Annotated in this window: 48 protein-coding genes, 1 tRNA gene and 1 pseudogene (2 of these 50 cut by a window edge); 15 read left to right on the top strand and 35 right to left on the bottom strand. The window is 75.7% G+C overall.

Going from position 1 to position 56,989, the window contains the following annotated elements; genetic code table 11:
- The 6 genes from EDD39_RS08825 to EDD39_RS08805 form a co-directional block, all read right to left on the bottom strand.
- A protein-coding gene (locus EDD39_RS08825) for a protein kinase domain-containing protein (RefSeq protein ID WP_123554585.1) crosses the window boundary here: on the bottom strand, positions 1-1,164 show its 5' portion. The gene continues 396 nt to the left of window position 1, outside the view; 1,164 of the gene's 1,560 nt are visible here — the first part of the coding sequence; its start codon is at positions 1,162-1,164; its stop codon lies beyond the left edge, outside the window.
- Between the two features lie 64 nt (positions 1,165-1,228).
- Positions 1,229-1,366 (bottom strand): hypothetical protein, encoded by a 138-nt coding sequence (locus EDD39_RS39430; RefSeq protein ID WP_162869976.1) that lies wholly within the window; start codon positions 1,364-1,366, stop codon positions 1,229-1,231.
- Positions 1,367-1,371: 5 nt separating this feature from the next.
- Complete coding sequence (locus EDD39_RS08820; protein ID WP_123554583.1) at positions 1,372-3,546, bottom strand: bifunctional polysaccharide deacetylase/glycosyltransferase family 2 protein; 2,175 nt, start codon at positions 3,544-3,546, stop codon at positions 1,372-1,374.
- 9 nt (positions 3,547-3,555) lie between these two features.
- Complete coding sequence (locus tag EDD39_RS08815) at positions 3,556-4,041, bottom strand: hypothetical protein (RefSeq protein WP_123554581.1); 486 nt, start codon at positions 4,039-4,041, stop codon at positions 3,556-3,558.
- A 291-nt stretch (positions 4,042-4,332) separates the two neighbouring features.
- Positions 4,333-5,229, bottom strand: a complete 897-nt coding sequence (locus tag EDD39_RS08810) for a hypothetical protein (RefSeq protein ID WP_123554579.1) — start codon at positions 5,227-5,229, stop codon at positions 4,333-4,335.
- The gene (locus tag EDD39_RS08805; protein ID WP_244257140.1) at positions 5,226-6,005 is read right to left on the bottom strand and encodes an RNA polymerase sigma factor; all 780 of its coding nucleotides are present in this window, start codon (positions 6,003-6,005) and stop codon (positions 5,226-5,228) included. Before EDD39_RS08805 ends, EDD39_RS08810 begins: the two co-directional genes overlap by 4 nt.
- 265 nt (positions 6,006-6,270) lie before the next feature.
- On the opposite strand from EDD39_RS08805, the gene EDD39_RS08800 reads away from it, so the two are divergent.
- From EDD39_RS08800 to EDD39_RS08790, 3 genes are all read left to right on the top strand, one after another.
- Positions 6,271-6,969 carry a hypothetical protein gene (locus EDD39_RS08800; RefSeq protein ID WP_123554575.1) on the top strand — a complete coding sequence of 233 codons (699 nt, stop codon included), beginning with the start codon at positions 6,271-6,273 and terminating at the stop codon, positions 6,967-6,969.
- Positions 6,970-7,035: 66 nt separating this feature from the next.
- Positions 7,036-7,752 carry a tyrosine-protein phosphatase gene (locus EDD39_RS08795; protein ID WP_123554573.1) on the top strand — a complete coding sequence of 239 codons (717 nt, stop codon included), beginning with the start codon at positions 7,036-7,038 and terminating at the stop codon, positions 7,750-7,752.
- A 41-nt stretch (positions 7,753-7,793) separates the two neighbouring features.
- A complete protein-coding gene (locus EDD39_RS08790) occupies positions 7,794-8,489 on the top strand; it encodes a class I SAM-dependent DNA methyltransferase (RefSeq protein ID WP_123554571.1) in 696 nt (231 codons plus the stop codon).
- A gap of 13 nt (positions 8,490-8,502) precedes the next feature.
- On the opposite strand, the gene EDD39_RS08785 is transcribed toward EDD39_RS08790, so the two are convergent.
- Positions 8,503-8,997 (bottom strand): NUDIX domain-containing protein, encoded by a 495-nt coding sequence (locus tag EDD39_RS08785; protein WP_123554569.1) that lies wholly within the window; start codon positions 8,995-8,997, stop codon positions 8,503-8,505.
- Between the two features lie 112 nt (positions 8,998-9,109).
- Positions 9,110-9,385: a hypothetical protein gene (locus tag EDD39_RS08780; protein WP_123554567.1), complete on the bottom strand. Its 276-nt coding sequence runs from the start codon at positions 9,383-9,385 to the stop codon at positions 9,110-9,112.
- 117 nt (positions 9,386-9,502) lie between these two features.
- Here EDD39_RS08780 and EDD39_RS08775 point away from each other — a divergent pair, with 117 nt between their 5' ends.
- Positions 9,503-11,980, top strand: coding sequence for a lysylphosphatidylglycerol synthase transmembrane domain-containing protein (locus EDD39_RS08775; protein ID WP_123554565.1), 2,478 nt, complete (start codon positions 9,503-9,505; stop codon positions 11,978-11,980).
- Between the two features lie 61 nt (positions 11,981-12,041).
- On the opposite strand, the gene EDD39_RS08770 is transcribed toward EDD39_RS08775, so the two are convergent.
- The 4 genes from EDD39_RS08770 to EDD39_RS08755 all read right to left on the bottom strand — a co-directional run bounded on the left by EDD39_RS08770 (position 12,042) and on the right by EDD39_RS08755 (position 15,288).
- On the bottom strand, positions 12,042-12,269 hold the full coding sequence (locus EDD39_RS08770) for a hypothetical protein (protein ID WP_123554563.1): 228 nt from the start codon (positions 12,267-12,269) through the stop codon (positions 12,042-12,044).
- Between the two features lie 81 nt (positions 12,270-12,350).
- On the bottom strand, positions 12,351-13,163 hold the full coding sequence (locus EDD39_RS08765; RefSeq protein ID WP_123554561.1) for an ABC transporter ATP-binding protein: 813 nt from the start codon (positions 13,161-13,163) through the stop codon (positions 12,351-12,353).
- Between the two features lie 71 nt (positions 13,164-13,234).
- Entirely contained in the window at positions 13,235-14,260 is a 1,026-nt protein-coding gene (locus EDD39_RS08760; RefSeq protein ID WP_123554559.1) for a FecCD family ABC transporter permease, read from the bottom strand.
- The gene (locus EDD39_RS08755) at positions 14,257-15,288 is read right to left on the bottom strand and encodes a FecCD family ABC transporter permease (protein ID WP_123554557.1); all 1,032 of its coding nucleotides are present in this window, start codon (positions 15,286-15,288) and stop codon (positions 14,257-14,259) included. Before EDD39_RS08755 ends, EDD39_RS08760 begins: the two co-directional genes overlap by 4 nt.
- Before the next feature lie 173 nt (positions 15,289-15,461).
- Between EDD39_RS08755 and EDD39_RS08750 the strand changes: the two genes are divergently transcribed.
- The 5 genes from EDD39_RS08750 to EDD39_RS08730 all read left to right on the top strand — a co-directional run bounded on the left by EDD39_RS08750 (position 15,462) and on the right by EDD39_RS08730 (position 20,164).
- Positions 15,462-16,508, top strand: coding sequence for an ABC transporter substrate-binding protein (locus EDD39_RS08750; RefSeq protein ID WP_123554555.1), 1,047 nt, complete (start codon positions 15,462-15,464; stop codon positions 16,506-16,508).
- Between the two features lie 11 nt (positions 16,509-16,519).
- Complete coding sequence (locus EDD39_RS08745; RefSeq protein WP_123554553.1) at positions 16,520-17,407, top strand: siderophore-interacting protein; 888 nt, start codon at positions 16,520-16,522, stop codon at positions 17,405-17,407.
- A gap of 162 nt (positions 17,408-17,569) precedes the next feature.
- The gene (locus tag EDD39_RS08740; protein ID WP_030462860.1) at positions 17,570-18,169 is read left to right on the top strand and encodes a superoxide dismutase; all 600 of its coding nucleotides are present in this window, start codon (positions 17,570-17,572) and stop codon (positions 18,167-18,169) included.
- Positions 18,170-18,421: 252 nt separating this feature from the next.
- The gene (gene sigJ, locus EDD39_RS08735) at positions 18,422-19,327 is read left to right on the top strand and encodes an RNA polymerase sigma factor SigJ (protein ID WP_123554551.1); all 906 of its coding nucleotides are present in this window, start codon (positions 18,422-18,424) and stop codon (positions 19,325-19,327) included.
- Between the two features lie 57 nt (positions 19,328-19,384).
- Positions 19,385-20,164: an SDR family oxidoreductase gene (locus EDD39_RS08730; protein WP_123554549.1), complete on the top strand. Its 780-nt coding sequence runs from the start codon at positions 19,385-19,387 to the stop codon at positions 20,162-20,164.
- Positions 20,165-20,231: 67 nt separating this feature from the next.
- Here EDD39_RS08730 and EDD39_RS08725 read toward each other — a convergent pair whose 3' ends face one another.
- Positions 20,232-21,077, bottom strand: coding sequence for an NAD(P)H-binding protein (locus EDD39_RS08725; RefSeq protein ID WP_123554547.1), 846 nt, complete (start codon positions 21,075-21,077; stop codon positions 20,232-20,234).
- Positions 21,078-21,264: 187 nt separating this feature from the next.
- Here EDD39_RS08725 and EDD39_RS08720 point away from each other — a divergent pair, with 187 nt between their 5' ends.
- On the top strand, positions 21,265-21,642 hold the full coding sequence (locus EDD39_RS08720; RefSeq protein WP_123560265.1) for a winged helix-turn-helix transcriptional regulator: 378 nt from the start codon (positions 21,265-21,267) through the stop codon (positions 21,640-21,642).
- A gap of 70 nt (positions 21,643-21,712) precedes the next feature.
- On the opposite strand, the gene EDD39_RS08715 is transcribed toward EDD39_RS08720, so the two are convergent.
- From EDD39_RS08715 to bldG, 12 genes are all read right to left on the bottom strand, one after another.
- Positions 21,713-21,786, bottom strand: a tRNA-Thr gene (locus EDD39_RS08715).
- 108 nt (positions 21,787-21,894) lie between these two features.
- Positions 21,895-22,545, bottom strand: coding sequence for a leucine efflux protein LeuE (leuE, locus tag EDD39_RS08710; protein WP_123554545.1), 651 nt, complete (start codon positions 22,543-22,545; stop codon positions 21,895-21,897).
- Between the two features lie 204 nt (positions 22,546-22,749).
- Positions 22,750-24,360 (bottom strand): alpha/beta hydrolase, encoded by a 1,611-nt coding sequence (locus EDD39_RS08705; protein ID WP_123554543.1) that lies wholly within the window; start codon positions 24,358-24,360, stop codon positions 22,750-22,752.
- A gap of 274 nt (positions 24,361-24,634) precedes the next feature.
- Entirely contained in the window at positions 24,635-25,714 is a 1,080-nt protein-coding gene (locus tag EDD39_RS08700; RefSeq protein WP_123554541.1) for an alpha/beta hydrolase, read from the bottom strand.
- A 251-nt stretch (positions 25,715-25,965) separates the two neighbouring features.
- Positions 25,966-27,171: a DNA polymerase III subunit delta' gene (locus EDD39_RS08695; RefSeq protein WP_123554540.1), complete on the bottom strand. Its 1,206-nt coding sequence runs from the start codon at positions 27,169-27,171 to the stop codon at positions 25,966-25,968.
- Between the two features lie 162 nt (positions 27,172-27,333).
- Positions 27,334-30,546: a dTMP kinase gene (gene tmk / locus EDD39_RS08690; RefSeq protein WP_123554537.1), complete on the bottom strand. Its 3,213-nt coding sequence runs from the start codon at positions 30,544-30,546 to the stop codon at positions 27,334-27,336.
- Between the two features lie 78 nt (positions 30,547-30,624).
- Entirely contained in the window at positions 30,625-33,498 is a 2,874-nt protein-coding gene (gene topA / locus EDD39_RS08685; protein WP_123554535.1) for a type I DNA topoisomerase, read from the bottom strand.
- Between the two features lie 359 nt (positions 33,499-33,857).
- On the bottom strand, positions 33,858-34,373 hold the full coding sequence (locus EDD39_RS08680) for a DUF3592 domain-containing protein (protein WP_123554533.1): 516 nt from the start codon (positions 34,371-34,373) through the stop codon (positions 33,858-33,860).
- A gap of 169 nt (positions 34,374-34,542) precedes the next feature.
- Entirely contained in the window at positions 34,543-36,078 is a 1,536-nt protein-coding gene (locus tag EDD39_RS08675; protein ID WP_123554531.1) for a DUF7059 domain-containing protein, read from the bottom strand.
- Positions 36,079-36,158: 80 nt separating this feature from the next.
- Positions 36,159-36,857 carry a small secreted protein gene (locus EDD39_RS40270; protein ID WP_208765469.1) on the bottom strand — a complete coding sequence of 233 codons (699 nt, stop codon included), beginning with the start codon at positions 36,855-36,857 and terminating at the stop codon, positions 36,159-36,161.
- 341 nt (positions 36,858-37,198) lie between these two features.
- On the bottom strand, positions 37,199-37,615 hold the full coding sequence (locus tag EDD39_RS08665; RefSeq protein ID WP_123554527.1) for an ATP-binding protein: 417 nt from the start codon (positions 37,613-37,615) through the stop codon (positions 37,199-37,201).
- A 158-nt stretch (positions 37,616-37,773) separates the two neighbouring features.
- Positions 37,774-38,115 (bottom strand): anti-sigma factor antagonist BldG, encoded by a 342-nt coding sequence (gene bldG, locus EDD39_RS08660; protein WP_014136695.1) that lies wholly within the window; start codon positions 38,113-38,115, stop codon positions 37,774-37,776.
- A gap of 222 nt (positions 38,116-38,337) precedes the next feature.
- On the opposite strand from bldG, the gene EDD39_RS08655 reads away from it, so the two are divergent.
- A complete protein-coding gene (locus EDD39_RS08655; RefSeq protein WP_123554525.1) occupies positions 38,338-40,689 on the top strand; it encodes a DEAD/DEAH box helicase in 2,352 nt (783 codons plus the stop codon).
- A gap of 153 nt (positions 40,690-40,842) precedes the next feature.
- Here EDD39_RS08655 and EDD39_RS41960 read toward each other — a convergent pair.
- From EDD39_RS41960 to ssd, 7 genes and pseudogenes are all read right to left on the bottom strand, one after another.
- A pseudogene (locus tag EDD39_RS41960) lies at positions 40,843-41,187 on the bottom strand (Rv3654c family TadE-like protein); the annotation flags it as partial.
- Positions 41,188-41,278: 91 nt separating this feature from the next.
- Entirely contained in the window at positions 41,279-41,617 is a 339-nt protein-coding gene (locus tag EDD39_RS08645) for a TadE family type IV pilus minor pilin (RefSeq protein ID WP_244259880.1), read from the bottom strand.
- Positions 41,618-41,639: 22 nt separating this feature from the next.
- Complete coding sequence (locus EDD39_RS08640) at positions 41,640-41,891, bottom strand: DUF4244 domain-containing protein (protein WP_123554521.1); 252 nt, start codon at positions 41,889-41,891, stop codon at positions 41,640-41,642.
- A 101-nt stretch (positions 41,892-41,992) separates the two neighbouring features.
- The gene (locus EDD39_RS08635) at positions 41,993-42,790 is read right to left on the bottom strand and encodes a type II secretion system F family protein (protein WP_123554519.1); all 798 of its coding nucleotides are present in this window, start codon (positions 42,788-42,790) and stop codon (positions 41,993-41,995) included.
- Positions 42,791-42,882: 92 nt separating this feature from the next.
- Positions 42,883-44,010, bottom strand: a complete 1,128-nt coding sequence (locus EDD39_RS08630; RefSeq protein WP_123554517.1) for a type II secretion system F family protein — start codon at positions 44,008-44,010, stop codon at positions 42,883-42,885.
- A gap of 94 nt (positions 44,011-44,104) precedes the next feature.
- Positions 44,105-45,337: a TadA family conjugal transfer-associated ATPase gene (locus tag EDD39_RS08625; protein WP_123560263.1), complete on the bottom strand. Its 1,233-nt coding sequence runs from the start codon at positions 45,335-45,337 to the stop codon at positions 44,105-44,107.
- Positions 45,338-45,715: 378 nt separating this feature from the next.
- A complete protein-coding gene (ssd, locus tag EDD39_RS08620; RefSeq protein WP_123554515.1) occupies positions 45,716-46,816 on the bottom strand; it encodes a septum site-determining protein Ssd in 1,101 nt (366 codons plus the stop codon).
- Positions 46,817-47,383: 567 nt separating this feature from the next.
- On the opposite strand from ssd, the gene EDD39_RS08615 reads away from it, so the two are divergent.
- Positions 47,384-48,325 carry an HAD family hydrolase gene (locus EDD39_RS08615; protein ID WP_279633961.1) on the top strand — a complete coding sequence of 314 codons (942 nt, stop codon included), beginning with the start codon at positions 47,384-47,386 and terminating at the stop codon, positions 48,323-48,325.
- A 432-nt stretch (positions 48,326-48,757) separates the two neighbouring features.
- Here the strand turns inward: EDD39_RS08615 and EDD39_RS08610 are convergent, their stop codons facing one another.
- Positions 48,758-49,639, bottom strand: a complete 882-nt coding sequence (locus tag EDD39_RS08610) for a Fic family protein (protein ID WP_030461447.1) — start codon at positions 49,637-49,639, stop codon at positions 48,758-48,760.
- A gap of 202 nt (positions 49,640-49,841) precedes the next feature.
- Here EDD39_RS08610 and EDD39_RS08605 point away from each other — a divergent pair, with 202 nt between their 5' ends.
- Positions 49,842-50,828 carry an ATP-binding protein gene (locus EDD39_RS08605; protein WP_123554513.1) on the top strand — a complete coding sequence of 329 codons (987 nt, stop codon included), beginning with the start codon at positions 49,842-49,844 and terminating at the stop codon, positions 50,826-50,828.
- A 349-nt stretch (positions 50,829-51,177) separates the two neighbouring features.
- Positions 51,178-53,520, top strand: coding sequence for a SulP family inorganic anion transporter (locus tag EDD39_RS08600; protein WP_123554511.1), 2,343 nt, complete (start codon positions 51,178-51,180; stop codon positions 53,518-53,520).
- A 47-nt stretch (positions 53,521-53,567) separates the two neighbouring features.
- Here EDD39_RS08600 and EDD39_RS08595 read toward each other — a convergent pair whose 3' ends face one another.
- Complete coding sequence (locus tag EDD39_RS08595; protein ID WP_123554509.1) at positions 53,568-54,074, bottom strand: C40 family peptidase; 507 nt, start codon at positions 54,072-54,074, stop codon at positions 53,568-53,570.
- 310 nt (positions 54,075-54,384) lie between these two features.
- Between EDD39_RS08595 and acs the strand changes: the two genes are divergently transcribed.
- Complete coding sequence (gene acs / locus EDD39_RS08590) at positions 54,385-56,340, top strand: acetate--CoA ligase (RefSeq protein ID WP_123554507.1); 1,956 nt, start codon at positions 54,385-54,387, stop codon at positions 56,338-56,340.
- 82 nt (positions 56,341-56,422) lie between these two features.
- Here the strand turns inward: acs and EDD39_RS08585 are convergent, their stop codons facing one another.
- A protein-coding gene (locus tag EDD39_RS08585; protein WP_244256657.1) for a serine hydrolase domain-containing protein crosses the window boundary here: on the bottom strand, positions 56,423-56,989 show its 3' portion. It continues 507 nt past the right edge of the window; 567 of the gene's 1,074 nt are visible here — the last part of the coding sequence; its start codon lies beyond the right edge, outside the window; its stop codon occupies positions 56,423-56,425.

Raw genomic sequence — 56,989 nt, 5'->3', positions numbered from 1 at the left:
GGTCGTCGGGGCGGGGGTGTGCCCGGCCCGGGGGGCGGAGCCGCCGCCGCCGAGCGAGAACGCGGCGATGCCCGCCACCACGGCGATCACCGCCGCGCCGATGCCCGCGTACACCAGCGGGTTGCGGCCGCGCCGGGGCTCGGGCTCCTCCTCCTCGAAGCGGGACGGGGACAGCAGCGGGGCCTGCACCGGCGGCAGCACCGAGGTGCGGTGCTGCTCGGCCCACGGCTGCGGCGGGGCGGCGGCGGGCGGCGGCGGGGCCGCGGGGTAGGCCGCCGCGGGGACGGGCGGCAGCACCTGGGTGGCCGCGCCGAGCAGTTCGGCGGTCCGGTCGACCGGCCCGGCGGGGACGGCGGCGAGCAGTTCGGCGGCGGCGGACTGCGCGTCGGCGGGCCGCTCGGCCGGGTTCTTGGCCAGCAGCCGCAGGATCGCGGCGTCCAGCGCGGGCGGTACGTCGGGGCGGTGCGCGCAGACCGCGAGCGGGTACTCGGTGACGTGCTTGAAGGTGACCGCGACCGGGGTGTCGGCGGTGAACGGCGGGGCGCCGGTCAGCATCTCGTACAGCACGCAGCCCACCGCGTACAGGTCGGCGCGGCCGTCCACCGGGGCGGCGGTGGCCTGCTCCGGGGAGAGGTAGGCGGCGGTGCCCAGCACCGAGGCGGTCTGGGTGAGCTGCTGGCCGGAGGAGGAGCCGGCCCGGGCGATGCCGAAGTCGACGACCTTCACCCCGCCGTCCTGGGTGATCATGATGTTGCCGGGCTTGACGTCCCGGTGCACCAGGCCCTGGGCGTGCGCGGCGGCCAGGGCGTCCAGCACCGCGGCGGCGGTGCCCACGGCGCGCTCCACCGGCAGGACGCCCTGCTCGGCGATCAACCGGCCCAGCGTCGCTCCGTGCACCAGCTCCATCACCAGGTACGGGGAGCCCTGGTCGACGCCGGAGTCGAAGACCGTGACGATCCGCGGGTGCGCCAGCAGCGCGACCGACCGGGCCTCGCGGGCGAACCGCTCGGCGAACCGGGGGTCGTCGGCCAGGCCGCCGTTGAGCACCTTGACCGCCACCGGGCGGCCCAGCTGGTGGTCCAGGGCGCGGTACACCGTGGCCATGCCCCCGACGCCGAGGATCTCGCCGAGCTCGTAGCGCCCGTTCAGCGCGCGTCCGATCATCGGATGCTCCTTCCACCTCGGTCCGGCGACCCGTGAACCATAGCGGGCCCGGCCGGGGAGGGGTTCAGGGGCGCTGGACGAGCAGGACGGCGGCCAGCGCCGCGAGGGCCGCCGTCAGCAGGGTGCGCAGGACGCCCGGCGGGCCGTGCAGGGCGCGGCGGGCGGCCCGTTCGGCGGCGGGCGAGGTGCGGGGGAAGCTCATCGTCGTCAACTCCGGTTCGCCGGGGCCTGGAGCGAGCCGTAGCGCTGCATCCGCTGCCAGCGCAGCCGGTTGCCGGCCAGTGCGGTCCACACCGACTGGATCACCACCAGGTACATCAGCTGACGGTAGACCACCTGCTGGAGCGGCAGCGTCCAGAGCGGGCCCAGCCGTTCGCCGTCCAGGCGGAACGCGTAGCAGGCCGACAGCGCCTGCAGCACCAGGAAGCCCAGCCAGACCGCGGCGATCCGCACCGGGTCGAGGAAGAGCAGGCCGTAGACCGCGAACACGTCCACCGCCGGGGCCAGCAGCGGCAGCAGCACCTGGAACACCAGCAGGTAGAGCAGGCCCCGGCGGCCCAGCTTGCCGGCCTGGCCGTGCTGGGCGAGCGCCCGGCGGTGCTTCCACATCGCCTGCAGGGTGCCGTAGCACCAGCGGTAGCGCTGGCGCCACAGCGCGGAGAGCGAGGCCGGGGCCTCGGTCCAGGCGATAGCCCGCTCCTCGTAGACCACCCGCCAGCCGGCCCGGCACAGCGCCATGGTCAGGTCGGTGTCCTCGGCCAGCGTCTCCTCGGCCACACCGCCCAACCGCAGCAGCGCGGAGCGGCGGAAGGCGCCGACCGCGCCGGGGACGGTGGGCATGCACTGGGCGAGGTCGAAGAAGCGGCGGTCCAGGTTGAAGCCGACCACGTACTCGATGTGCTGCCAACGGCCCAGCAGGCCGCCCCGGTTGATCACCTTGGCGTTGCCGGACACCGCGCCGACCCGGCGGTCGGCGAACGGCTGCACCAGCAGCCGGACCGCGTCCGGCTCGAACACGGTGTCGCCGTCGACCATCACCACCAGCTCGCAACTCGCGTGCCGCAGGCCGTTGTTGAGCGCGGCCGGCTTGCCCGCGTTGGCCTGCCGGAGCACCCGGACACCGGGCAGGCCGAGCGACTCCACCAGGTCGGCGGTGCCGTCGGTGGAGCCGTCGTCCACCACGATCACCTCCACCGGGTGGTCCGAGGCCAGCAGCGAGCGCACCGCCGCCTCGATGCCCGCCCGCTCGTTGTACGCGGGCACGATCACGGTGACCGGCTCGGTGACCGGCGGGCCCCAGCCGCGGCGGCGCAGGCGCCGGTGCCGCCGGGCCGCGACGACCAGGGCCACCGCGCGCAGCACGCTGATCGCCCCGGCCGCCCAGAGCAGCCAGCCGAGCGCCGCCACCGCCCGGTCGCTGCCCGCCAGGGCCAGCAGCAGCGCCCGGCCCTGCCAGTGCTCGACGCCGCTCGCCGGGTGCGCGGCGTCCGCGATCGACGCCGTCTCGGAGACCGTCCCGACCCGGTAGCCGGCCCGCTTGAGCTCCGGCAGCAGTTCGGCCAGCGCGGCGACGGTCTGCGAGCGGTCGCCGCCCGCGTCGTGCATCAGCACGACCTGGCCGGCCGCCGGGCCCGGCGGGGTGGCGCCGGCCACGATCCGCGCCACGCCCGGGCGCTGCCAGTCCTCGCTGTCCAGGGTGGTCAGCACGGTCAGGTAGCCGGCCTGCCCGGCCTGCCGGACGGCCTGCCAGTCGGCGTCGGTGAGCGCGTCGTTGGTCGAGGAGTACGGGGGGCGCAGCAGCGCGGTGGTGGTGCCGGTGGCGCCGGCCACCGCGAGCTGGGCCTCGCGCAGTTCGAGCGAGCGGCGCCAGGGCGCGGCCTGCCCGAGGTCGGCGTGGGTGAAGGTGTGGATGCCGAGCTGGTGGCCCTCGGCGAGGATCCGGCGGGCGAGTTCGGGGTGGTCGGCGACCTGGGTGCCGACCACGAAGAAGGTGGCGTGCACGCCCTGCTGCTTCAGCACGTCCAGGATCTTCGGCGTCCAGACCGGGTCGGGGCCGTCGTCGAAGGTCAGCGCGACGGTGCCGGGGGCGGGCCGGGCGGTGCGGGGCGTCGCGCCGGACGCGTCGATCACCGGGCCGCCGTGGGCGGCCTCCGGGGGGACGGCGCCGGCCGGGCCGGTGGCGCGGACGGCGCCGTCGGGGGCCGATCCGTACAGGTGGCGGGTGTAGCCCTGCAGCAGCAGGGCCGCGGCCAGGGTCACCACCAGGGCGGTCAGCAGCAGCCAGTGCGTGCGGGGTGCGGGCTGGCGCACCACGCCCCGGCGGCCCCGGCGGCCGCGCTGGGCGGGGCCGCCGCGGCGGGGGGAGGTCCGGGGGAAGGTCATCGGGGCTCGCTAGGGGCTCTTGGTGGGCTTCCGGCTGTTGCTCGGCGCGGTGGTGGGCCGGCCGTGCGGGGCCGTCGGGCCGGGGGTCGGGGTGGCCGTCGGGCCCGGGGCCGGGCCGGTGGCCGTCGCGGTGCTCCGGGCCGCGGAGCTCGCCGCGGCCGGTGCCGCGGGGGCCTGGGCCGGGCGGGTGGCGGCCGCCGAGGTCCGGTCCGGTCCGGGCGTGGACCGGCCGTCGGCCACCGGGCCGGTGCTCGCGGACGGGGTGGTGGCGGTCGGGGTGCCGGGGGCCGCCGGGGCGGCGGGGCGGGGCAGGAACGGCGCGCCCAGGGTCGGGCCGCCGAGCGCGCTGCTCGCCACCAGGGCCAGGTAGCCGGCCGCCGGGACGGCCAGCAGCCGTCCGATCCGCCGCGAACGGCGCTGGCGCCGGCCGCTGGCGTCGACGAACACCGGGGCGGCCGGGTCGGCGGGCCGTGCCGCGGTCGGGGTCTCGGTCACCGTGGTTCCTGGGGTCGGGCGGGTTCCGGCACTCCGCTGGTCTGAGCTCCGGACGGACGGTGGACCCGGGGGAGTTCAGCCGTCCGTCCGGAGCGGTTCCCCGACCGGCGGCGGACCCGGGGGAGTCTTCTGCCGGTCGGAGCTGTCCCGGACGGGCGGGGGCCCGGGGGAGCCCCGTGCCCGTCCGGAGTCGGTCCGGGCGGGCGACGGGTACAGGGGCCCGTCGGCCGCCCGGAGGCGGTGGCCGGTCGGACGGGGGCCCGGGGGTGCCCACCGTCCGACCGGAGTCGTTCAGTCCTGGTCGCTTCCCCCGTTCGACTGCTTGGACTGCTGGGAGTCGCCGTGCCCGGTCCGGCCGGGCGACGGCGCGGACGCCGACGGCGAGGCCGACTGGCCGGGGCCGGCCGACGGCTTGCCGCGGCCCGTCCCGGCGGACGGCTGGCCGCTCTGCTGGTCGCGGTCGTGCCCGGCGAGCAGGGCGCAGAAGCCGGTCACCTTCTCCGGCGTGCCGGCCGCCTTCAGCAGCTCGGCCAGCTCGGGGACGGCGGCCGTGTCCTTGGGCTTGCCGCCGGCCGCGACCCGCCCGGCGAAGACCTCGCACAGCCGGTCCAGGTCCGGCGGCACGTCGGCCGGGCCGGTGGCGGGCTGGCCGGACGGCCGGGCCGGGCCGGTGCCGGGGCGGGTGGTGCCCGCCGACGGCTTGCCGGTGCGCCCGCCGCCCGGCGTCCCGGACGCGGTGGCGGGCGCGTCGGTGGTCGGCGCGGGTGCGGCGCTGGTGGCCGCCGGGGCCGGGGCGGGACCGCCCAGCGACTCCGGCAGCCGGCCGGTGCCGGCCGCGACCGCGACGCCGCCCAGGGCGGTCACGCCCAGCGCGACGGCCACGGCCTTCGCGCTGAGGGCCCGCGCGAGCGCGGTGTCCGCCATCTTTCGTCTCCGGTGCGGTCGGGGGTCCGGCTGGTGACGAGCCTGCCGGAACGCGGCCATGGCCCCCTCTTCGCCGGGCAGCGGGCCGTCGCCGGCCGCCTCGCTCGTCGCAGCGGCGGCGAGCAGGGCGGCGAGCTCCGGCCGTCCTGGCGCGGACTGCTGCCCGGCGGAGGGGTCCTGACCGGCCTCCGGGTCGACCGTGACGCCGCCGAGCAGCTGCTCGGCGGCGGCGCGATCGATCCGGCGGGATCGGTTGGTGCTCATCTCATGTCCTTCAGCGTCGGCACCTGCGCCGGTGTCACACCCTGCGCGGAAATCTTTTTCCCGGCCGTCCCCCCGGCCGCTCCCCCGGTTTTCCGGTGGGGCAGCCCGGCGGCCGCTCCCCCGCCCTGCTCCAGCACCTTGGCCAGCCGCCGCAGGCCCCGGTGGGCGGCCATCCGGACGCTGCCGGAGCGCTTGCCGAGCACCTTCGCGGCGCTCTCCGCGTCCAGTCCGAGCACCACCCGCAGCAGCACCGCCTCGGCCTGGTCGGGCGGCAGCGAGGCGATCAGCGCGAGCGCGTCGGAGGTGGCGACGGTGGCCATCGCCTGGCCCGCGGTGTCCTCGGCGGCGGCCAGTTCGGCCAGGTACTCCACCGGCAGGTCGGCGACCGGGCGGCGGCGCACCCGGCGCAGGTGGTCCATGGCCCGGTTGCGGGCCACCGTCGCGGCCCAGCCGCGGAAGCCGTCCGCGTCGCCGCGGAAGCCCGGCAGGTCGCGGGCGATCTGCAGCCACGCCTCGGAGGCGATGTCCTCGGCGTCCTCGGCCCGGCCGCCGACCAGCACCCGCAGGTAGCGCAGCAGCCCCGGCTGGACGGCCCGGAACAGGATCCGGAACGCCTCCTCGTCGCCCGCCTGGGCGGCGCGGACGGCCGTGGCGAGGGTCGCTTCGGGCGGCGCCGGGTCGGTCCGCCGGGCGGGCGGGCGGTCCGGTGCGTACGGACGGCCGGGCGGCTCCCCGTCGTCCGCCCCGTGGTGTTCAGCTGTGTGCACCCGCCACATCATGCGCCATCCGGGGGACCGCTCCCACTCCCGGTCCCGTGACGGAGCGGTGGCGGAGCCGTGCCCGGCCGGTGAGGGGCCGGTGCGGTCCGACGGCCCGTCAGCTGCGTCCCGGCCCCGGGACGCAGGGCCCGGAGCGGGCCGACCTTCGTCCCGCCGACTGCTGTCCTTCGCCCGCGGTCCGGCCCCACGCCCCCGCCATACCGTGCAAATACGGGGCAATCCGCCCCGTTTCCGCCCGTGGACGAGGAGGCCGGGAGCCGGCATGCGCACCGCCGAGGAGCTGTACACGACGGGGATCCGCGACCACTTCGCGCCCGCGCTGCGCGGGCTCGGCTTCCAGGGCTGGCGGCACTCCTTCTCGCTGCCCGACCGGGACCGCTGGGCGGTGCTCGGCGTGCGCGCGGTGCCCGGCGACGGGCGGGTCCGGTACACCGTCAACCTGTCCGTCACCGACAAGGCGGCCTGGGACCGGCGCAGCATCCGTCCCGACGCCAACTCCCCCACCGGGCTGGAGCGCTGGCACGCGCCGATCGGCGAGCTGCTGCCGGTCGGCGGCGAGGTCTGGTGGGAGGTGGCGCCCGGGCCGCGCTGGCTGATCGCCGTCGAGGACTCGGTGGCCGCCGTCCGCGGCTACGCGCTGCCGGAGCTGCGCCGCCGGCTGGTGGCCGGCGAGCGCGAGCACTACCTCGGCCAGGCCGAGCTGGACGGCGTCAACGGCGCCCTCGCCGCGGCCCGGCTGGCCCGCATCCAGCGGGCCGAACTCGCGGACGGCGTCCTGGAGTTGCACGGCGCGTGGAGTCGGCACGACCCGGCCGCGCACGCCGTCCTGGCGGGCGCCGCCCGCGGCTTCCTGTCCGTCCGGGACGCCCGCTTCCACGCCGTGCGGGTGCTCGACACGCTCGGCCGGACGCTGTGGGAGTTCCGGCCCGACCCCGGCGGGAACCATCCGGAACCGGACTGAGTCCCTGTCAGTGGCGGTGCGGAAGTGCACCGGTGTGACGCACGGGGCGAACCGCGGGGGGCGGACATGACGGGGACGGCGACGGCACCGCACGAGGAACGGCAGCTCGACTGGGACGGCTGCCTGAACGTCCGCGACCTCGGGCTGCTGCCCACCCGCGACGGGCGGCGCACCCGCACCGGCGCGGTGGTCCGCGCCGACAACCTCGACCGGCTCACCGCCGAGGGCCAGAACTCGCTGCTCGCGTACGGCGTGCGCACCGTCGTCGACCTGCGCGACCCGGCCGAGTACCGGCCGCTGCTGCCCGTCCCCGACGGGATCGACCTGGTCCGCGTCCCGCTGGACGCGCTGGCCGGGCCGCACTGGTGGGCCCGGTTCGGCGCCCTGGACGGCACCCCGCTGTCCTTCCGCCCCTACCTCGACCACTGCCGGCAGGCCGTCGCCGACCTGGTCGCCGCCGTCGCCCGGGCCCGCCCCGGCGCCGTCGTGGTGCACTGCGGGGCCGGCCGCGACCGCACCGGCCTGGCCGCCCTCGTCCTGCTCGCCCTCGCCGGGGCCACCCCCGCCGCGATCACCGAGGACTACCTGCTCTCCGCCGCCAACCTGCGGCCGCTGTGGACCATCCTGGACCGCCCCGAGGAGGAGGCCGGCATCGCCCGGGTCCTCGCCGACGCGGGCACCACCCCGGAGCGGGCCCTGCACGACGTGCTCGCCGAGTTCGACGCCGAGCAGTGGCTGCCCGCCGGGGACGTCGCCGCCGTCCGGGCCCGGCTGCTCGGATAACCGCTCGCGGCGCGGGCGGGGCGCGGCCGATACTGCCCGGCATGACGAACTTCGCGCTGTTCGACACCCGCGGCTACCCCACCGTCGACGTCCGCACCGGCTACGCCGGGTGGGTCGACAGCTACGAGGACACCGTCCAGGACGCGATGGACGTCGACGTGCTGGCCCGGCTCGCCGTCCCGCGCTGGGCCGACGCCGCCACCGCCGCCGACCTGGGCTGCGGCACCGGCCGCACCGGCGCCTGGCTGCGCGGGCGCGGCGTCGGCGCGGTGGACGGGGTCGACCTCACCCCCGAGATGCTCGCCCGCGCCCGCGAGCGCGGCGCCCACCGCACCCTGGTCGAGGGCGACCTCGCCGCGACCGGCCTGGCCGCCGGCGGCTACGACCTGGCCGCCTGCTCCCTCGTCGACGAGCACCTCGCCGACCTCGGGCCGCTCTACCGCGAGGCCCACCGCCTGGTCCGCCCCGGCGGCCTGTTCGTGCTGGTCGGCCTGCACCCGGCCTTCATCATGGCGGCCGGCATGCCCACCCACTACGACGGCCCCGACGGTCCGGTCGCCATCACCACCCACGTCCACCTGGTCAGCGACCACCTCACGGCCGGGCTCGCGGCGGGCTGGCAGCTCGCCGAGATGCGCGAGGAGGTGGTCGGCGACCAGTGGACGGCCCTCAAGCCCAAGTGGGAGCGCCACCGCGGGCAGCCGGTCTCGGCGGCGTACGTCTGGCGGAAGCCGTAGGAGCGGGGCGCCCTCAGAAGCCCGAGTTCGGCGCCGTCACGATCCGGGTGCGGCCGTCCGCCCGCGCGGCGAGGCCCGCCTCCAGGCGCAGGGCGCGGGCCGGCCCGAGCAGGGCGAGGGCCTCGGGGACGGGCGCCCAGCGGTGGGCGTCGAGCTCGCCGGGCGGGAGGGCGATCGGGGTGTCGGCGGGGAGGACGCCCAGGTCGAAGAGGAAGTGGCAGGCGGGGTGGTCGAGTTCGCCGCCGGGGTTGGTCCAGGCGACGGCCAGCAGTTCGCCGGCCTCGCGGTGCAGCCCGGTCTCCTCGTGGAGTTCGCGGGTGGCGCACTGCCGCGGGTTCTCGCCGAGGTCGACGGTGCCGCCGACGAACTGCCAGGCGTCGCGGTAGCCGGCCTTGACGATCAGGACGCGGCCGTCGGGGTCGGTGATCAGGCAGCCCGCGGCGGCGTACACGCGGTGCAGGGAGGCGAGCCACTCCTCGCGGGAGGCGAACTCGGGTGCGTCGGCCATGGCGCTCCTTCGGCGGGGGCGGGTGGTTGCGGCCCCACTCTCCCACCCCCGCCGGGGAACGGTCTCCCGGCGGGGGTCGGTCTCCTGCCGGGGGTCGGTCTCCTGCCGGGGATCAGTGCGCCGAGTGCCGTTCCGCGCCGCGGTGCCGGTGGCCCGGCAGATCGGTGTGGGTGGCGGGCCCGGCGGCCGGGCCGGCCGCCTCGGGCATCCGGCGGCCGCCGTGGCTGAACACCGCGTCGCCGTAGTGCGGGCCGGTGCGGGTGGCGGGGGCGGTGCCGGGGGGCGGTGGCGGGGCGAAGCCCGCCGGGTCCGCGGCCATGCCGCGGTGCGCCAGCACCTCCTGGGTGCCCCGGAGCACGGTCATCCTGTCGGTCGATCGCTTGGTCATCGCCGACCTCCCTTCATCAGACCGATATGCCCGTTATCGACCCGTATACACCGGGACACGTGAACTCCCGCGCCGGAACGGCGGGATCGGCGTCGGAACGGTGTGGGACCATGCCGCGTGGCCACGGTGATACAAGCCGACGAATCCCAGGAGTCCCGCACGACCCCGCCCCCGGCGCGGACCGGGCGCGCGGACCGCGTCCGCCACCCCGCCGCGCTGATCCGGCTGGTCGCCGGGGTCTGCTGGATCCTGCTGGTGCTGCTGCTGGCCGGCTACGCCCGCTCCTCGGTGTTCGGCCTGGACAGCGACGTGGCCCGCGGCGTCGACCTGCTGCCCTGGCCGCCCGCCAAGCTCACCGCCGCGCTGTGCGGCACCGCGCTGCTGACCGTCCCGCTCGGCTTCGCCGTCGACCGGGTGCTGCGCGGTGACGGCCGCCGGGTCGCCGACGCGGTCCTGGCCGCCGTCCTCGCCTACGGCCTCACGCTCGGCCTGGACCTGCTGGCCGGCGACCTCACCACGCTCACCCACCCGCTGCCCGCCGGCCTCGGCCGCACCGACCCGGTGTACGGGCACTTCGCCCCGGTGCTGGCCTTCATGACCGCGCTGGGCACCGCCGGACGGCGCCGCTGGCGCACCGCGCTGGCCGTCACGCTCACCCTGTCCGGCCTGTCCGGGCTGGTCACCGGGTACGCCACCCCGCTGTCGCTGCTGCTGGCCCTGCTGCTGGGCTGGACCACCGCGCACGCCGCCCGGTACGCCGTCGGCGAGCCGGTCGCCTCGCCCGCCGAGGGCCAGATCGCCACCGCCCTGGCCGGCACCGGCGTCCGCCCCGACGCGGTGCTCACCCTCGGCACCGGCCGCTACCTGGTCACCCAGCACGGCGGCGGCCCTGCCCTGGACGTCCACCTGCTCGACCGGTACGCGCAGGCCAGCGGGCTGCTCGGCCACCTGTGGCTGGCCCTGCGGCTGCGCACCGCGCCCCGCCCGCTCGGCCTGCGCCCGCTGCGCGCCGGGCTGGAGCACCAGACCCTGCTCGGCCACGCCGCGTCCGCCGCCGGGGCCCGCACCCGGCTGCCCGTCGCGGTGGTCGAACTCGGCCCGGACGCCGCCCTGGTGGCCTACCGGCGGCTCGACGCCCGCCCGTTCGCCGAGCTCTTCGCCGAACTCCCCGAGCCCCCCGGGCCCCCCGGCGAGGACCTCCACGACAGCCTTCCCGACAGCCTTCCCGACGGCCCCACCGACACCGAACTGCGCGACGCCTGGCAGCAGTTGGCGCTTCTCCAGCGCCGCCGGATCGCCCACCGCTCGCTCTCCCCGAACACCGTGCTGCTGGACGCCGAGGGCCGGGTCCACCTGGTCGGGCTGGCCCGCGGCGAGATCGCCGCGAGCGAACTGCTGCTGCGCCTGGACGTCGCCGGGCTGCTCGCCGTCCTCGCCGTGCACGCCGGGCCCGAGCGGGCGGTGCGGGCCGCGATCGAGGTGCTCGGGCCCGGTCCGGTCGGCACCGCGCTGCCGCTGCTGCAGCCGATCGCGCTGGCCCGCGACACCCGGGCCGCGCTGGCCCGGCACCGGAGCCTGGCCGCCGACCTGCGGGCCGAGGTGCAGCGCCGGATGCCGCAGGCCCCCGCCGAACCCGTCCGGCTGGAGCGGCTGCGCCCGCGCGTGCTGCTCACCGTGGTGGCCGGCATCGCGGCCGGGTACGCGCTGCTGCAGTTCCTGTTCAGCCTCGACACCAACCCGGTCAACCTGGTCACCGGGGCCGACCCGCTGTGGCTGGCCGGCGCGGCGTTCTGGGCCGCGGCCAGCTACCCCGTGGCGACCTTCGCGTTCAGCGGCTTCGTCCCCGAGAAGCTGTCGTTCCGCTCCACGCTGGCCGCCCAGACCGCCGGCTCCTTCGTCAAGGTGGCCTCCCCCGGCGGCGTCGGCGGCCTCGCCCTGAACACCCGCTACCTGCAGTGCGCGGGCATCCCCACCGCACAGGCGATGTCCAGCATCGGCGTCAGCCAGCTGTTCGGCCTGGTGCTGCACATGCTGCAACTCGCCGTGTTCAGCGCCCTGGTCGGCGTGAACGGCGCCGAGTTCGGCTCCGGCTCCTCGCCGCTGCCCAAGGGCTGGGTGCTGGGCCTGGCCGGCGCGGTCGGCGCCGTCGCCGCGGTGTCGGTCGCCGCCGTGCCGCGGCTGCGGCGGCGCGCCCAGACCCTGCTGCGGCCGCTGCGCGCCGAGGTGCTGCCGCGGCTGCTCGACCTGGCCCAGCACCCCGGCAAGCTCGCCGGCGGGGTGGCCGGGCAGCTGATGGTGTCGATGTGCTTCGTACTGTGCCTGTACTGCTGCACCCGCGCGGTCGGCCAGTACCCGGGCTTCAACGCCGTCGCGGTGGGCTTCCTGGCCGGCAACGCGGCGGGCAACGTGGTGCCCACCCCCGGCGGCGTGGGCGGCGTCGAGGGCCTGATGTCGTTCATGCTGGCGACCACCGGCCACATCGACAACGCGGGCGCGCTGGCCGCCGTCATGCTGTTCCGGATCCTCACCTTCATGCTCCCGGTGCTGCCCGGCTGGGCCGCCTTCGCCTGGCTGCAGCGCCGCCGGGCGATCTGACCCGGCGGCCCGGGAGGCTCGGAGGCCCGGCGGGGCTGCCTCCCGGGAGGGCCCGGCCGGGCTACTCCCGGTGGTCCTCGTCCTCCAGCCCGACCTCCCGGACCTGCTCCACCGCGTCGCCCTCGTCCACGGGCGCCGCGCCCCGCTCGCGCTGCTGCCGCAACACCTCCAGGTCGTCCACCTCCGGCTCGACCGCCGCCCGGTCCTGGTCGGCGGCCTCCAGCACGGTCGGGGACTGCTCGTCCTGCTCGTCCTCGGGGTACTCCGGGTTCTCCGCATTGGCACGCATACCGCCAGTATCCGACCGAACCCCGGCGAAGCCGAGGCTTTCCGGCGGCGGGTCTCCCCGGATCCGGGCCGCCGGCCGTGCTCAGGACGCCGCGGGGGCCCGGCGGTTGGCGGCCGGGACGACCAGCGGGGTGCCGGTCTCCGGGTCCGGGATGACCCGGCAGGGCAGCCGGAACACCTCCTCGACCAGCTCGGCGGTCACCACCTCCCGCGGCGGGCCCGCGGCCACCAGCCGGCCCTCGCGCAGCGCGACCAGGTGGGTGGCGTAGCGGGCGGCCTGGTTGAGGTCGTGCAGGACGGCGACCAGGGTGCGGCCCTGCTCCCGGTGCAGCCGGGCGCACAGGTCGAGGACCTCGACCTGGTGCGCGATGTCCAGGTAGGTGGTGGGCTCGTCGAGCAGCAGCAGCGGGGTCTGCTGGGCCAGCGCCATCGCGATCCAGACCCGCTGGCGCTGCCCGCCGGAGAGCTCGTCGACCGGGCGGTCGGCGAGCTCGGCGACCCCGGTGTCGGCCATCGCCCCGGCCACCACCCGCTCGTCCTCGGTCGACCACTGGCGCAGCACGCCCTGGTGCGGGTAGCGGCCGCGGGAGACCAGCTCGGCGACGGTGATCCCGTCCGGGGCGATCGACGACTGCGGCAGCAGGCCCAGCGTCCGGGCGACCTGCTTGGCGGGCAGCGTGGCGATCGACCGCCCGTCCAGCAGCACCTGCCCGGCGACCGGCTTGAGGGTGCGCGACAGCGCGCGCAGCAGGGTGGACTTGCCACAGGCGTTCGGGCCGACCACCACGGTGAAGGAGTGGTCGGGGACGTCGACGGTCAGGCCCTCGGCGATGGTGCGCCTGTCGTAGGCGAGGGTCAGGTCGCGGCCGGCCAGGCGCGGCTCGGGCTGGGCCATCGGGGGCTCCGTTCGGGACGACGGGGTGGACGGGGTGGACGGGACGTGCGGGGTCCGGGGGGCCGGGCCGTTCACAGGCGGCCGGCCCGGCGCTGGGTGGCCAGCAGCCAGACCAGGTAGCCGCCGCCGAGCACGCCGGTGACCACGCCGACCGGCAGTTGGCGCTCGCCGAACAGGTGCTGCGCGGCGAAGTCGGCGGTGACCAGCAGCGCGGCGCCGGTGCACATGGACGCGGCCAGGTTCGGGCCCGGCGCGCGGGTGATCCGGCGGGCCAGCTGCGGGGCGGTCAGGGCCAGGAAGTTGACCGGCCCGGCGGCCGCCGCGGCCAGCGAGGCGAGCAGCACGGCGGCGCCCAGCAGCGCCACCCGCAGCCGCTCGGGCCGCACGCCCAATCCGCTCGCCGCGTCGTCGCCCAGCTCCAGGGCGCGCAGCGCGGGGCCGCAGACCAGCAGCACCAGCGGGACGAGCACGGCCAGCGCGAGCGCCAGCGGGCGGGCCTGGTCCCAGCCGCGGCCGTCCAGGCTGCCGGTCAGCCAGAGCACCGCCCGGGCGGCGTCCATCAGTTGGGTGCGGGTCAGCAGGTAGCCGTTGACGCCGGTGAGGATCGCCGCCGTCCCGATGCCGACCAGCACCAGCCGGGCGCCCTGCACCCCGCCGCGCCAGGCCAGCGCGTAGATCAGCACGCCGGTGGCCAGCCCGCCCGCCACCGCGCCGCCGGCCAGCGCGGCGCTGGAGCCGCCCGCCACCACGACCAGCAGCGCGCCGGTGGCCGCGCCCTGGGTGAAGCCGAGGATGTCCGGGCTGCCCAGCGGGTTGCGCACCAGCGTCTGGAACAGCGCCCCCGCGAGCGCCAGGGCCGCGCCGACCAGCAGCGCGGTGGCGACCCGGGGCAGCCGCAGCTGGTTGACGACGAAGTCCTCGGCGGCGCTCCCGCCGCCGAACAGCGTGCGCACCACCTCGCCGGGCGCGATCGGGTAGTCCCCGCGCCCGAGCGCCAGCACCCCCGTCCCCAGTGCCACCAGCACCGCCGCCGCACAGACCGCCAGCGCCCGCGGCCGGTAGCGCACCGAGAACCGGGCCACCCTCAGAGTCTTCATGCGCGGGCCTTCCCCCGTCGTGCGAAGTACAGGAAGAACGGGCCGCCGAGGACGGCCGTGACGATGCCGACCTGGAGTTCGCCGGGGCGGCCCAGGACGCGGCCCAGGACGTCCGCGCCGAGCAGCAGCACGGGGGCCAGGACGGCGCAGTACGGGAGCAGCCAGCGCAGGTCGGGGCCGGTGAGGGCGCGGACCAGGTGGGGCACCATCAGGCCGACGAAGACGATCGGGCCGCACGCTGCGGTGGCCGCCCCGCACAGCAGCGTGACGGCGACGATCGCGGCGGCCCGGACCGCCGCGGGCCTGGCGCCCAGCGCCCGGGCCGCGTCGTCGCCGAGCGCGAGCGCGTTGAGCGGGCGGGCCAGGCCGAGCGCGAGCAGCGCGCCGACGGCGACGAACGGCAGGATGCCGAGCACGGTGGAGGTCCGGGCGCCGGCCAGCGAGCCGACCGTCCAGAACCGCATCCTGTCGAGCGAGGCGGTGTCCAGCAGCATCACGGCGCTGACGTACGAGTAGAGGGTGGCGTTGAGCGCGGCGCCGGCCAGGGCGAGCCGGGCGGGGGTGGCGCCGCGTCCGCCGCCGACGGCGTACACCAGGACGGAGACCAGGGCGGCGCCGGCCAGTGCCCACCAGACGTAGCCGGTGAAGGAGCTGACGCCGAGCAGGGCGACGGCGGTGGCGACGGCGGCGGAGGCACCCGCGTTGATGCCGAGCAGGCCGGGGTCGGCGAGCGGGTTGCGGGTGAGCGCCTGCATGACGCCGCCGGCCAGGCCGAGCGCGGCGCCGGCGAGCAGGCCGAGCAGGGTGCGGGGCAGCCGCATCCGGTGGACGACGGTGTAGCCGGGGGCGTCCGGGTCGAGGAGTCCGTGCCAGACCTCGGCGGGGCCGAGCTGCTTGGCGCCGAGGCCGAGGCTGAGCACCAGGACGGCGAGCAGCACGAGCAGCCCGGCGGCCAGGCCGAGCGCGCGGGGCGAGCCGCGGCGGGCGGGGGCGGCGCCGGGTATCGGGAGGGAGCCGGTGGTGCTCAAGGGTGCTCCGGATCGGTCGGGGGACGGGTCGGCGGGCCCGGGGGCTCTCCGTACCGCAACTTAGGTTAGGTTAACCTGCGTACGCCCGGCGGCTACCGCCGGGTACCGCACCCCGGCGTCCCGTCGGCGTGCGGCTCCCCCCTGCCCCGAAGCGCCCGAACCGAGGTACCGCCATGCCCTCTTCCCCCCGCCTGACCCGCCGCGGCCTGCTCGCCGCGGGCGGGGCCACCGCCCTCGGCGCGGTGCTCGCCGCCTGCGGCTCCTCCGGCGACGAGAAGGCCGCGGGCGACGGCGGTTCGGCCGGCGGCGGTTCGGCCGGCGGCGGCCCGTGGACCTTCACCGACGACCGCCCGCAGACCGTCACCGCGAAGAGCACCCCCGCCCGGGTGGTGGCCTTCACCGGTGCCGCCGCCGCGCTCGCCGACTTCGGCCTGGGCAAGCAGCTGGTCGGCGTCTTCGGCGAGACCAGGACCGCCGACGGCAAGGCCGACCCGCAGGCCGGCAGCCTGGACGTGGACAAGGTCGAGATCATCGGCAACGCCTGGGGCGAGTTCTCGATCGAGAAGTACGCGGCCCTGCGCCCCGAGCTGCTGGTGACCCACATGTACGACCCGGGCGCGTACTGGTACGTGCCCGACGAGTCCAAGGACAAGATCCTCCAGCTCGCCCCGCAGGCGCTGATCTCCACCGGCCGGGTCACCATCACCCAGCCGATCGAGCACTACGCCAAGCTCGCCGAGTCGCTGGGCGCGGACCTGAAGGCGCAGCAGGTCCTCGACGCCAAGGCCCGGTTCGAGAAGGCGTCCGAGGAGCTGCGGCAGGCCGTCAAGGCGGCCGGCGGCGTCAAGGTGATGGCCTGTTCCGGCAGCGCCGACCTGTTCTACGTCTCCAACCCGAAGATCTCCTGCGACCTGATCTACTTCGCCGAACTGGGCGTGGAGTTCATCCAGCCGGAGAAGACCGACGGCGGCGACTACTACGAGGGCCTGAGCTGGGAGAACGCCGGCAAGTACCCGGCCGACCTGCTGCTGCTCGACCAGCGCTCCACCGCCCTGCAGCCCAAGGACCTGGCCGCCAAGCCCTCCTGGGGCCAGCTGCCCGCCGTCAAGGCCGGGCAGATCACCCCGTGGGACGCGGTGCCGCGCTTCTCCCACGCCGGGTTCGCCCCGCTGATCGAGCGGCTGACCGCCGCGATCCAGAAGTCCCGCAAGCTGAGCTGAAGGACCGCCAGATGACCGGACAGGCCCAGGAGTACGACTTCTTCCCCGCGCACGTGGTGCGCACCCGCCGGCTCGGCCCGACCATGCTGCGGGTCACCTTCGGCGGCGGAGCGCTGCGCTCCTTCGCCGGCGGCGGGCGCGACCAGTCCTTCTCGCTCTTCCTGCCGCAGCCCGGCCAGGACGAGCCGGACCTCCCGTACGCGGAGGGCGAGGGCTGGTTCGCCGCCTGGCGGGCGATCCCGGCGGACCGGCGGGCCGTGATGCGCTCGTACACCGTCCGCGCGCAGCGGGCCGAACCGCCGGAGCTGGACGTCGACTTCGCGCTGCACGGCGTCGGAGCGGACGGCCACGCGCCTTCCGGCCCCGACGGCCCCGACGGCCCCGCGCCCGCCGGTCCGGCCGCCGCCTGGGCCGCCGCGGCCCGGCCCGGCGCCCGGGTGGTGCTGCTCGGCCCGGCCGTCGCCGACAACCGCTCGGTGGCCTTCCGGCCGCCCGCGGGCACCGGTTTCGTGCTGCTGCTGGCCGACGAGACCGCGCTGCCCGCGGCCGGCGGCATCCTGGACTGGCTGCCGGCCGGCACCCGCGCGCTGGTCTGGATCGAGGTGCCGGACGCCGCCGACATCCAGGACCTGCCCGCCCCCGCGGGCGTCGACCTCACCTGGCTGGTGCGCGCACCCGGCACGCCCTCCGGCCTGCTGCCGGCCCTGCGCTCGGCCGAACTGCCCGACGGCGCCCCGTACGCCTGGATCGCCGGCGAGTCCGGCACCGTCAAGGAGCTGCGCCGCCACCTGGTGCGCGAACGCGGCGTCGACCGGCGCGCGGTGGCCTTCTCCGGCTACTGGCGGCGCGGCGCCTCCGAGGACCGGCTGCGCGAGGAGGCGTACGCCCGGCCGTCCTGAACCCCTCCCCCCTCCTTCCGCAGGCCCGCCCCCCTCCCCGGGGCGGGCCTGCGGCGTTCCCGCCACAGCGCCTTAATGCCCCATCAATGCTCTTGCAAGAGAGTTGCAATAAGGTGGCACTCGCAACTGACCCTCCGTCCGACCGAGAAGGGCTGCTCAGCCATGGGTGCCTACACGCTGCCTGACCTCCCGTACGACTACTCCGCCCTCGAGCGCGCGATGTCCGCCGAGATCCTCGAACTGCACCACTCCAAGCACCACCTGGCGTACGTCAACGGCGCCAACTCGACGCTCGACCAGCTCGCCGAGGCCCGCGACAAGGAGCAGTTCGGCTCGCTGGTCGGCCTGCAGAAGACCCTGGCCTTCCACCTCTCCGGCCACGTGCTGCACTCGCTGTTCTGGGAGAACCTCTCCCCCGACGGCGGCGACCGCCCCGAGGGCGCCCTCGCCGACGCCATCACCGAGCACCTCGGCGGCTTCGACGCCTTCAAGCAGCAGCTCACCGCCGCCACCGTCGGCGTCCAGGGCTCCGGCTGGGGCATCCTCTCCTGGGAGCCGCTCGGCAAGCGCCTGATCGTCGAGCAGGTCTACGACCACCACGGCAACGTCGGCCAGGGCACCGTCCCGCTGCTCGCCTTCGACGCCTGGGAGCACGCCTACTACCTGCAGTACAGGAACGTCCGCCCCGACTACGTCACCCGCCTCTGGGACGTCGTCAATTGGCAGGACGTCAGCGCCCGCTACGCCGCCACCCAGGCCTGACCCGCCCCGGCGGGGGCCCAGCGCCCCCGCCACCCGGCCGCGACCACCCCCTCCCCAGCACTCCCGTCCTCCCGACGCCCCCACCACCCAGCCGCACTCACCCCCTCCCCCAGCACTCCCGCCCTCCCGACGCCCCCACCACCCAGCCGCGCCCCGCCTTCCCCCGACACCCCGCCACCCCCAGCCCTCCCCCGACACCACACCACCCGGCCGCACTCTCCCCCTCCCCCGCCGTGCCCTAGCGTGGGAGCCATGAACGGGGAACGGGACGACGCGGCGCGGGAGTTCGAGAGCCACCGGGCGCGGCTGTTCGCGCTGGCCTACCGGATGCTCGGCTCGGCCGCCGAGGCCGAGGACACCGTGCAGGACGCCTACCTGCGCTGGCACGGCGCCGCCCCCGGGCAGGTCGCGGCGCCCGGGCCGTGGCTCAACAAGGTGGTCGCCAACCTCTGCCTGAACCGGCTCACCTCGGCCCGGGCCCGCCGCGAGGAGTACCCGGGCACCTGGCTGCCGGAGCCGGTGGCCACCGGGGCGCTCGGCCCGATGGAACGGGCCGAGCAGCGCGAGGCCGTCTCCTTCGCCGTCCTCACCATTATGGAGCGCCTCTCCCCGCCCGAACGCGCCGCCGTCGTCCTGCGCGACGCCTTCGCCTACAGCCACCGGGAGATCGCCGGCGTCCTGGACTGCACCGAGGCCGCCGCCCGCCAGCTCTACCACCGCGGCCGCAAGCACCTCTCCGACGGCGCCCCGCCGCCCGGCGGCGTCGACGCCGAGCAGAACGCCGCCCTGCTCGGCCGCTTCCTGCGGGCCGCCTCGGACGGCGCCCTCGACCAGCTCGAACAGCTCCTCACCGAACAGGTCGTGGTCTGGGCGGACGGCGGCGGCAAGGTCCGCGCCGCACTCCGGCCGGTGCACGGCCGCACCAACACCGCCCGCTTCCTGGCCGGCCTGTTCGAACGGTTCACCACCGGCGTCCGGTTCGAGGTCGCCGAGGCCAACGGCACCCCCGTCCTGCTCGGCTGGGAGGGCGACGCGCTCACCTCGCTCGGCCAGGTCGAGGCCGGCCCCGACGGCGTCACCGCCGTCCGGATCCTGCGCAACCCGGACAAACTCGCCCACTACGCGGACCGGCACCGCGCGCTGTCACAGAACGGCTGACCGTCCGGTTCCTTCCGGGGAGAGCACCCGCCACCCCCGCCCGGAAGGAACCGGACCATGACCGACCGCCCCGACCTCCCCCTGCTGGTGACCGGCGCCACCGGCGTCCTCGGCCGCGAGGTACTGCGGCACGCCCGCGCCACCGGCCGCCCGGTCCGCGCCCTCACCCGGCGCACCGCCCCGCCCGCCGACGCCGACACCCACTGGTGCACCGGCGACCTCACCGCCGGCACCGGGCTCGACCCGGCGTTCACCGGCGCCGACGCGGTGATCCACTGCGCCAGCGACCCGCGGCACCCGAAGAACGACCTGCCCGCCTTCCGCCACCTGCTGGAGGCCGCCCGCCGGGCCGGCGTCCGGCACGTCGTCAACATCTCGATCGTCGGCGTCGACCGGATCCCGCTGGCCTACTACCGGATCAAGCGGCAGGGCGAGGAACTGCTCGCCGCGTCCGGCCTCGGCTGGACCAACCTGCGCGCCACCCAGTTCCCGCAACTGCTGGACGGCATGCTCCGCCCGCTCGGCCGGCTGCCCGTCCTGCCGATGCCCTCCCGCACCCCCGTGCAGCCCGTCGACCCCGCCGAGGTCGCCGCCCGCCTGGTCGCGCTCGCCCTCGGCGACCCGGTCGGCCACGCCCCCGACCTGGCCGGACCCGAGACCCGTCCGGCCACCGACCTCGCCGCCGCCTGGCTCCGCGCCCGCGGCAGCCGCCGCCCCGTCCTGCCCGTCCACCTGCCCGGCCGCGCCGGCCGCCTGCTGCGCGAGGGCGCCCTCACCTCACCCGGCCACGCCGACGGCACCCGCACCTGGGACGACTACCTGGCCGCCCGGCACTGAACCGGAGGCCCGGGAAGCGGCGGGCCGCCGCCCACCGCTCCCCGGGCCGGTCCGCCCCGCTACCGGTTCACCGGAACGCGGGGGCGGCGGCCCGCGCCCAGTCCGCGTAGCTGCGCGCCGGACGCCCGAGCACCCGCTCCACGTCCGGGCTGACCCGCTGCTCCGCGGGCAGCGGCGAACCGAGGATGTCGAGGGTGCCGTCGAGCACCTCCGCGGGCACGAAGCGCGCCAGGTGCGCGCGGGCCTGCTCCCGGGTCAGCTCGACGAACGCGACCTCCGCACCGACCACCTCGCCCAGCACCGCCGCCTGCTGCCGGGGCGTGATCGCCTCGGGGCCGGTCAGCACGTACACCTGCTCCCGGTGCCCGTCCTCCCGCAGCGCGACGGCCGCCACCGCCGCCAGGTCCGCCGGGTCCACCACCGGCAGCGCCACGTCCGCGAACGGGGCGTGCACGGTGCGCTGCCCGCGGACGCCCTCCGCCCAGGCGTACGTGTTGGACGCGAACCCGCCGGCCTGCAGCACGGTGTACGCCAGCCCGCTGTTGCGCAGCGCCGCCTCGAACTCGCGCAGCCGGAAGTGCGAGGCCGCCTCCGGCCGGGTCCCGTTGATCTGCGAGGACAGCATCACCACCCGCTCGACACCCGCCGCCTTCACCTGCTCCAGCAGCTCCGCGGCCGGCGCCCCGGGACCGTTCAGGTCCCCGGCCAGCAGCAGGAACAGCGCGTCCGCCCCCTCCAGCGCGGGCAGCAGGCTCGAGAAGTCGGCCAGGTCCGCGGCCAGGTGCGCGACCCCCTCCGGGAAGCCCCCGTCCGGCACCTGCCGGGAGACCGCGGTGACCTGCTCGCCCGCCGCGACGAGCAGCGAGACCAGCGGACGGCCGACGTTCCCGGTGGCTCCAGTAACAACGATCATGATCGAGCTCCTCGGTTCAGCAGGGCCCAAGTCCCTTGCCCACACGGCCTTTTCGGCCACGTCCACGACGCTAACACCGGGGGGCTAAAGGTCACCTAGAGGAAACCGACCCCCCGCCCCGCCCCTACAGTGGGCACCCGGACCACGACCGACGAGAGGACCCCCGGTGGCCACCCAGCCCCACCCCATGACCAACCTCCCGCCCGGCAGCCCCGCCGGCGCCCAGGTCTGCCCGATCACCCCGGTGCTCGACCTCGTCTTCAGCCGCTGGACCACCCCCATCCTCTGGACCCTCACCCACCTCGGCCGCCAGCGCTTCGTCGAACTGAGCCGCAACCTCGGCACCGTCAGCGCCAAGGTCCTCACCCAGCGCCTCCGCCAACTCGAACGCGACGGCCTGGTCATCCGTACTTACCACGCCGAAGTCCCACCCCGCGTCGACTACGAGATCAGCGAACTCGGCCGCACCCTCACCCCCCTCTTCGCCGCCCTCACCGACTGGTCCGAACACCACCTCCCCGCCGTCGAACAGGCCCGCACCACCTTCGACACCACCCACCCCTGACCCGCCCCGCCCCACCCCCGGAAACGCCAAGAGGCCCAGGTCACGGGCTACATGACCTGGGCCTCCACTGAGCCGCCTATGGGATTCGAACCCATGACCTACGCATTACGAGTGCGTTGCTCTGGCCAACTGAGCTAAGGCGGCACCGTTGCCGGTGACCCGGCCCCGTGGGGGCAAGGGTCGCATCGGCAACGCGCGCCAGTCTACACAGTTTCCGGGGGTGATCCGTACGCGGCCGCCGGTGGGCGGGGGTCAGGCGGAGGCGACGGCGAGCTTGGCGGCGAAGCCGGCGAAGAGGACGGCGACGGTGGAGGTGAGGCCGGCGGAGAGGCGCTTGCGGCGGCGGAAGGCGTTGGCGAGCGTGGTGCCGGTGAAGATCAGCAGGGAGAGGTAGAGGAAGGAGAACGCCTGGAGGATCCCGCCGAGGAGGGCGAAGGAGAGGGCGGGGGTCCGGTAGGAGGGGTCGACGAACTGGGTGAAGAAGGAGAGCAGGAAGAGGATCGCCTTGGGGTTGAACAGGCTGATCATCAGCGCCCGGCGGAACGGCCGCTCGCCGTCCTCGACGACCGCGTCCTCGGCGGGGCCCGCGGCGAGGGCCCGCTCGCGCCACATCTGGCGGGCGGCCCGCAGCATGCCGTAGCCGATCCAGAGCAGGTAGGCGGCGCCGCCGAACCTGACCACCGCGAAGACCGCGGGGTTGGCCCGGAGCAGGGAGGCCGCGCCGAGGGCGGTGAGGCTGATCAGGACGAGGTCGCCGAGGAAGACGCCGCAGGCCGCCCGGTAGCCGGTGCGGATGCCCTTGCGGGCGGCGACGGAGAGCACGTAGAGGGAGTTGGGTCCGGGCAGCAGGACGATGGCCAGGGCACCGAGGACGTAGGTGGCCAGGTCGTGGACTCCGAGCACTGCAGTCTCCATGGGGGGCGGGCGGAGCGGACGGGGGCGGGAGCGCCGAAGGGGCTGCGCCATGGTAGCTGCCAGCCCCTTCGTACGTGGACACTCCTGACAGAGCCGCCCCGGAGCCCCGCCCCGGAGCCCCTCCCCGGAGCCCCGGACCGGGGCCCTTCCCAGGAGCCCCGGCCAAAAGCCCCCGCCCCGACACACCCCGCCTCAGTCCTTGCAGACCTTCCCGTTGGCGGGTGCCTCCCCGCCCAGCAGGTAGCCGTTGATCGCGTCGTCGATGCAGGTGTTCTGCCGCTGGTACGCGGTGTGCCCGTCGCCCTCGTAGGTGAGCAGCCGCCCGGCCTCCAGCTGCCCGGCCAGCGACTTCGCCCAGGCGTACGGGGTGGCCGGGTCCCGGGTGGTGCCGACGACCACGATCGGGTCGGACCCGGCGGCCCGGACGGTGTGCGGGGCGCCGGTGGCCTTGTCGGGCCAGTAGCCGCAGCCGAGCGCCATCCAGGCCATGTCGCGGCCGAAGTGCGGGGCGGCCTTCTCGAAGGCGGGGAGCGCGGCGGTGACCGCGGCCGGGTCGGCGAACGGGGCGGGCAGGTCGAGGCAGTTGACGGCCATGTTGGCGTACATCAGGTTCTCGTAGCTGCCGTCGCTGCCGCGCCCGTAGTAGCTGTCGGCGAGCTTGAGCAGCGCGCTGCCGTCGCCGGCCAGTGCGGTGGTCAGGCCCTCGCGCAGGTAGGGCCAGAGCGATTCGGCGTACATCGCCTCGGCGACGCCGGTGAGCGCCTGGGCCTCGGTCAGCGGGCGGTTCTGCTCGGTCGGCAGCGGGTTGGCGTCGAGCTGGGCGAACAGCGCGTCGAGCTTCTTCCCGGCCTCCTCGGCGCTGCGGCCGACGGGGCAGTCGTCGCGCTTGGCGCAGTCCTCGGCGAACGCCGTCCAGGCGGTCTCGAAGCCGCCGGCCTGGGTGAGGTTGCCGGTGGCGGCGTCCAGCGAGGGGTCCATCGCGCCGTCCAGGACGACCTTGCCGACCTTGCCCGGGAACAGGCCCGCGTACGTCGCGCCCAGGAAGGTGCCGTACGACTTGCCGACGTAGTTGAGCTTCCGGTCGCCGACCAGCCCGCGCAGCACGTCCATGTCGCGGGCCGCCTCCACGGTGGAGACGTGGCCCAGCAGGTCGCCCGCCTGGGCCCGGCAGCCGGCCGCGAACTCCTTGTCGGCGGCCACCAGCGCGTCGGTCTCGCCCGGGTCGTCGGGGGTGAGGTCGGTGGCGGTGTACGCGTCCATCCGCGGGCCGGTCAGGCAGGTGATCGGCGCGGACCGGCCGACGCCGCGCGGGTCGAAGCCCACCAGGTCGAAGCTGGAGCGCACGCCCGCGTCGTAGCGTCCCGCGATCCGCTCGGTGTAGTCGATCGCGGAGCCGCCCGGCCCGCCCGGGTTGAGCAGCAGCGAACCGATCCGGTGCCCGGTGCCGCCGGCCGGCTTGCGGACCGCGGACAGCTGCACGTCGTGCCCGTCGCCGGGGTGCGCGTAGTCCAGCGGCACCTTGAAGGTGGTGCACTCGAACCCGGAGTCGCACGACTTCCAGCTCAACTGCTGTGCGTAGTACGGGGCCAGGGCCACCGACACCTCGGCCGGCAGCGGCTCCAGCGGGGTCGCCCCGGCGGTCTGGGCGCCGGACGCGGGAGCCCCGGACGCCACACTGTCCGTCGAACTGCCCGCGGCGCCGGACGGGGTCGGATGCCCGGAGGTGCAGCCCGCCAGCAGCGACACTGCGGCGGCCAGCACGGCGGCGGCGACGGCCGGCCGGCGGGTCCGGGCGACTCTCATGACGGTGGGTCCTCTCCCCTGGGGAACGGCCCGGCAGCCGGGCCGGCACCGGAGGCCGAGCCTAGCGGGCAGCACCGCCACCCCCGGCGACTCGCCCCGACCACCACCCCGCCCGGCCGATCATCACACCGCCGATCGCACCACGGCCCCGCACCGAACGGCGCAACCCCCGCACCGGGCACCGCGATCCCCCCGCACCGAACAGCGCAACCCCCCGCACTCCCCCACTCCGGGCGCCCCCGCTCCGGACGCCCCGCCCCGTCTCAGTCGCCCGCTACTTGGCGAGCTGCTCCGCCAGGTACTGCACCGCGACCCGCACCAGCCGCAGCCGCTCCCGCTCCGGCGTGTAGTCCTGCACCACCTCGGAAGTCCGCACCTCGGCCCGCGACTTGGCGTCCCGCAGCGCCGCCTGCACCGCCCGCCCGGACGCCACCCCGTCGGTGTCCCGCTTCGCCGCGGCCAGCAGCAGCCGCGCCCCCACCGCCCCGGAGGCCTCCGTCGCCGCTCCGGTCAGCGCCTTCGCGTCGTACCGGCCGGAGACCGCCGCGGCCGCCCCGTACAGGTCGGGACGGGCCAGCCCGGCCGCCGCCGCGCAGGGCGCGCCGCCGTCCACACCGAGCACGCTCCAGCCCGCGGGGCCGGCCGGCAGGGTGCGGAAGGCGGCGCCGACGGCCGAACGCAGCGCCGCGTCGTCGGCGACCGCCTGCGGGGCGGCGGCCACCAGGTCGCAGGGGTGGCCGGTGCCGCCGGGCGCCTCGGGGGCGACCACCACGAACGGCCGGGCCTTGCCCTGCTGCACCGCCGACGCCACCCCGTCGAACACGTCCGGCAGGTCGGCGTCGGCGGTCCGCCCTGGCGTCCCGGAGTGCAGCACGATCACCGGGAACCGGTCCGTCGCGTTCCTGCCGTACTCGGCGGGCAGCCACACCCGCACCGTCCGCGCCCGCCCGTCCGGCCCGGGCACCGCCCCCTGCATCAACTCCCCGCCCGCCGCCCGCCCCACCGCCGCGAACGCCACCGGCGAAGGCGAGGGCGAGGGCGAGGGCGACGTCGAAACCGGTGCCGAGGCCGCCGCCCCGTCCGCACTGCCCGCGGACCGCCCCTCCTCCACCGCCGCCACCGCCTGCCGTGCCCCGCCCCGCGCCCCCAGCAGCACCGCCACCCCGAGCGCACTCACGCACATCAGGCACAGCGCCGCCGCCCCCGCCCGCACCAGCGCCGGACGCGCCTCCGCCGCCAGCTCGTACGTCTGCGCGGCCCGCAGGTCCCGCCAGCGCACCATCGCCGAACGGGCCAACCAGCTGCCCGCCACCGCGGCCACCAGCAACAACAGGACGAGGAGCGAACGGGGCATGGGACGCACCACCTCGGGGAAGGACCGGCCGCCGGACGCGAGCGCGTGGTCAGTGCACAGGGTGCAAGACCACGTGCCCCCTGGCCCTGGGGCGGTACGGGCGTCTCCGCACGTTCACTCGAACGAGCGACGGCCGGACGGCCACCCCGGCGGCGCCCCGGACGGTCCCGGACGGCGCCCCGAACGGCACTCCGGGCTGCGCCCCGGATACGCCCCGAACGGCGCCCCGGACGGTCCCGGAGAACGGCCGCTCAGCCCGCCCGCAGCGCCACCGTCATCGCCTCCACCGCCAGCAGCGGGTCCACGTTCCGGTCCAGCGCGCGGCGGCAGGCCAGCACCGCCTCGATCCGGCGCAGCGTGTTCTCCGCCGCGCCCGCCCCCGCGACCCGCTGCAGGGCCGGCCGCTGGTCCTCGTTCGCCAGTTCGCCGCCCGCGCCGAACTGCAGGGCCAGCACGTCCCGGTAGAAGCCCAGCAGGTCGCCCAGCGCCACGTTCAGCGTCTCGCGTCGGGTCCGGGTGGCCCGGCTCTTCTGCCGCTTCTCCAGCTCCTTCACCGCCCCGGCCATGCCGCGCGGCGCCCGGCTGCCCTCCGCCGCGCCGTACGCGGCCCGCAGGTCCTCGGTCTCCCGGGCGTCCTGGGTCTCGGCCAGCGCCTCGGCGTCCGCCTTCGCGGTGTCCACCAGCCGCTGCGCGGCCGCCAGGCAGCCGCCCAGGTCGGACACCTCCAGCGGGATCCGCAGCACCTCGGCCCGCCGTGAACGGGCCTGCTCGTCCACCGCGAGCCGCCGCGCCCGGTCGATGTCGCCCTGCCCGGCCAGCGCCGCGATCCGGGCCGCCGCCGGCTCCACGCCGTCCCGCCGCACCAGCATGTCGGCGACCGCCTCCGCGGCGGGCGTCCGCAGCACCAGCAGCCGGCAGCGCGAGCGGATCGTCGGCAGCACGTCCTGCACGGACGGCGCGCACAGCAGCCACACCGTCCGCGGCGAGGGCTCCTCGACGCCCTTCAGCAGCGCGTTCGCGGCCGCCTCGGTCAGCCGGTGCGCGGCGTCCACCAGGATCACCGACCAGCGGCCGCCGGTCGGGTAGCTCGCCGCCCGCAGCACCAGGTCGCGCATGTCGCCGACGCCGATCGACAGACCGTCCGTCCGGACCTGCTTCACGTCCGCGTGGCTGCCCGACAGCACCGTGTGGCACCCGTCGCAGAACCCGCAGCCCGGCACCCCGCCCAGCTCCAGGTCCGGGCTGGTGCACTGCAGCGCCGCCGCGAACGCCCGCGCCGCCGTCACCTGCCCGGCGCCCGGCGGGCCGGTGAACAGCCAGGCGTGCGTCATCAACGAGGCGTTGCCCGCCGCGGCCCCGCCGCGGCCCGCCAGCACGCTCGCCCGGGCCGCCCGAGCGGCCGCCTGCAACTGCTCGACCACCCGGTCCTGCCCGACCAGGTCGTCCCACACACTCACGCCGCGCTCCTCCTCGCCGATCCCGCCCCGCCGAGCCTAACCCCGGCCCAGGACACCCCCGGCGCAGGCCGCCGACGCCCACCACGAGCAGGACCGGCCCCGCACACGCCGCCCCGACCGCGGCACCGCCGCAAGGGCCGGAACGGCGTACCGCCCGGACGGCTAGTCCTTGCGGCGCCGCCAGCCGCCCTTCTTGGACTGCTGCTGCTCCTCCTCCGGCCCGGCCTCGGGCTCCGCCGCCTCCCAGCGCGCCCACTCCTCGCGGGAGCCGAGCAGACTGTCCGTCAGGCTGGGCAGGTCGTCGAGCGGGGTCTCCTCCGCCCACTCCGGCCGGGGCCGCAGCTCCCGGGTCTGCGCCGAGTCGGGCTCGTCCCGGAACAGCCCCTCGGGCACCCGCCGGGCGGGGTCCGCCACCGGCAGCACCGCCGTCTCCTCGGCGTCCCCGACCTTCGGCAGCACCGCGGTCTCGTCCACCGCCGGCTTCCCCGGGCCAGAACCAGAACCAGCGTCCTTCGCCCCCGAACCCGACTTCCCCGCCCCGGGCTTGGGCAGCTCCCGGGTGCTCTCCGAGTCGGCGTCGACCTTCGGCAGCACCGCCGTCTCGTCCACCTTCGGCAGCACCGCAGTCTCATCCGCAGCCGGAACCGGAGTCGGAGCCGGAGCCGGAGCCGGAGCAGCCGGAGCCTCCGCTGCCAGCGCCGCGGCCGCTTCCGCCTCGGCGGCCCGCCGCGCGGCCTCCGCCCGCTGCAGCGCCTCCTCGGCGCGCCGCCGCTGCTCCTCCCGCTGCAGCTCGCGCTGCCGGGCGAACTCGGCCCGGGCGGCCTCCTCCGCGGCGGCCTTGCGCGCGGCCTCCGCCGCCGCCTCGGCCCGCGCCGCCTCCTCGGCCCGCCGCGCGGCGTCCTCCTCGGCGCGCCGGGCGGCCTCCGCCTCGGCGGCGATCCGGGCGGCTTCGGCGGCCTTGCGGGCGGCCTCGGCCTCGACCCGGGCGGCTTCCTCGGCCGCGAGCCGGTCCTTCTCGGCCTGCTCGGCGCGCAGCTGCTCCAGCAGTTCGAGGCGCTTGCGCTCGGCCTCCTCGGCGGCCTTGCGGGCGGCCTCTGCCTCGGCGGCCCGCCGGGCGGCCTCCTCGCGGGCCTTGCGCTCCTGCTCGGCCTTGGCGGCCTTCTCCTGGTCGGAGAGCGGCAGTTCGCGGTCGAGCCGGTGCCGGATCGCGGTGGTGACGTTGGCGGCGGGCTGGGTGCCGTCGACGACCAGGTAGCGGGCCGGGTCGGCGGCGGCGAGCGCCAGGAAGCCGGAGCGGACCCGCTGGTGGAACTCGGTGGGCTCGGACTCCAGCCGGTCTAGCGCCTCGGTGAAGCGGTCCCGGGCGGCGGTCGGGTCGACGTCCAGGACGACGGTCAGGTCGGGCACCAGCCCGCCGGTGGCCCAGCGGGAGATCCGGGCGACCTCGGTGGCGGCCAGGTCGCGGCCGGCGCCCTGGTAGGCGATGGAGGAGTCCATGTACCGGTCGGTGAGGACGACCGCGCCGCGCTCCAGCGCCGGGCGGATGACGTTCTCGACGTGCTCGGCCCGGTCGGCGGCGTAGATCAGCGCCTCGGCGCGGTGCGACAGGCCGGTGTTGCCGACGTCCAGGACGAGGGCGCGCAGCCGCTGCCCGATCGGGGAGCCGCCGGGCTCGCGGGTGAGGACGACCTCGTGGCCCTTGGCCCGGATCCACTCGGCCAGCGCCTGCGCCTGGGTGGACTTGCCGGCCCCGTCGCCGCCCTCCAGGGCGATGAAGTAGCCCTTCCCGGCGGCCCGGTGCGGGGCGACCTCGGCCTGCCCGCGGACGGCCTGGGCCAGCTCGCGGCCGAACGGGACGACGCCGCGCTGGTCGTCGGTCTTGAGCAGCACGACGGCGGCCAGCGCCAGGGTGAGCAGCCCGGCGGTGGAGACGGCGAGCGCCGCACCGTCGTGGATGAAGGTGAAGTGGCCGCGGCCGACCTCGCCGAGGGTGACCTGCCCGTACGCGGCGGCCAGCAGCGGCATGCCGACCAGCGCGGCGCCGACCACGGCCCGCAGCACGGCGTACAGGTGCTCGGTGACCTTGCCGAGCCGGATCTCCTCGATCTCCTGGGCGAGCAGCCCGCGCCCGGTGGCGATGACCACGCCGGCGGCCAGTCCGGCCAGCACGGTGAACAGCAGCACCAGCACGAAGTCGAGGACCAGCCCGGCCAGGATCAGCGCCACCCCGGCGGTGACCAGGCCGAGCGCGAGCAGCCGGCGGCGGGACAGTCCGGGCAGGGTCGCCCGGCTGAGCCGGATACCGACCGCGGGGGCGCCGGCCGCGGCCAGCACCAGCAGGCCGTAGCCGATCGGCCCGGCCAGGTGCTCGCCCGCGGTGAGCAGGCCGAGCGCGGCGACGCCGGCCATCGCGGCGTACGCGGCGGCGATCGAGAAGGTGAAGTACGGGGCGGAGCCAGTGCGGCCCTTCTTCAGCGACGGGCCGAAGGAGGGGCGACGCGAAGCGTCTCCGGCAGGGGTGGTGGTGGGCGACGGGAGGGCGTCGGTCGGCGCGCGCAGGCCCTGCAGCGGGGAGCGCGGCGCGGCGGTGGCCCCGGCCGGCAGCTCCTGGAGGTACAGCAGCGCGGCGTTGACGACGAACAGCACGGCGGCGCCGAGCGCGGCGACGGCGAGCTGGTGCGCCCGCAGCCGGCCCAGGCCGACCGCGGCGAGCACGTTGTTGAGCAGGGTGAGGACGATCAGCCCGCCGGCGGCCAGCGGCAGCGCGGCCCAGCCGGTGCGCAGGTCGAGGGTGCGGACGGCGTCCAGCGCGGCGGCGGACGGCGGTCCGGGCTGTTCGGGGACGGCCAGCAGGCCGGGAACGGCCGCGGCCTTGCCGATCGTCCAGATCCGTTCGGCGGCGCCGGCCAGGAAGGCGGTGCCGAGCAGCAGCCAGATCGCCGAGCCGGGCGTCCAGACGGTCCACCAGGGGGCGAGTCCGATCAGCAGGGCGCGGACCAGGTCGGCGCCGAGCAGGCTCCAGCGCCGGTCGAGCTTGCCGCCGACCAGGGCGTGCACGGGGCCGAGCAGCACGGCGCCGAACAGGCCGGTGGCCAGCAGCCGGGCCGCGAACACCGCGGCGACGGCCAGCGGGAGCGCCCGGTAGCCGTGCCCGAGCTGGCCGCCGAGGGCGGCGGCCGCCACGGTGAGCGGCACCAGCACCAGGACGGTCAGCCGGTCGGCGGCACCGCCGAGCAGCTGGGTGGTCCACAGTTTCCGGTAGGGCCGCAGCCTCAGCAGCGCACGGGCCCGTTCGCCGGGTGTCCCGGCGGGGGCGACCTCCGGGAGGCCGGGGGCGGCGGTGCGCGCGGTGGGGGGCAGCTCCTCGCTCGTCATACGGTCAGCGTAGCGAGTGCGGGGCCCCGGTCTTAACGGGCCTGCCCGGATTCGAACAGGCCCGTTACGGAGTGTCCGTCAGCTCTCCTCGGAACCGCCGTCGGCGGCACCGGCCTCCTTGGCTGCGGTGGCCTTGGCGGCGGTCTTCTTCACCGTCGCGGCCTTCTTCGCCACCGTCTTCTTCGCGGTGGCCTTCTTGGCCGTGGTGGTCTTCTTCGCGGCGGCCGTCTTGGTGGCCGCGGCCTTCTTCGCCGGGGCCTTCTTGGCCGTCTTCTTCACCGGCCCGCGGGCGCGCTTCTCGGCGAGCAGCTCGAACGCCCGCTCGGGGGTGATGGTCTCGACCTCGTCGTCCTTGCGGAGCGTCGCGTTGGTCTCCCCGTCGGTGACGTACGGGCCGAACCGGCCGTCCTTGACCACCACCGGCTTCTCGCTGACCGGGTCGTTGCCCAGCTCCTTCAGCGGCGGCGCGGCGGCGGCCCGGCCCCGGGCCTTCGGCTGGGCGTAGATCGCCAGCGCCTCGTCCAGGGTGATGGACAGCAGCTGGTCCTCGCTGGTGAGCGAGCGCGAGTCGGTGCCGCGCTTCAGGTACGGGCCGTAGCGGCCGTTCTGCGCGGTGATCTCGTTGCCCTCGGCGTCGGCGCCGACGACGCGCGGCAGCGAGAGCAGCTTGAGCGCGTCCTCCAGCGTGACGGTGTCCAGGTCCATGGACTTGAACAGCGAGGCGGTGCGCGGCTTGACGGCGTTCTTGCCGGTCTTCGGGGTGCCCTCGGGCAGCACCTCGGTGACGTACGGGCCGAACCGGCCGCCCTTGGCGACCAGCGGGTTGCCGCTGACCGGGTCGGTGCCGAGCTCTCGCTCGCCGCTGGGCTTGTTGAACAGCTCCTCGGCGAGTTCGACGGTCAGCTCGTCCGGCGGCATCTCCTCGGGGACGTCGGCCCGCTGGCCGGGCTCGCCCTCGACGGCGGAGGGCCGCTCCACGTACGGGCCGTAGCGGCCGACCCGGAGCACGATGCCGTCGCCGACCGGGAAGGAGCTGATCTCGCGGGCGTCGATCGCACCGAGGTCGGTGACGAGCTCCTTCAGGCCGCCGAGGTGGTCGCCGTCGCCGTTCCCGGCGTCCGCGGCCCCGCCGACCGCCGCCCCGTTCGACTCGCCCTCGCCGAAGTAGAAGCGCTTGAGCCACGGCACGGACTCGGCCTGGCCGGCCGCGATCCGGTCGAGGTCGTCCTCCATCCTCGCGGTGAAGTCGTAGTCGACCAGCCGGCCGAAGTGCTTCTCCAGCAGGTTGACCACCGCGAAGGACAGGAAGGACGGCACCAGGGCGGTGCCCTTCTTGAACACGTACTTGCGGTTGATGATCGTGTCGATGATCGAGGCGTAGGTGGACGGGCGGCCGATCTCCCGGTCCTCCAGCTCCTTGACCAGCGAGGCCTCGGTGTACCGGGCCGGCGGCTTGGTGGCGTGGCCCTCGGGGGTGAGCTTCTCGGCGGCCAGCGGGTCGCCCTCGGCGACCTGCGGCAGCCGGCGCTCGCGGTCGTCCAGCTCGGCGTTCGGGTCGTCGGCGCCCTCGACGTAGGCCTTCAGGAAGCCGTGGAAGGTGATGATCTTGCCGGAGGCGGAGAACTCGGCGTCCCGCCCGTCCGCGGACCGGCCGCCGACCTTCACGGTCACCGACTGGCCGACCGCGTCCTTCATCTGGGAGGCGACGGTGCGCATCCAGATCAGCTCGTACAGCCGGAAGTCGTCGCCGCCCAGCCCGGTCTCGGCGGGCGTCCGGAAGCGGTCCCCGGACGGGCGGATCGCCTCGTGCGCCTCCTGCGCGTTCTTCACCTTCGAGGCGTAGGTGCGCGGCGCGGACGGCAGGTAGTCGGCCCCGTACAACTGGGTGACCTGCGCGCGGGCCGCGGTGACCGCGGTCTCCGACAGCGTGGTCGAGTCGGTGCGCATGTAGGTGATGAAGCCGTTCTCGTACAGCTTCTGCGCCACCTGCATGGTCCGCTTCGCGCCGAAGCCCAGCTTGCGGCTGGCCTCCTGCTGCAGCGTGGTGGTGCGGAACGGCGCGTACGGGGAGCGGCGGTACGGCTTGGACTCGACGCTGCGGACGCTGAACGCGGTCTGCTGCAGCCCGGCGGCCAGCGCGCGGGCGGCCTGCTCGTCGAGGTGCAGGGTGGTCGCGGCGCTCTTCAGCCGCCCGTCCGGGCCGAAGTCGCGGCCGGTGGCGACCCGCTTGCCGTCGACCGAGACCAGCCGGGCCCCGAAGGACTCCGGGTTGGCCGCGTCGGCGGCACTGCGGCCGGTGCCGAAGGTGCCGACCAAGTCCCAGTACGAGGCCGAGGTGAAGGCGATCCGCTCGCGCTCGCGCTCGACCACCAGGCGGGTGGCCACCGACTGGACCCGGCCCGCCGAGAGCTTCGGCATGACCTTCTTCCACAGCACGGGGGAGACCTCGTAGCCGTAGAGGCGGTCCAGGATGCGGCGGGTCTCCTGGGCGTCGACCAGGCGCTTGTTCAGGTGCCGCGGGTTGCGCACGGCCTCCTGGATGGCGTCCTTGGTGATCTCGTGGAAGACCATCCGGTGCACCGGCACCTTGGGCTTCAGCACTTCCTGCAGGTGCCACGCGATGGCCTCGCCCTCGCGGTCCTCATCGGTGGCGAGGAAGAGCTCGTCGGACTCCTTCAGCAGCGACTTCAACTTGCTGACCTGGGACTTCTTGTCCGGGTTCACCACGTAGATCGGTGCGAAGTCGTGGTCCACGTCGACGCCGAGGCGGCGCACCTCGCCGGTGTACTCGTCCGGGACCTCGGCGGCCGTGCCGGGCAGGTCGCGGATGTGACCGACACTGGCCTCGACGATGTAGCCGGGCCCGAGGTAGCCCTTGATCGTCTTGGCCTTGGCCGGCGACTCGACGATGACGAGTCGCTTGCCGTGCGCGGTCTCGCTGCTCGGGGACACCTTCGCTCTTCTCTCCCGGTCGTTTACCAAAGCTCCTGGGCGTCGCAGCGCGACGGCCCCACCAGCGGAGTGTGACCGTACCCCGGCCACTCTTGTCAAACGGACGGAACCTGCTTTTTCACCGGCAAGGCCGACCGACGCCACTCGAACGGTAACCCGATGGCAGGCCCCGGGGCATGTCTTTCCCCGCCAACCACGCCCTCCGCCCCGTCCCGACCGGCCCGTGGACGAACGGCCGGGGCCCGCTCAGGAGCCGCCCGTCCGGCCCGTCACCGGCCATCCGGAAGAACCCGCTCCGTGACCGCGAGGGGGTGCGGCACCGCCTTGACCGGGGCGTTCGCGGACCGGCCCGGGGGGCGTCAGCGCAGCGCCACGGCCAGCAGCGTCAGCCCGCCGGCCAGCGCGGACGTGCCGAGCAGCGCCCAGAACAGGTCGGCCGGCAGCGAGGGCAGTTCCTCGTGGGCGGCCAGCACCACCCGGTCCGGACGGCGCGGGTCGTAGGCGACCTGGACGGCCGCGCCCGGAGCCAGCCGGACCGGACGCCGCAGCGGCGTGCTGCCCCGCGGCCGGGCCAGCACCAAATAATGCGACTCGTCGTCCGGCACGGAGACCGGGCGCAGTTCGTGAACGGTACCGGACCCGGACCCGGCGCCGGTGCCGGCCCGGCCGCCGGACAGCTCCACCGGGTACGAGAGCAGCGGGCTGCTGTCCATCGCACCGGCCGCGTCGAGGTCGGCGACCACCTGCGCGGTGGCGGGCACGCCACGCCGGCGCAGGCGGTGGCGAAGACGCAGTTCCACGGCGCACCACAGCAGCAGCGCGCTCCCGAAGACCGTCAGGACCGCCCCGCCCACCAGCGTCGTCGGCGTCTCCACCCCGGTCCTCCCCCGCGCTTCCACAGCCTGTGGACAGCACCATGGCACCCGGCGGACAACCGGCGGCGGACGCCCGGAGTACGCCGGGCCACGCCCGGGGAACGGCGAGGTGAACGCCCCCGGGAGCCACTCGGCGCACCGGGTCGGCGCACGGGCTCAGCGCACCGGCTCAGCGCACCGGCTCGACGAACCCCTGCTCGGTGAGCAGCCGCAGCGACTCGGGCACCCGCTCGCGCAGCGCCGCCCGGTCCTCGCCGAGCAGTTGGGCGATCGCGTCGACGATCTCCCCGGCCGCGAGGGTGCCGTCGCAGACGCCGACGAAGCCCGCGCCGACCGTGTCCACCTTGGTGGCCCGCCGCATGCCCCGGTTGTGCCGGAGCACCACGTGCTCCGGGTCCTCCGAGCCCGGGTCGCCGATCTGCTCCTGGACCACCTCGTCGGCAAGCAGGTAGCGGGCGGCCAGCAGCCCGGCGTCGTCGTGGGCGCGCAGGAAGTCCTGCCGGGCGAACCACTCCTCGATGTGCGGGCCGAGCGGCTGCTCGACCGGGTGCGGCCACTCCTCGATCCGCACCACGGGCTCGGCCGCGCCGGAGGCCCGCAGGGTGATCCAGCCGAAGCCGATGCCCTCCACGCCGGCCGCCTCGAAGCCGTCCAGCCACTCCTCGTACCGGGCGGTGTACTCCTCGCCGCGGTGGTCGCCGCCGTCGCGCAGCCACAGCTCGGCGTACTGGGCGACGTCCTGCACCTCGCGCTGCACCACCCACGCGTCCAGGCCGGTGCCGGCCACCCAGCCGGCCAGCCGGTCGTGCCAGTCCTCGCCCCTGACGTGCTGCCAGTTCGCCAGCAGCTGGCAGTAGCCGCCGGGCGCCAGGTGGGCGGCCGCGCCGCGGACCACGCTGCGGCACAGCTCGTCGCCGGCCATCCCGCCGTCCCGGTAGGTGAACCGGCCGGCCGGGGAGATCACGAACGGCGGGTTGGAGACGATCAGGTCGAAGCGCCGGTCGCCGACCGGCTCGTACAGGCTGCCCTCGGCCGTCTCCACCTGGTCGAAGCCGGAGAGCGCGGCGGTCAGCCGGGTGAAGTGCAGGGCCCGCGGGTTGAGGTCGGTGGCGGTGACCCGCTGGGCGTGCCGGGCCGCGTGCAGGGCCTGCACGCCGGAGCCGGAGCCCAGATCCAGCACCTCGCGCACCGGCCGGCGCACCGTCAGGTTGGCCAGCGTGGTGGACGCCCCGCCCACCCCGAGCACCAGGTCGCGCCGCTCGACCCCGGCGGCCGTCCGGCCCGAGCCGATCCCGCCCGCGCCGCCGACCGCGCAGCCCAGGTCGGACACCACCCAGGCGTCGGCGCTGGGCAGCCCGGCGACCTCGTCGGCGTACGGCCGCACGTCCACGGTGGCGCGCAGTTCGTCGCCGTCGGCGGTCAGCCAGCCGTCGGCCAGCAGGGCGTCGACCGGCAGCGCGGCGGCGGCCGCGGCCCGGGGCACGGCCCGTTGCAGCAGGAACAGCCGCACCAGCGTCTCCAGCGGCGACCCGCCCCGGGTCGCCCGCAGCGCCGGAACGGCCTCGCTGCGGGCCAGCGCCGCGTACGCGGTCGGGCCGAGCAGGTCCAGCAGTCCGTCGGCGGTGAAGGAGGCCTTCAGCAGCGCCTCGCGGAACTCCGCCGACCGGTCGGCGTCAAGTGCGGGAAGTACGGGGCTGTTCGTCACCCCGCCATTCTCCCCCGTCCCGCGCCCCGACCGCCCCGCCCGCGGGCACGCGGTGCGGGGCGACGTGGACCGACGGGGCGTCAGCTCTTGCCGGGCGAGGGCGAACCGGGGTCGGTGGCGGCCCCGGACGGGCTGCCGGAGGCGGCCGGGTCGGCGGAGGCGCCGGGGCTCCCGGCACCGGCTCCGCCCGTCGCGCCCGCCCCGTCGGTCGCACCGGCCGACGGGCTCGCCGAGGCCGCGCCCGTTCCGGCGGTGCCGGCCTTGCAGCCGGGCTGCTTCTTCATCGCCTCGCCCAGGCCGCCGCTCTGCAGGGCGGCCAGCGCGGAGGTTGACACCTGGGAGAGCTGCTGCACCTGGTCGCCGACGCTGCGCAGCCCGTCCGCGAACTTGGCCTGATCCGCGCTGGCCAGCCCGTCGAGCTTCTTCTGCGCGTCCAGGTAGCCCTGCGCGACCTGCTTCAGCTCGTTGACGGCGTCCTGCTGGACCTTCGCCCCGTTGTCGATCTTCGGCACCCCGGCCTTCTGGACCGCGTCGGCCAGCTGCTGGTTGGTGGTGGCGAGCGAGGCGAGGTCGGCCGAGAGCCGCTTCTGCAGGTCGACGGGGGCCTCGCCGTCCTTGACGTCCGCGGTGTCCGCGAGGGCCGTCCTGGACTGCGCGACCGGGTCCTTCGCGGCGTCGCAGACGCTCTTAGCCCAGCCGTCGAGTTTCGCCGACGAGTCGTCGGCGGAGCAGCCGACCGCGGCCAGCGCGAACAGCACGCCGAGCGCGGGAACGGTCACCAGTCGCTTCTTCACCGGGGCCCTTTCGGTCACTGACGCCCGGCTCCGGGCATCGCCAGCGAACCTACACGCCCGCCCGGACCGCCCCGGCGGGAAGGCCGCGGCCCACGGCATCCGCCCAGCCCAACGCCTTGTCCTCTCACCACACCTGCCGACCTGCGGCTCTCCGGACACGACGAAGCACCGCCTCGCCCAACCTGCCGAGACGGTGCGACCCACAGCGCTGCCGGGGTACTGGAGCGGCTCGTCCGACCGGACCGGCGCACGTGCCCCGGCCCGATCAGACCCACGCGGTCCAACCCGGTCAGGCCCGACCGGTCAGACCGACCCGACCCAGCCGATCAGACCGAGACGGACACCGGGGAGACCGGCCAGCTCATCCGGATCACGCCGCCGTCGGAGCCGTTGCCGACCTCGACGTCCTCGACCAGGCCGGTGATCACCGCGAGGCCGAGCGCGTCCTCGTCCTCCGGGTCCCCGCCCGCGCCGGCACCGGCGGCGTGCGCCGGCCCGGCCTCGTCGGCGACCTCGATGAGGAACCGCTTCTCCTGCTCGGTGAGCGCCACCCGAACCGCGCCGCCCCCGCCGTTGCGCTGGTGCAGCGCCACGGCGCGCGAGCAGGCCTCACCGACGGCGAGGCGCAACTCGTCGAGCACCGACTCGTCCACCCCCGCGCGTCTGGCCACCGCGGCGGCCACCAGCCGGGCGGTGCGCACGTGCTCGGGAAGCGCGCTGAATCGAAGTTCGACGGTTGCCATGTCTCCCCTCCGGGGTTGCTCCCCGCCGCCGGGCACACCGGCCCGCACGGCGGAGGCGGGGACACCGACCACGCCGGCCGGGCAGGACGCTGGGCCCGGCCGACCGGCGGCGGTCGATCGAAGTGATTCGGTTGGAACAGCCGACCGGCGGGGAGCCGTCAGTCGGTCGCGGCGACGGCCTCGTCCACCGAGTTGTGGATCGGGAACACCTTGGTCAGACCGGTGATCCGGAAGATCTTCAGGATGCGCTCCTGGTTGCACACCAGGCGCAGCGAACCCTCGTGCGCACGCACCCGCTTCAGGCCACCGACCAGCACGCCGAGGCCGGTGGAGTCGAGGAAGTCGACGCCCTCCATGTCCACGACCAAGTGGTAGTTGCCGTCGTTGACGAGCTCGACAAGCTGCTCGCGCAACTTGGGGGCGGTGTACACATCGATCTCGCCGCCAACCTCGACGACCGTGCGATCGCCGACAGTACGGGTCGACAGGGACAGGTCCACGGAACCTCCAGCACCTTGCCTTGCTACGTCATTGCGATCTTCAGCCCGGCGGCTGCCACCGCAGGGTCGCAGGGCCGGGGCGCGGCGAACCGGCAGGTCGGAGCCTCGGCGTTGCGGCCCTCGGCCATGCGGCCGTCACGGGCTTCATTCAACCACCTGCGACCATGGCCGCACGATGGTTAACAGCGATTCTCCGTCACGCCGGTGACACACTGGGTCTCCATGCCGCCCCGTCACCACCAGCCCGAGGCCCTGCTCACCGCCCTTTCCACCGAGCGCGGCAGGTCGGAGCGCCTCACCCATACGGAGCACCTGCCCGCCCGCGAGGCCCGGTATGCGCCTTGGCCGGAAGGAATCCGTCAGGAGGTCGTCGCGGCGGCCTCCGGGCTCGGCGTGGTGCTGCCCTGGGCGCACCAGGCGGAGGCGATGGACCTGGCCGCCTCCGGGCGGACCACGGTGATCGCCACCGGCACCGCCTCGGGCAAGTCGCTGGGCTACCTGGCCCCGCTGCTGAGCGACCTGCTGACCGGCACCGAGGCCCGCAATGGGCGGGGCGCGACCGCGCTGTACCTGGCCCCGACCAAGGCGCTGGCCGCCGACCAGCGCCGGCGCGCCGCCGAACTCGTCCCCGACCGCGTCCGGGTCGCGCTGTACGACGGCGACACCCCGCCGCAGGAACGCGAGTGGGTCCGCCAGTACGCGTCCTACGTGCTGACCAACCCGGACATGCTGCACCGCGGCATCCTCCCCGCCCACCCGCGCTGGTCCTCCTTCCTGAAGGCGCTGCGGTACGTCGTGGTCGACGAGTGCCACACCTACCGCGGCGTGTTCGGCTCGCACGTCGCCCAGGTGCTGCGCCGGCTGCGGCGGCTGTGCGCCCGCTACGGCTCGGAGCCGACCTTCCTGCTGGCCTCCGCGACCACCGCCGAACCGGCCGTCACCGCCGAGCGGCTCACCGGCCTGCCCGCCACCGCCGTGACCGAGGACCACTCGCCGCGCGGCCCGCTGGTGTTCGCGCTCTGGGAGCCGCCGCTGACCGAGAACACCGGCGAGCACGGCGCGCCCGTCCGCCGCAGCGCCACCGCCGAGGCCGGCTACCTGCTCACCGACCTGGTGCACGGCGGCACCCGGACGGTGGCCTTCGTCCGCTCCCGGCGGGCCGCCGAACTGGTCGCGCTGCAGGCGCAGGAGCAGCTCGGCCAGCCGCTCGCCGCCCGGGTCGCCGCCTACCGCGGCGGCTACCTGGCCGAGGAGCGCCGCGCCCTGGAGCGCGACCTGCACACCGGCCGGCTGCTCGGCCTCGCCTCCACCTCCGCCCTCGAACTCGGCGTGGACGTCTCCGGCCTGGACGCCGTCCTGCTGGCCGGCTACCCCGGCACCCGGGCCTCGCTGTGGCAGCAGGCCGGGCGGGCGGGCCGGGAGGGCCAGGGCGCGCTGGCGGTGCTGATCGCCCGGGACGACCCGCTGGACACCTACCTGGTCCACCACCCCGAGGCGCTGTTCGCCACCCCGGTGGAGGCCACCGTCCTCGACCCGGACAATCCGCACGTGCTGGCCCCGCACCTGTGCGCGGCCGCCGCCGAACTCCCGCTCACCGACGCCGACCTGGAGCTGTTCGGCCCGTCCACCGCGCCGCTGCTGCCGGTGCTGGAGCGGCGCGGCCTGCTCCGGCGGCGCTCGGACGGCTCCTGGTACTGGACCCGCCGCGAGCGCGCCGCCGACGGCGTCGACCTGCGCGGCAGCGGCGGCAGCCCCGTGCAGATCGTCGAGGCCGACACCGGACGGCTGCTGGGCACGGTGGACGCCGAGGCCGCGCACACCACCGTGCACACCGGGGCCGTCCACCTGCACCAGGGCCGCACCTACCTGGTCCGCGAGTTCGACCTGGAGTCCTCGGTAGCCCTGGTCTCCCCCGCGAACCCGCCGTACACCACCTCCGCCCGGGACGTCACCTCCATCTCGATCCTGTCCACCGACACCACCGAGGAGTGGGGCGAGGCCCGGCTCGGCTACGGCTCGGTGGAGGTCACCAACCAGGTCGTCGGCTACTTGCGCAAGCGGATCTCCACCGGGGAGGTCCTCGGCGAGAGCAAGCTCGACCTGCCGCCCCGCACGCTGCGCACCCGCGCCGTCTGGTGGACCGTCACCGAGGACCAACTCCTGGACGCGCTCGTCCCGTTCGACCAGCTCCCCGGCGCGGCCCACGCCGCCGAGCACGCCTCCATCGGCCTCCTCCCGCTGTTCGCCACCTGCGACCGCTGGGACATCGGCGGCGTCTCGGTGCCCCTGCACCCCGACACCGGCCTGCCGACCGTCTTCGTGTACGACGGTCACTCCGGCGGCGCGGGTTTCGCCGAACGCGGCTTCCGGCGCGCCGTGGAGTGGCTGACCGCCACCCGGGACGCCATCGCCGCCTGCGAGTGCGAGCGCGGCTGCCCGTCGTGCGTGCAGTCCCCGAAGTGCGGCAACGGCAACGAGCCGCTCGACAAGGCCGCCGCGATCCGCCTCCTCACCACCCTGCTGGCCGGCGCCCCGGCCGCAGCCACCGGGGAAGAGCCGACCGGGTCCGGCTGATCGGCCACTGCCGCGCGCGCCCGCCACGACGACGACCTCCGGGCCCGCCTCCTGCCGAGGTGGCTCCTGCAGGGGCGGCTCCCGCCCGCCGTGCCCGCCGGTGAGCGCGACCGCGGCGGTCTCATCTCCCCAGGCCCAGACCGGACCCGCCCGGGCGCGGGCCCGGGCCGGGGGCAGCGGCACCGGAACCCCGTGGATCGGCACCTGGGCGACCACCTCCACCGCGTCCTGGCCCGGGAGCACCCGGCAGGAGACCAGCTCGGCCCGTTCCTGGGCCCTGGTCAGTTCCGCGGCCCGCCCGCAGCCGCCGTCCTCGTCGAGCAGCAGCCGGTCGGCGGCGGCCAGGGCCGCGAGATCGGCCGCCGACTCGGCACGGTGGCGGGCGGCCACCACCGTGCCCAGCATCAGGCAGGCCGAGAACACCACCGCCCCGAGCGACCCGAAGGCCACCAGCCACACCGTCGCCGAACCGCGGTCACCCGCCGCTCCCGACGACACACCGCTCCCCCGCACCCGCACGGCACCACCTCGTTCCCTGACTTCCGGCCCGTCCGCGCGACCGTCCGCACGACCGTCCTCGTGTTCGTTCTCATTCGCCGTCGACCGGCACGTCCTCCCGGGCGCCCACCGCCGTGGCCGTGAGTCGGACCGACAGCAGCGCGGCGAGGCGACCGGGCCCCGGGCAGGGGGCCTCGACGGTGGCCCGGGCGGTGGTGGCGCCCAGGTCGATGGCGACCTTCGCTCCGCGCGGGGCCGCTGCGGTGGCCTGGGCCAGCGCATCGGCGTCGCCCCGGGCGGCGGCCCGGGCCCCGACCCGGGCCGCGTCCACGCAGCGGATCTGGGCCCCGGCCGCCACCACGCCCCAGGTGAGCATCGCCGCCAGCAGCACCAGGGCGGGCAGCCCGACCGCGGTCTCCGCCGTGACCATCCCGCTGTCCGCCGGTCTCCGGTCAGACCGCATGCAGGGCCCGGTCGAGGATCTCGGACAGCGCCCCGGAGACCGTGCCGCTGGTCACCACCTTGTAGAGCACGGCGGCGAAGGCACAGGCCGCAACAGTGCCGATCGCGTACTCCGCGGTGCTCATCCCGGCGTCCGGCGGCCCGTCCGCCACCTTCCGGTACCGCCTGCGGAGCCAGCCGCCGAACCCGTGGACGGCCAGCAGCACGGTGGTCTGCCGAGCAACGCCGGTGAACTTCTTCATGTGAAATCCCTTCTCCAGGAGTGGAATCGGTCCACGTCTGAGGTCTGACTGGTTGGGCCCGTCGAATCGGTCGAAGGCTTCGAGCCGGTGAACGGTGCTGCTCACAGGCGCCGGGAGAAGGCGGCGGTCAGTCCCGTGACCACAGGCACCACCCCGATCAGCACGAACGCGGGCAGGAAGCAGAGCCCGAGCGGTGCGGTCGCCAGCACGCCCGCCCGCCGGACCCTCGCGTGCGCCGCCCGGGCGGCGGCCGCGCGGTGGGACTGGGCCAGCCCGGCCAGCGCGGCGGCCGGCGGGGTGCCGCTGAGGCTGGTACGGGCCAGACAGCGGGCGAGTGGCGCCAACGGCGGGCATTCGGCGGCCAGTTGCTCCCAGCAGCGTTCCGGCCCGGCGCCGAGGGAGAGCTGGGCGGCAACTGCGGACAGGCGCTCCCGCATCGGCGTCGGCACGCTGTCCGCGACGGCGGCGGCCGCCGCGGCCGGGGAGCCGTTCGACCCGAGACAGGCCGTCAACAGTTCTGCGGTCAAAGGGAGCTGACGGACCAACCGGTCCTGCTCCGCCGCCCGCCGCCGCTCGTCCGGCGCCCGCAGCCTGGGCAGCAGCCGCCAGGCCGCCCCGCCCGCCAGCACACCGACCGCCGGCCCCGCCCAGCCGCCGACCAGTCCCCAGGCCGACACGCCCAGCAGCACCGCCAGCGGCCGATCACCCGTCAGCCACCCGAGCCCGCGCCGCCAGGCCGCCGCCGTCCGGCCACGCCGCCCGCCCCGCACCACGGAGCCCGCCACCGCCGGAACGCACCGCACGACCCGCCGCCGGACCACCCGCCGCCCCGCCACCGCCAACGCCTCCCCGACCAGCCCCGCACCCACCGTCGGCCCCAGCACCGCCAGCACGTCCACCTCGCCTCCTTCGCTCTCCGACACCCGCTGAACCCGCCCTGCCTCTCCCTTCGCTGCACGACTGCCCGAGACCGGTGCGCCATCCGCGCCCCTCACCACCGCCCCGCCCGCCCCGTCTGACCCGTCCGACCGGGCTGATCCGCCGTCAGCGGCCGCAGGGGCGCCGACCGAAGGTCGCCCCGCCTCCGGGAGATCCCGCAGCCGGTAGCGGCCCGGCGGGGGCGGGACGGAGCGTCCTCGGCGGCGCGGACGATCCGGGCGGTCCAGAGGAGCCCGGCCGTCTCCAGGGCCGCCCCGGCCAGCAGGCCGAGCAGGCCCACGGGCGTGTGCAGCAGGATGCGGACGGGGTGCGCCCCGAGTGCCGCGCCCAGGCCGAGGCCGACGGCGGGCAGGGCCGCGAGCACCGCCATCGTGGTGCGCGGGCCCGCGAGTTCGCCCGCGATCTCCTCGGTGAGTGCCTGTTCGGCCCGCAGCGCGTCCGCGACCTGTTCCAGCCCGGCCGCCAGCCCGCTGCCGCTCTCGGTGCTGACCTGCCAGCAGGCCGCCATGGCCGCCGCGCCCGCCCCGCCCGGCAGCTCGGCCACCAGGCGGAGCGCCGTGGGCAGGTCGGCCCCGTAGCGGCCCGCCGCCAGCCGGGCCGCGGGTTCGGCGCCGAGGCGGCGCCCCCAGTCGGGGGCGGCCCGGGCGAGGACGGCGTGCATGGCCTGCTCGGGGGTGGCACCGCTGCGCAGTTCGGTCGCCAGGCCGGCGGACAGGTCGATCACCGCCGTGGCCCGCCGCCGCGCTTCCCGGGCCGTGGCCCGCCCCGCCCGCCAGCGCCGGAGCGGGACCACCCCGCAGGCCGCTGCGGCCACCGGGAGCGCCGAGGAGGTGCTGTGCCCGACCGCCGCCCCGAGCGGGAGCAGCAGCAGTTCGGGCACCAGCCAGCGCGGTCTCCGGCGCCGCCACAGCGCCCGGGCCCGCCCGAACCGGCTCCCCGGCCCGCCGTCGCCCCGCTGCCCGTGCAGCACCCGCCGCGCCCGGCCGCCACCGCGTGCACGGCGGCGCACCGCGCCCAGCCAGACCGCCCCGAGCAGGCCGCCGGCCGATCCTGCGGCCGCCCCGAGCAGGGTCGCCGTCCGGGCCGCGCCGCCGGGCCCGAGCAGCCCCGGCAGGGCCCCGGGAAGCCCGGGCTCCCCCGTCAGCGCAGCCGACACGGCCGCCACGGCCGTCGCCGCCATCACAGCCTCCTGACCGCGGAGCGCAGCAGGCGCCACGCCACCGCCCCGATCACGCACAGCACGAGCACCCAGGCGAACTCCAGCCCACTCACCGTCATGTCGCCTCCTCCATCGGCTCGGTGGCGGCCGCCACCGGGTCCGTCCCGGTGCCCCCGGCCGTCTCCGGGTGCGGCGGCAGATCGAGGCCGCGTTCGGCGCACAGCTCCCGCAGCCGGGCCCAGCCGGGGCCGGGGCGGGCCCGGCCGTCGCGGTCGAAGTGGACGGCGGCGACGGTGCCGGTCAGGCCGTCGGACTCGCCGACCAGCAGGTGCAGCCCGGTGACCCGGCGGCGGCCGTCGGCGCGGTCCCGGCCGAGGTGGACGACCGCGTCCAGGCCCGCCCGGAGCTGGCTGTGCAGGGAGTGCCGGTCGAGGCCGGCCAGCGAGCCGAGGGCCTCCAGCCGGGCGGGCACGTCGGCGGCGGTGTTGGCGTGGACAGTGCCGCAGCCGCCCTCGTGGCCGGTGTTCAGGGCCGCCAGCAGGTCGACCACTTCGGCGCCGCGGACCTCGCCGACCACCAGCCGGTCCGGCCGCATCCGCAGCGCCTGCCGGACCAGGTCGCGCAGGGTGAGCTCGCCCAGCGACTCCTGGTTGGGCGGGCGGGACTGCAGCCGGACCACGTGCGGGTGGTCCGGGCGCAGCTCGGCGGAGTCCTCGGCGATCACGAGGCGTTCGTTGCCGGGGACGAGGCCGAGCAGGGCGGCCAGCAGGGTGGTCTTGCCGGTGCCGGTACCGCCGGAGATCAGCAGCGAGAGCCGGGCCCGCAGGACGGCGGCGAGCAGGTCGGCCCCGGACGGGGGCAGGGCCCCGGCGGCGACCAGTTCGGCGAGGGTGAAGGGCTCGCTGCGGCTGGTGCGCAGCGAGATGTGGGTGCAGTCGGCGGCGATCGGTGGGAGGACGGCGTGCAGCCGGGTGCCGTCGGGCAGCCGGGCGTCCACCCAGGGGCGGGCGTCGTCGAGGCGGCGTCCGGCGGCGGTGGCCATCCGGTGGGCCAGTCGGCGGACGGCGTCGGTGTTCGGGAAGCGCACCTGGGGGGCGCGTTCCAGGCCGCGGCCGCGGTCCACCCAGATCTGGTCGGGGCCGTTGACCAGGACGTCGGTGACGCCGTTCTCGGCCAGCAGCGGGTCGAGCGGGCCGGCGCCGACGATCTCGGCGCGCAGGTTGCGCACCGCGTTCAGCACGTCGGCCCCGCCGAGCGGGGGCCCGGCTGCGCGCAGCGCGGCGGCGACCGACCCGGCGGTGGGCGGGGCGCCCGCCTCGGCGAGCCGGATCCGGACGGCGTCCACCAGTTCGGCGGCTCCGTCCGGGACCGGCCGTGCGGTGGGGACGGTCGGCGGCCCGTCGTCCGGCGGGGCGGCGGGCGGCTGCCGGTGCACCAGGTAGCGCACCGGCGGAGCCTGCCGCCGGTCGGGGGCGGGCGCGCCGTCCCCGGCCGGGGGGACGTCCTCCGCGGGCCCCGGCGGGGTGCTGGAGAGGCGCCGGGGGCGCGGTACGGCGATCCGGCGGTGGGCGCGGGTGATCGGCCGCCGGACGGCCCGCCGATCACCCTGGTCCCCGTCCGCGGCCCGGACGTCGGCGGCGTGGTCGTCGGCGGTGCGGAGGTCTGTGGTGCGGAGGTCTGTGGCGTGGTGGTCGACGGCGGGCAGGCGGTTGGTCATGGTCGCTCCTCAGGCCGCCACGACGGGCGGCATCGCTTCGGTCAGGAATCGCCCGCAGAACCGGGCGAGCGGCCCGCGCTCCCGCAGGCCGGGCGGGGTGCCGCGTTCGACGTCCAAGGCGAGGCCGGGCTCGGGGGCGAGCTCCCCGGCGAGGCGCAGGCGCAGTCCGCGGGCGACGTCGGCGGCGGTGAGGCCGGACGGGCCGGGGACGCGGACGACGGCCCGCAGGTCGGCGAGCCGTATCCGGACGGCCGCGGCGACCCGGTTGGCGGCCGTCAGGGCGCGCAGTTCGGCGGGGACCACCAGCAGCCCGGTGTCGGTCTGCTCGAGGGCCTGGGCGGCCGCCGCGTCGAGTTGTCTGGGCAGGTCGAGGACGACCAGCCCGCCGCGTCTGCGGGCGGCCGCCAGGACGCTGTGCATGGCGTCGGCGGGGATGGCCAGGGTGTCGGACCTGTCCCAGGACAGGGCGCTGAGCCGGTGCGGCTCGGGCAGGGCCTTGGCCAGTTCGGCGCCGCTGATCCGGCCGCGGGAGGCCGCCAGGTCGGGCCAGCGCAGCCCGCCGGTCTGTTCGGCGCCGAGCAGCACGTCGAGCCCGCCGCCGAGCGGGTCGCCGTCGATCAGCATGGTGCGGTGCCCGGCCCGGGCGGCGCAGACCGCGAGGGCGCAGGCCAGCGTGGAGGCGCCGGCGCCGCCGCGCCCGCCGAGCACGGCGACGGTGAGCGCGGGTGGTCCGACGCCCTCGGTGGCGTCGGCGATCCGGTCGAGCAGCCAGGACTGCGCGTCCGGCAGGAAGAGCACGTGCTCGGCGCCGAGCCGGACGGCGCGGACCCAGATCTCGCCGTCGTCGAGGTCGAGGCCGAGCAGCAGGACGCCGGGCCGGCGGGCCAGGCCGGCGCACTGGTCGGCGAGGTCGTCGCCGACCAGCACCAGCGGGGCGTCCTCCCACAGCCGGGCGGGCGGTGGGGCGCCGCTGAGCAGCCGTGGCTCGGCCCCGGCGGCGGCGCACAGGCGGGCGAGCTGTTCGGCGAGCGCGGCGTCGCCGGTGAGGATCAGCGGCCCGGGCGGGGGCTCGGGCGCGGTGGCGTGCGGGTCGGTGACGGACGCGGACATGGGGGCCTCCCGTGGCGCGGGGTCGGTCTGACGGTGCGTCGGACGCGGGTGGCCCGGTCGGGCTCCGCGGGGCGGCGCGGACACCACGGTGAAGGACGGCGCGGAATGCGTCAGCCGACTTCCGATTGCCTGTGGATAACCCGCCCCTGTGGATAACCGAGGTCACTCGGACGGGGACTAAAGCAGTTCGGAATTGACGCATCGGGTATACCGATATGACACTCGGACAACTACGCAGAGTGACAAAAACTTGGGGTGCGGAGAACTCTCGACAGCGACTCCCGAGCCGCTGGAGCACCCCCCGAAACCACCGGCACCACCATTCCCTGCAGGCTCAACTGCCAAGGGAAATGGGCCCGGACATGCGACGACCCCCGCCGGGGGGGAGAGCGGGGGTCGTCTATCCACGGCCCGACTCGGGGGGGAGGAGCCGGACCGGGTTAGCACGGTCGCGCGAACGATCCGTGACTTCCATGGTGTACCCGACCGGCCAGAAACACAAACCCGCACGCCCGCGGGTCCACCGAATGGCCCTCCCTTTTGCCCACCCCTCTATCCTCGGTTCCCGTGGACACCACCGAGAACGCCGACGAGAACGCCGACTTCGCCGACCGCGGTGCCGATGCCGGGCCCGGCGCGGACACCGGGGACGCCGCCGGGGCCGGAACCGCGGCCGGCCACCGGGCGGCCCGGGGCGGCCACGACGCGCCCCGCACCGCCGCCTTCTTCGACCTCGACAAGACGATCATCGCCAAGTCCAGCGCGCTCGCGTTCAGCCGCCCCTTCTACCAGGGCGGCCTGATCAACCGCCGCTCGGTGGTGAAGAGCGCCTACACCCAGTTCATCTTCCTGGTCGGCGGCGCGGACCACGACCAGATGGAGAAGATGCGGGCCTACCTGTCCGCGCTCACCCGCGGCTGGAACGTCCAGCAGGTCCGGGAGATCGTCGCGGAGACCCTGCACGGCATGATCGACCCGCTCATCTACGACGAGGCGGCCTCGCTGATCGAGCAGCACCACGCGGCCGGGCGGGACGTGGTGATCGTCAGCAGTTCGGGCTCCGAGGTGGTCGAGCCGATCGGCCAACTGCTGGGCGCGGACCACGTGATCGCCACCCGGCTGCACGTCGAGGACGGGCGCTACACCGGCGAGATCGAGTACTACGCGTACGCCGAGAACAAGGCCGCGGCGATCCGGGAGCTGGCCGAGCGGGAGGGCTATGACCTCGCCAACTGCTACGCGTACAGCGACTCGTCGACCGACCTGCCGATGCTGGAGGCGGTCGGCCACCCGGCCGCGGTGAACCCGGACCGGGCGCTGCGCAAGGAGGCGACCGCCCGCGAGTGGCCGGTGCTGGTGTTCAGCCGGCCGGTCGAACTGACCCGCAGGCTCCCGGAGTTCCACGCGCCGAGCCGTTCGGTGGTGGCTGCGGTGGCGATCGGCGCGGCGGTGCTGACGGCCGGGGTGCTCTGGTACAGCGCGCGGCGGCGGCGTCCGGCGGCGGCCTGAGCGGGGGCGGTCCCGGCTGCCGCCGGGTTCGCCAAATCGGACAAACCTCTACGCAAGCCGATAAAGGCGCCGTTTTCGGGTTCCTCTTTCGGCGGATCTGAGGTAGAAATGGGGTACGGCCCGCGAGACCCGGTAAGGACCCCAAGAGGTCGAACCGACAACGCAGTTAAGGCCCCACGGACCGACGTACGGACAATCGGGCACCCACATGCAGCCGACCCGCTGACGGGCCGCCGCACCAGGCGAACGGGCACAGGACCCCGCCTGATGGGCACAGAAACGGTGCATGCACTGGTAACCCGGTCTCCGTGCCAGCGGCGACGCCCGGAAGTCTCGGGCGCCGCCGCAACTGCGTTCCAGCCCGGGCCGGTTCGAGCCGGGCCGCCGGTTCGGACCCGGGCCGGACGGCCTCGGACGCCCGGCCCGACGGCCTCAGACCATGCCGCGCTGCATCGCCTCGCACACCGCGGTGCTCTCGCGCACGCCCAACCCGAGCCCGGTGGCGCAGTGCACCAGCCAGCGGGACACGCCCTCGGGGGTGCCCTCCAGGTAGCCGAGCAGGGCCCGGCGGTAGGCGGCGGTGCCGAGTTCGGCGAGGCCGACCTCGGCGGGGCAGATCGCCTTCGGGTCGAGGCCCTCGGCGGTCAGCACGATCCGCTGGGCGGCCCGGGCGACCAGGCCGTTGTGGCTGCCGAACGGGCGCAGCGCGAGGAGTTCGCCGTGCACCACGGCGGCGACCACCAGGGCGGGCGCGCCGCCGGTGGGGCGTTCGGCGCGGGCGGTGAGCAGCCCGGCGAGCTGGTCGAGGCGGGCGGCCGCCTCGGCGGGCGGGGGCGGCGGCGGGAGTTCGCCGACCGGTCCGGCCGGGGCCTCGCCCTCGGTGGCGGCGACCTCCTTCGGGAACAGCGGCGCGGCCTCCTCCCCGCCCTGGCGCGGACGGCCGGCCGCGGGGTCGCCGTCTCCGGCGGCGAGCAGGTGGAGCCGGGCCAGCACCTGGAGCGGGGAGGTGCGCCAGACGCTGAGCAGCTGGCCGGCCTCGGCGGACAGGCGCAGCGCGGCGCCGACCGTGCGGGCCTCGGGGTCGGCGCCGAAGTCGGTGCGGCGGCGGACCTCCTCCAGCGGCCAGTCGGCGCCGTCCAGGGCGGCCGAGGCGCGGGCGCCGCGCAGGGCGGATTCGGAGGTCACCTCGCCCGCCCGGCGCCGCATCACGCGGTGCCCGTAGAGGCGGTCGACGTTCTTGCGCACTTCGGCGACGGCCTCGGGGACCCCGGCGAGCTGGGCCAGCGGGGCGAGCGGGTCAGTTCCTGTGGTCACCTACCCGAGAGTAATGAATCCGCGGGGCGGCCGGGAGGCAACCCCCGGGTCACCCTTTCGTGGCAATCCGGTGTTCCCTCATGTGCAGCACCCCAAACCACCGCTAGCATGACCACTAATCGGTGACGATAACGGTTTCCAACAAGCATCGGGGCTGCCAGGGCCCCGCGGGCACCAGAGCCAGAGAGTCGGAGACGCAGAGATGAAGATCGCCTTCGTCGGCAAGGGCGGCAGCGGCAAGACCACCCTGTCCGCACTGTTCATCCGCCACCTGGCCGCCGTCGGCCGCCCGGTGCTCGCCGTCGACGCCGACATCAACCAACACCTCGGCCCGGCGCTCGGCCTGACGGACGGCCAGGCCGCCGCGCTCCCCTCGCTCGGCGCGCACCTGCCGGAGATCAAGGAGTACCTGCGCGGCGCCAACCCGCTGATCCGCTCCGCCGAGGAGATGATCAAGACCACCCCGCCCGGCCCCGGCTCCCGACTGCTGCGGATCGTCGAGGAGAACCCGGTGTACACGGCCTGTGCCCGCCCGGTCGCCCTGGACGAGGGATCGGTCCGACTGCTGGCCACCGGCGCGTTCACTGAAGAGGACCTCGGGGTGGCCTGCTACCACTCCAAGGTCGGCGCGGTGGAACTGCTGCTCAACCACCTGCTGGACGGCCCGGACGAGTACCTGGTCACCGACATGACGGCCGGTTCCGACTCCTTCGCCTCCGGCCTGTTCACCCGCTTCGACCTGACCTTCCTGGTCGCCGAACCGACCCGCAAGGGCGTCTCGGTGTACCGCCAGTACAAGGAGTACGCCCAGGACTTCGACGTCCACCTGCGGGTGGTCGGCAACAAGGTGCAGAGCCCGGACGACCTGGACTTCCTGCGCCGCGAGGTCGGCGAGGACCTGTACGCCTGCTTCGGGCAGTCCGGCTGGGTGCGCCGGCTGGAGCGCGGGGACGAGCCGCCGCTGCGCGAGCTGGAGCCGGCGAACCGGGAGGTGCTGGCCCGGCTGCGGACCGCCGCCGACGCCGCCCACGGGCTGCGCGACCCGCGCCGGTACAGCGCCCAGGCGGCCCGCTTCCACCTGCGCAACGCGGAGAGCTGGGGCAACGCCAAGGTCGGCACCGACCTGGCCGGCCAGGTCGACCCGGACTACGTGCTGGGCGCCGAACGGGCCAGCACCGCCGGGGTCTGACCCCGCGCCCGCCCACCGCCCCCGGGGGCCGGTCCGCCGTCACGGCGGACCGGCCCCCGGGCGTTCCCACCAGGAAATTCCCGCTCGGCCGGGTGCCACACGATGTGGTGAACGCCGCTATTTGTACTGGCACTCGAAGCACACGCTGTGCAAAGGTCTCATTACTCTCGGTTTACCAGCTCTTGAACCCCCTGCTCGGGCCCGGCCCGAGGCCCTGGTCGTCGCAGGCCGTCGCCGCCGCACGCCCGCCCCGCCACACCCGCTGTGACTCACGACAGCCGATCCGACCCAGGCACACCCGCCGGACCTGACTGCGTTCGTTCCCCCGGAAGAAGACGGGAAGACACCCATGACCCTCGACGTCTCCAGCGCCCCCATCGCCTCCGACACCACCGACCACGCCCCGCCGCCGCCCGGCGGCGCCCCCGGCCGGGTCCGCGCCCTGCTGGCGCACGACCTGCCGGCCTCCCTCGCGGTGTTCCTCATCGCGGTGCCGTTCTCGCTCGGCATCGCGCTCGCCACCGGCGCCCCGCTGACGGCCGGTCTGGTCGCCGCCGCCACGGGCGGACTGGTGGCCGGCTTCCTCGGCGGCACCCACCTCCAGGTCAGCGGCCCGTCCGCGGCACTGACCGTGGTCACCGCCGGGGTGATCGCCCAGTACGGCTGGCCGACCGCCTGCCTGGTCACCCTCGTCGCCGGCCTGCTGCAGCTGCTGCTCGGCTCGCTGCGGGTGGCCCGCGCCGCGCTCGCCGTCTCGCCCGCCGTGGTGCACGGCATGCTGGCGGGCGTCGGCATCACCATCGCCATCGCCCAACTGCACGTCATCCTCGGCGGCACGCCGCACAGTTCGGCCCTGGCCGACCTGCGCTCGCTGCCCGGCGAGCTGGCCGGGCCGCACCCGCCCGCGCTGCTGGTCGGCCTGGTCGCGCTCGCCGTCCTGTACGGCTGGCCCCGGCTGGGGCGGCTGCCCGGCACCGCCGGCCGGGTCGGCGCCCGGCTGGGCCGGCTGCCCGCCGCGCTGGTGGCGGTGGCCGCCGCCACCGCGCTGTCGCTGCTGGCCGAACTGCGGCTGGCCCGGGTCGAGCTGCCGGTCTGGGAGCACCACCGGTTCCTCTCGCTGCCCTCCCCCGCCCTGCTGTCCGACCACTGGGCGGCACTGCTCGGCCTGGTACTGACCGTCACCGCGGTGGCCGGCGTGGAGTCGCTGCTGTCCTCCGTCGCGGTCGACCGGATGACCCGCCGCAGCGGCGACCTGGACCGCGAGCTGCGCGCCCAGGGCGCGTCCAACCTGGTCTCCGGGCTGCTCGGCGGCCTCCCGGTGGCCGGCGGCGCCGTCCGCTCCACCGCCAACGTGCAGGCGGGCGCGGCCACCCGGATGTCAGCGGTGCTGCACGGCTGCTGGGTGCTGGTCGCCGCGCTGGCGCTGACCGCCGGGCTGCGGCGGATCCCGCTGGCCGCACTGGCCGCGCTGGTGCTGGTGGTCGGCGTGCAGATGGTGAGCTTCGCGCACATCCGCCGGGTGCACCGGCACCGCGAGTTCCCGGTGTACCTGGCCACCGTGCTCGGGGTGGTGCTGCTCGGCGTCCCGCTCGGGGTGGTGCTCGGCGGCTCGGTCGCCGTGCTGCTCGCCCTCTACCGGTTGACCCGCGCCCACGTCGACCTGCTGGCCGGGGCGGACGGCTCGTACACCGTCCGCACCCACGGCCCGCTGACGTTCGCCGCCGTCCCCAAGCTGAGCCGGGCGCTGGGGCGGATCCCGGCCGGGGCCCGGGTGACGGTCCGCCACGACGGCTCGTTCCTGGACCACGCCGCGTTCGAGGCGCTGCACGCCTGGCGCACCGGCCACCAGGACTCCGGCGGGCAGGTGGCGATGCTGACCGAGCGCCGGCCGAACGACGTGCTGGACCCGGACGGCACCGTCCGCGCGGGCAGCTCCCCCGGCCCGCACCGCTGCCGGGCCTGGACGCCCTGGGTCGGCCACCACTGCATCGAGCAGAACGAGGACGACCCGCACGTCCGCCTGCTCGACGGCGTCCGCGGCTTCCAGCAGCACACCGCCCCGCTGGTCCGCCAGGAGCTCGCCCGCCTCGCCCGGGACGGCCAGACGCCCTCGCAGCTCTTCGTGGCCTGCGCGGACTCCCGGATGGTCACCAGCATGATCACCAGTTCCGGTCCCGGAGACCTCTTCACCGTCCGCAACGTCGGCAACCTGGTCCCCGCCCCGTACGAGCCGGGCGCCGCCGACGACTCGGTGGCCGCCGCCGTCCAGTACGCGGTGGAGGTGCTGGAGGTCGCCTCGATCACGGTCTGCGGGCACTCGGGCTGCGGGGCGATGAAGGCCCTGCTGGACGGCGTCACCGAGGCGGCCGGCCCGCCCACCGCGCTGGCCCGCTGGCTGCGCAACGGCCGCAGCTCGCTGGACCGGCTGCGGCGCGCGCCCGCCGGGTTCGAGGGCCGCCCCGCGGCGGACGTGGTGGAGCAGCTGTGCGTCACCAACGTGGTGCAGCAGCTCGACCAGCTGATGGCCAACCCGGCGGTGGAGCGCCGGGTCGCGGACGGTTCGCTGCGGCTGGTCGGGATGTACTTCGACTTCGCCACCGCGCAGGCCTACGTGCTGGACGCCGGGACGGGCCGGTTCGCCCCGGTGCACGCCCGGGTGGAGCCGGAGCCGGAGCAGGACCTGGCCGCGTAGCGCGGGCGGTGCGCGGGGGCGGTCGGCCGCCCCCGCGCACCGCCGTGTCACTCCAGCAGCCGGGCCAGGTCGGCGGGGGTCACGTAGCCCGGCCAGCGGTGGTCGGTGAAGAGGTGCACGCCGGCGTCCTGGTAGCACTGGTCGACGAGCTGGGAGCAGATCATGTGCCGGGTGCTGGCGACGAAGCGCCGCAGCGGGGGGCCGGCCGGGAGGTGCAGGCGGGCTGCGACGAGGGCGAGGTAGTCGGCGAAGCTGTAGGGGGTGCCGAGGTAGCGGTGGGCGGCCGCGGTGACCGCGGCGCGCTGTTCGTCGGTGAGCGGGACGCGGCCGGTGGACCAGCGGGCGGGAACGCCCTCGTAGTCGGAGAGCCGGCCGAGCCGGGCCCCGCCGGGCTGGGCCTCGACCAGTCGGCCGTCGCCGACGTGGACGAAGGCGTGCTCGTAGTCGGCGAACCCGTCGCCGTTGAGGAACTGGCCGATCCGGATCAGCCGGCCGGTGCGGCCGTCCATCCGGACGACCGCGAAGTCGCCGGGGAGGGGTGGGGTTGCGGTCATGGCGGTACCCCCGTCACGAATGCGCACAGTGATGGAATGCGCACTGTCAGTGGAGTACCGGTCACCGGGGGCGTCAAGGTGCTGCGCGGGATTGACCGGCGCGGGGGGTGGGAAGACGTCGTGAGGACCGGCGGGAGCGCCGGGCGGCGCCCACCTGGGGCGGAGCCCCGGCCCGATCAAAGGTCTACACCAATTTCCCGGCAGCTCTTGTCAACGGAGCCGTTGGCCTGGTGAGCTGTGCGCTGGGACACACGGGACAATCCCTCCGCACGGGGTTCCCCGGTATTTGAGACTCGATGAGGAGTGCGCGTTGAGCAACGAGAGCCTGGCCAACCTGCTCAAGGAGGAGCGGCGCTTCGCCCCGCCCGCGGAGCTCGCGGCCTCCGCCAACGTCACCGCCGACGCCTACGCGCAGGCCTCCGAGGACCGGCTGGCGTTCTGGGCCGAGCAGGCCCGCCGGCTGAGCTGGGCGGTCGAGCCCACCGAGACCCTGGACTGGTCGAACCCCCCGTTCGCCAAGTGGTTCGCCGACGGCAAGCTGAACGTGGCCTACAACTGCGTCGACCGCCACGTCGAGGCCGGCAACGGCGACCGGGTCGCCATCCACTTCGAGGGCGAGCCCGGCGACAGCCGCGCCATCACCTACGCGCAGCTCAAGGACGAGGTCTCCCGGGCCGCCAACGCCCTGCAGGAACTCGGCGTCGCCAAGGGCGACCGGGTCGCCGTCTACCTGCCGATGATCCCCGAGGCGGTCGTCGCCATGCTCGCCTGCGCCCGGATCGGCGCGGCGCACTCGGTGGTCTTCGGCGGCTTCTCCGCCGACGCCGTGGCCTCCCGGATCAAGGACGCCGACGCCAAGGTCGTCATCACCGCCGACGGCGGCTACCGCCGCGGCAAGCCCTCCGCGCTCAAGCCCGCCATCGACGAGGCGCTGACCAAGGTCGACGGCGTCAGCAGCGTCCTGGTCGTGCGCCGCACCGGCGAGGAGGTGGCCTGGACCGAGGGCCGCGACGTGTGGTGGCACGAACTGGTCGACGGCCAGTCCGCCGAGCACACCCCCCAGGCGCACGACGCCGAACAGCCGCTGTTCATCCTCTACACCTCGGGCACCACCGGGAAGCCCAAGGGCATCCTGCACACCTCGGGCGGCTACCTCACCCAGGCCAGCTTCACCCACAACGCGGTCTTCGACCTCAAGCCCGCCACCGACGTCTACTGGTGCACCGCCGACATCGGCTGGGTCACCGGCCACTCGTACATCGTCTACGGCCCGCTCTCCAACGGCGCCACCCAGGTCATCTACGAGGGCACCCCCGACACCCCCCACCAGGGCCGGATGTTCGAAATCGTGCAGAAGTACGGCGTCACCGTCCTCTACACCGCGCCCACCCTCATCCGCACCTGGATGAAGTGGGGCGACAGCATCCCCGCCCAGTTCGACCTGACCAGCCTGCGGGTGCTCGGCTCGGTCGGCGAGCCGATCAACCCCGAAGCGTGGGTCTGGTACCGCGAGCACATCGGCGCGAACCGGACCCCGATCGTCGACACCTGGTGGCAGACCGAGACCGGCGCCATCATGATCAGCCCGCTGCCCGGCGTCACCGAGACCAAGCCCGGCTCCGCCCAGCGCGCCCTGCCCGGCATCGCCGCCACCGTCGTCGACGACGAGGCCCGCGAAGTGCCCAACGGATCCGGCGGCTACCTCGTGCTCACCGAACCCTGGCCCTCCATGCTGCGCACCATCTGGGGCGACGACCAGCGCTACGTCGACACCTACTGGTCACGCTTCGAGGGCCGCTACTTCGCCGGCGACGGCGCCAAGAAGGACGAGGACGGCGACATCTGGCTGCTCGGCCGCGTCGACGACGTCATGCTGGTCTCCGGCCACAACATCTCCACCACCGAGGTCGAATCCGCGCTGGTCGGCCACCCGGCGGTCGCCGAGTCCGCCGTGGTCGGCGCGACCGACGCCACCACCGGCCAGGCGATCGTGGCCTTCGTGATCCTGCGCGGCACCGCCACCGACAGCCCGGAGCTGATCGCGGACCTGCGCAACCACGTCGGCCGCACCCTCGGCCCGATCGCCAAGCCGAAGCAGATCAAGGTGGTCTCCGAGCTGCCCAAGACCCGCTCCGGCAAGATCATGCGCCGCCTGCTGCGCGACATCGCCGAGGGCCGCGAGGTGGGCGACACCACCACGCTGGCCGACTCCTCGGTGATGAACCTGATCCAGTCCCAGCTCCCGGCCGCCGGCACCGAGGGCTGATCACCGCAGGCCAGAAGGGCCGGGCCCCGATCCGCGTGCTGCGGATCGGGGCCCGCCCCGTGCGGTGCCGCGGGTCAGCGGGTCAGCGGGTCAGCGCCCGCAGCGTGTCGTACGCGGTCTGGGCGAACCGGCGCCGCCCGGTGGCCAGCGGCCCGGCGAGGGCGACCAGCCCGGTCTGCGCGGCCCGGTCGAAGCCGACGAAGGCGGTGCAGCGGCCGGTGGAGCCGTTGTGGAAGACCACCTCGGCCTCCGCGTCCGGGCGGTGGTGCCAGCTCAGGCAGATCCGCAGCCCGGACCCGCGCCGGGCGACCCGGGGCAGGCAGACCTCGCGCAGCGCGGTGCGCAGGCTGGCCGCCGCGCCGGTCCGCTCGGGGATCGGCACCGCGTCCACCGCCAGGTGGGCCTGGAGGTAGCGCAGCATGTCGTCGGCGGTGGAGCGCAGGGCCGCCGCGCCGGGCAGGGCCGGGACCTTGAACGAGGGGATCCAGCGGCCGCGCCGGTAGCCGGTGGTCTCGTCCCGGCCGGTGCCGCAGGAGGTGTCGATCAGGCCGAGCGGTTCGCAGACCCGCCCGGTGAGCAGTTCCTGGTAGCGCTGCCCGGCGGCCCGTTCCAGCACCAGGCCGAGCAGCCCGGCGCCGAGGCTGGAGTA

Origin of the sequence: Kitasatospora cineracea, assembly GCF_003751605.1 — a bacterium.
Classification (GTDB): Bacteria; Actinomycetota; Actinomycetes; order Streptomycetales; family Streptomycetaceae; genus Kitasatospora; species Kitasatospora cineracea.
This window is presented reverse-complemented; position numbering and strand designations above follow the sequence as displayed.

Excerpts from the sequence above, each read along its gene's own strand:
- EDD39_RS39430 (WP_162869976.1), bottom strand. The coding sequence starts at position 1,366 with ATGAGCTTCCCCCGCACCTCGCCCGCCGCCGAACGGGCCGCCCGCCGC.
- EDD39_RS08820 (WP_123554583.1), bottom strand. The coding sequence starts at position 3,546 with ATGACCTTCCCCCGGACCTCCCCCCGCCGCGGCGGCCCCGCCCAGCGC.
- EDD39_RS08810 (WP_123554579.1), bottom strand. The coding sequence starts at position 5,229 with ATGAGCACCAACCGATCCCGCCGGATCGATCGCGCCGCCGCCGAGCAG.
- EDD39_RS08805 (WP_244257140.1), bottom strand. The coding sequence starts at position 6,005 with ATGTGGCGGGTGCACACAGCTGAACACCACGGGGCGGACGACGGGGAG.
- EDD39_RS08800 (WP_123554575.1), top strand. The coding sequence starts at position 6,271 with ATGCGCACCGCCGAGGAGCTGTACACGACGGGGATCCGCGACCACTTC.
- EDD39_RS08795 (WP_123554573.1), top strand. The coding sequence starts at position 7,036 with ATGACGGGGACGGCGACGGCACCGCACGAGGAACGGCAGCTCGACTGG.
- EDD39_RS08790 (WP_123554571.1), top strand. The coding sequence starts at position 7,794 with ATGACGAACTTCGCGCTGTTCGACACCCGCGGCTACCCCACCGTCGAC.
- EDD39_RS08785 (WP_123554569.1), bottom strand. The coding sequence starts at position 8,997 with ATGGCCGACGCACCCGAGTTCGCCTCCCGCGAGGAGTGGCTCGCCTCC.
- EDD39_RS08780 (WP_123554567.1), bottom strand. The coding sequence starts at position 9,385 with ATGACCAAGCGATCGACCGACAGGATGACCGTGCTCCGGGGCACCCAG.
- EDD39_RS08770 (WP_123554563.1), bottom strand. The coding sequence starts at position 12,269 with ATGCGTGCCAATGCGGAGAACCCGGAGTACCCCGAGGACGAGCAGGAC.
- EDD39_RS08765 (WP_123554561.1), bottom strand. The coding sequence starts at position 13,163 with ATGGCCCAGCCCGAGCCGCGCCTGGCCGGCCGCGACCTGACCCTCGCC.
- EDD39_RS08760 (WP_123554559.1), bottom strand. The coding sequence starts at position 14,260 with ATGAAGACTCTGAGGGTGGCCCGGTTCTCGGTGCGCTACCGGCCGCGG.
- EDD39_RS08750 (WP_123554555.1), top strand. The coding sequence starts at position 15,462 with ATGCCCTCTTCCCCCCGCCTGACCCGCCGCGGCCTGCTCGCCGCGGGC.
- EDD39_RS08745 (WP_123554553.1), top strand. The coding sequence starts at position 16,520 with ATGACCGGACAGGCCCAGGAGTACGACTTCTTCCCCGCGCACGTGGTG.
- EDD39_RS08740 (WP_030462860.1), top strand. The coding sequence starts at position 17,570 with ATGGGTGCCTACACGCTGCCTGACCTCCCGTACGACTACTCCGCCCTC.
- sigJ (WP_123554551.1), top strand. The coding sequence starts at position 18,422 with ATGAACGGGGAACGGGACGACGCGGCGCGGGAGTTCGAGAGCCACCGG.
- EDD39_RS08730 (WP_123554549.1), top strand. The coding sequence starts at position 19,385 with ATGACCGACCGCCCCGACCTCCCCCTGCTGGTGACCGGCGCCACCGGC.
- EDD39_RS08725 (WP_123554547.1), bottom strand. The coding sequence starts at position 21,077 with ATGATCGTTGTTACTGGAGCCACCGGGAACGTCGGCCGTCCGCTGGTC.
- EDD39_RS08720 (WP_123560265.1), top strand. The coding sequence starts at position 21,265 with ATGACCAACCTCCCGCCCGGCAGCCCCGCCGGCGCCCAGGTCTGCCCG.
- EDD39_RS08705 (WP_123554543.1), bottom strand. The coding sequence starts at position 24,360 with ATGAGAGTCGCCCGGACCCGCCGGCCGGCCGTCGCCGCCGCCGTGCTG.
- EDD39_RS08700 (WP_123554541.1), bottom strand. The coding sequence starts at position 25,714 with ATGCCCCGTTCGCTCCTCGTCCTGTTGTTGCTGGTGGCCGCGGTGGCG.
- tmk (WP_123554537.1), bottom strand. The coding sequence starts at position 30,546 with ATGACGAGCGAGGAGCTGCCCCCCACCGCGCGCACCGCCGCCCCCGGC.
- EDD39_RS08665 (WP_123554527.1), bottom strand. The coding sequence starts at position 37,615 with ATGGCAACCGTCGAACTTCGATTCAGCGCGCTTCCCGAGCACGTGCGC.
- EDD39_RS08655 (WP_123554525.1), top strand. The coding sequence starts at position 38,338 with ATGCCGCCCCGTCACCACCAGCCCGAGGCCCTGCTCACCGCCCTTTCC.
- EDD39_RS08645 (WP_244259880.1), bottom strand. The coding sequence starts at position 41,617 with ATGGTCACGGCGGAGACCGCGGTCGGGCTGCCCGCCCTGGTGCTGCTG.
- EDD39_RS08640 (WP_123554521.1), bottom strand. The coding sequence starts at position 41,891 with ATGAAGAAGTTCACCGGCGTTGCTCGGCAGACCACCGTGCTGCTGGCC.
- EDD39_RS08630 (WP_123554517.1), bottom strand. The coding sequence starts at position 44,010 with ATGGCGGCGACGGCCGTGGCGGCCGTGTCGGCTGCGCTGACGGGGGAG.
- ssd (WP_123554515.1), bottom strand. The coding sequence starts at position 46,816 with ATGTCCGCGTCCGTCACCGACCCGCACGCCACCGCGCCCGAGCCCCCG.
- EDD39_RS08605 (WP_123554513.1), top strand. The coding sequence starts at position 49,842 with ATGAAGATCGCCTTCGTCGGCAAGGGCGGCAGCGGCAAGACCACCCTG.
- EDD39_RS08600 (WP_123554511.1), top strand. The coding sequence starts at position 51,178 with ATGACCCTCGACGTCTCCAGCGCCCCCATCGCCTCCGACACCACCGAC.
- EDD39_RS08595 (WP_123554509.1), bottom strand. The coding sequence starts at position 54,074 with ATGACCGCAACCCCACCCCTCCCCGGCGACTTCGCGGTCGTCCGGATG.